A 48,488-nucleotide genomic window follows, 5' to 3' on the forward strand; every position below is an offset into this window, starting at 1 on the left:
GGCAGCCCGACCGGCGCAGGGATCAAGCCTGACCGCCCGGAGCCGGTCGGGCTGCCCGGAACCCCCACCGCGCAACCACCGCCCAAACCCAAAAACACAGACATCACGACCCAGCCCGAACCGAAGCCCCACCAAGCTTCTCCACCACAGCCCGCACCCGAACCCCAGCCCGCAACGGCACCGCCGCCGTAGCCGCCCCCGCCAGGAACACCCACCCTTCCCGCAGCCGTACGCCGTGCCGACCGGCCAGCCGGATGCCCTCGTCGAGGGCCCGACGCGGGTCGCCGAGGATGGCCGCCGTCGAGCCGACCTGGGCCACCCGTCCGTCGATCTCCAGCAGGACGCCGAGGTTCTCCAGCCCGTCGGGCACCGGCGACCAGGGGCCGATCACGAACGCGCCGGCCGAGGTGTTGTCGGCGATGACGTCCGGTAGCGAGAACGTGAAGTTCGCGTACCGGCTGTCGATCAGCTCGATCGCCGGGGCGACCGCGCGGACCGCGTCGGTGAAGTCGCCGACCGGCTCGCCGGGTTCGGGCAGCCGGTCCAGTAGGAACGCCACCTCGGGTTCGACCCGGGGGTGGATGAAGCCGGTCACGTCGACGGTGCCGCCGTCGGGGATCCGCATCGCGTCGGTGAGCCGTCCCCAGATCACCTCGTCCACACCGACCTGGGCCATCTTCGCCTTGCTGGTGAGCCCCATCTTCAGCCCGACCAGCCGCTCGCCACGGTCGAGCCGATGCTGCACCAGTGCGGCCTGCACCGCGTACGCGGCGTCGACGTCGAGACCGGCCTCGGCGGCGACCTGCGGTACAGCGGTGGCCGTGTCGGCCGCCCGGTCCAGTGTCGCCGCGATCTGCGCGATGTCCGGCCCAGTCATGATTTCTCCTGCCCTGCGAGGTCCAGCGCCACGTCGACGATCATGTCCTCCTGCCCGCCGACCATCCGCCGCCGGCCGAGTTCGACCAGGATGGAGCGGACGTCCACGCCGTACCGGGCGGAGGCCCGTTCGGCGTGCCGGAGGAAGCTGGAGTAGACCCCGGCGTAGCCGAGGGAGAGGGTTTCCCGGTCCACCTGGACCGGCCGGTCCTGGAGCGGGCGGACGATGTCGTCGGCGGCGTCCATCAGCGCGAACACGTCGCAGCCGTGCTTCCAGCCGTGCAGTTCGGCGACCGCGACGAAGACCTCCAGCGGCGCGTTGCCGGCCCCGGCGCCCATTCCGGCGAGCGAGGCGTCCACCCGGACGGTACGCCCGTGCGGGGCGTCCGGGCCGATCGCGTCGGCGCCGACGATGCGCCCGTGCTCGACGGCCAGCACGCTGTTGGCCACTCCGAGCGAGAGGTTGTGGTGCGCGTGGATGCCGATCTGCGTGGTCGGTTCCAGCACCTGCCGGTACGCGTCGACGCGCTGCGCCACGTCGGACATCAGCAACCGGCCGCCGGAGTCGGTGACGTAGACGCAGTGCGCCCCGTACGACTCCATCAGTTTGGCCTGCGCGGCCAGCCCGGCCGGGTCGTTCATGTGCGACATCATCAGGAAGCCTGCGACGTCCATGCCGTTCTCGCGGGCCCACGAGATGTGCTGGGCGGAGATGTCGGCCTCGGTGCAGTGGGTGGCGATCCGGACGCTGGTCACGCCGAGCGCGCGGGCCGCCTTGAGGTCGGCGATGGTGCCGATGCCGGGCAGCAGCAGGGTGGTCAGCTTCGCGGTGGTCATCACTTCGGCCGCCGCCGCGATCCAGTCGGCGTCGCTGGCCGCGCCGTGGCCGTAGTTGACGCTGGAACCGGCGAGACCGTCGCCGTGCGCCACCTCGATCGCGGCCACCCCGGCGGCGTCCAGCGCGGCGGCGATGGTGCGGACCTGGTCGACGGTGTACCGGTGTGCGATGGCGTGCATACCGTCGCGCAACGTCACGTCCTGGATGTACAGCTCGGTCACCGGCCCGCCCTCCACGACCGCAGCGGCGTTCGTCGTGGTCACGCCCGCACCCCCTCGGCGCGCAGGGCGACCAGGCGCTGCGCGGTCCGCAGCGCGGCCGAGGTCATGATGTCCAGGTTCCCGGCGTACGCGGGCAGGTAGTGCCCGGCACCGGCGACCTCCAGGAAGACCGTCACCTGTACGCCGGTGAGCTGCCGCCCCAGCGTCGGCACGTACGCGTCCACCCGGTCGAACTGCACGTCCTGCTTGAGCCGGTAGCCGGGGACGTACTCCTGCACCTCGGCGACCATCGCGGCGACCGACTCGGCGATGGCGGCCCGGTCGGCGTCCGGGTCGGGGCAGAGGCAGTAGACGGTGTCCCGCATCAGCAGCGGCGGCTCGGCCGGGTTCAGCACGATGATCGCCTTGCCGCGTTCCGCGCCGCCGACCACTTCGATCGCCCGGGAGGTGGTCTCGGTGAACTCGTCGATGTTGGCCCGGGTGCCGGGACCGGCGGACCGCGAGGCGATCGAGGCGACAATCTCGCCGTACGCCACCGGGGTGATCCGGCGGACCGCCGCCACGATCGGCACGGTCGCCTGCCCACCACAGGTCACCATGTTCAGGTTCGTCTCGTGCAGGTGCTCGTCGAGGTTGACCGGCGGCACCACGTACGGGCCGATGGCGGCCGGGGTCAGGTCGACCACCGTGCGCCCGTGGCTTCGCAGCACCGCGTCGTTGTGTCGGTGCGCGCCGGCCGACGTGGCGTCGAAGACCAGGTCGACGTCGGCGAACTCGGGCATCGCGACCAGCCCGTCCACGCCCTCGGCGGTGGTGGCCACGCCGAGGCGGCGGGCGCGGGCCAGCCCGTCGGAGGCCGGGTCGATGCCGGCCATCGCCACCATCCGCAGGCCCGCCGCGCCGCCGTCGGCGTCACCGCCCGACCGGAGCACCTTGATCATCAGATCGGTGCCGATGTTGCCGGACCCGATCACCGCCACTCCGGCCATCAGGACGCCTCCTTCGCGAAGCAGGCCCGGACCGAACCGAGCCCGGAGATACGTGCCTCGTACGTCGCGCCGGGCGTCACCGGCACCATCGGCCCGAGCGCACCGGAGAGCACCACGTCACCGGCGCGCAGCGGGTCACCGGCGCGGGCCAGCGTGCCGGCCAGCCAGGCCAGCGCGTGCAGCGGGTTGCCGAGGCAGGCCGCCCCGGCACCGACCGACACCGGTTCCCCGGCGTGTTCCAACACCATCCCGGCCAGCCGCAGGTCCACGTCGCTCACCCGACGCGGCGAGGTGCCCAGCACGAACAGCCCGCTGGAGGCGTTGTCCGCCACGGTGTCCACGATGGAGATGTCCCATCCGGCCACCCGGGAGTCGACGACCTCGATGGCCGGCAGCAGATGGTCGACGGCGCGCAGCACGTCCACGGTGGTGACCCGAGCGTCGGGCAGGTCGGCGCCGAGCACGAAGGCGATCTCCGCCTCGACCCGGGGCTGGAGCAACCGGTCCAGGGCGATCTCGGCCCCGTCGGGCACCGCCATGACGTTGGTGAGCACACCGAAGTCCGGCTCGTACACGCCGAACGCGTCCTGCACCGCCCGGGAGGTCAGCCCGACCTTCGCGCCCACCCGGCGCTGGCCGGACGCCAGCCACTCGCGTACCTGGATCTGCTGCACCCGGTACGCCGCCTCGACGTCCCCTTCGGGCAGCAGTCGCCCGCGCAGCGGCGGGCACGGCTTCCCACTCGCCCGAGCCTCGATCAGCTCACGGCCAACAGCATCGAAGTCAACGGTCATGAGAGGTCCACGCAGACGTTGGTGAGTTCGGAGTAGAAGTCGAGCGAGTGCACGCCGCCCTCGCGGCCGATGCCGGACGCCTTCACCCCGCCGAACGGGGTACGCAGGTCGCGCAGGAACCACGTGTTGACCCAGACGATGCCGGCGTCCAGCCGGGCGCCGGCCCGGTGCGCCCGACCCACGTCCCGGGTCCACACGGTCGCCGCCAGGCCGTACTCGGTGCCGTTGGCCAGCTCGTACGCCTCGTCCTCGGTGTCGAAGGGCGCGACGTGCACCACCGGCCCGAAGATCTCCTCGCGGTTGGTGCGGGCGTCCGGGCCGAGCCCGGTCAGGACAGTCGGCTGCACGTACGCGCCACCGTCGCGGGCGTCGCCGAACTGCGGCACCCCGCCGCCGGCCAGCACCTGCGCCCCCTCGGCGCGGGCCAGGTCGTAGTGGCCGAGCACCTTGTCCCGGTGGGCGTGCGAGATCAGCGGCATGTTCACGGTCGCCTCGTCGGCGGGCCAGCCGTACGCCAGCTCGGCGGCGCGCGCGGCCAGCCGCTCGGTGAACTCCTCGAACACCGGTCGCTGCACGAGGATCCGCTCGGTGCAGAGGCACACCTGGCCGCCGTTGGTGAAGCTGGACCGGACCGAGCCGGCGACCGCCGCGTCCAGGTCGGCGTCGGCGAAGACCAGCCCGGCGTTCTTGCCGCCTAGCTCGAAGCTGACCGCCTTCACGCCGTCGGCGGCGGCGCGCATGATGGCGCTGCCGGTGGCGGACTCCCCGGTGAAGGTGATCGCGTCGACGCTCGCGTGCCGGGTGAGGGACTCCCCGGCCGAACCGGGACCGAAGCCGTGCACCAGGTTGAACACACCCTCGGGCACACCGGCCGCCGCCATCACCTCGGCGAGCAGCGTGGCCGAGGCGGGGGTCTCCTCGCTGGGCTTGACCACCACGGCGTTGCCGCAGGCCAGGGCCGGTGCGACCTTCCAGGTCAGCAGCAGCAGCGGCAGGTTCCACGGCACGATCACCGCGACCACGCCGACCGGCTTGCGGACCGCGTAGTTGAGTGCCCGGCCGCCGGTCGGGGTGACCGTGGTGAATGACTCGGTCGGCGCGGTCGCCACGATCTCGGCGAAGGCCCGGAAGTTGGCCGCGCCACGCGGGATGTCCAGGGTGCGGGCCTGCGAGATGGCCTTGCCGGTGTCGGCCACCTCGGCGGTGACCAGGTCGTCGAAGCGGCGCTCCAACTCGTCGGCGACCCGACGGAGCACCTCGGCGCGTTCCCGCTCCCCCATCCGACCCCACGGCCCGCGCAGCGCCGCCCGGGCCGCCGCCACCGCGTCGTCCACCACCGACGCGCCGGCCTCGACCACCTCGAAGACCGGTTCGCCGGTGACCGGGCTCCGTCGGGTGAAGCGGGCGCCCTCGTCGCGGAACTCGCCGCCGACGAAGTTGCGCAGCAGGACAGGGCCGTCCGGCGCGTGCCCGGTCATCAACCGGGGGTCCCAGCGGGTCATCGACGTCTCCCGCGCCCGATCGCCACCGCCGCACCGGCCACCGCCGCCAGCACACCGGCGGCCACCGCGCCGAGCACCTGGTACTGCCGGCGCACCCGGCGGCGCACCTGCGCGTACGGGACGGTGGAGAAGGAGACCATCTCGTACTGGGAGACGTACCGTCCGGGCAGCGCCCGCTCCAGGGCGTGCTCGACCTTCTTGCGGGTCCGGAACACCGGCGAGGCGACCTTGTCGCGCATCTCCACGAAGTTGGCCAGTGCCATCCGGGCGATCGCCTCGGCGTTGCCCTGCCGGCGCTGCTGGAACAGTGGCAGCGCGGCGGACCAGTCGTCGGCGCACTCGGACAGGCAGCGGTCCAGCTCCACCACGTCCTCGAAGGCGCAGTTCGCGCCCTGGCCGTAGAACGGGACGATGGCGTGCGCCGCGTCGCCGAGCAGGCCGACGCGTCCGTTCACCTGCCACGGGTCGCAGCGCACCGTGCCGAGGACGCCGACCGGGTTGTGCTGGTAGTCGTCGACCAGGTCGGGGGCGAGCGGCAGCAGGTCCGGGTAGTGCGCGGCGAAGTGCCGTTCGATCGCCGCCTTGCTGCCCAGCGAGGCGAAGCTCGCGGTGCCGTGGGTGGGCCAGAACAGCGTGCAGGTGAAGGAGCGGTCCGGGTTGGGCAGCGCGATCATCATCGAGGTGCCGCGCGGCCAGATGTGCAGCGCACCCTCGTCCAGGGCGAAGTCACCATCGGCCGGCGGGATGCTCAGTTCCTTGTAGCCGTAGTCGAGGAAGTCGACGCTCTCGGTGAGCAGGCCGTGTTCGAGCAGTTGTCCGCGTACCGCCGAGCCGGCACCGTCGGTGCCGAGGACGACGCGCGCGTCCGCGGTGACCGCGCCCTGCGGGGTCTCGAAGGTCATCCGCGCGGTGTCCGGGTCCAGGCCGACCAGCCGGTGGTCGAAGGCGATCCGCACGCCGGGCAGCTTCGCGGCGGCCTCCAGCAGCGCGTTGTTCAGCGCACCCCGGCTGATCGAGTTGATCGCCCGGTCGCCGGAGACGCTGTACGACTGGAAGCCCGGCTCACCGAGCACCGGGTGCACCATCCGGCCGCGCATCGGCAGCGCGTCGGCCATCACCTGCTCGTCGAGCCCGATCCGGCGCAACGCGTCGAGCCCGCGCTCGGAGAGCGCCAGGTTGATCGACCGGCCCCGTTCGATGGTCCCGGTACGCGGGTCCGGCCGCCGCTCGTACAGCGCCACCGGGTAGCCCCGGCGGGCCAGGAAACAGGCCAGCAGGCAGCCGGCCAGCCCGGCGCCGACCACGGCGATCTCGTCGCGTTCCCGGTTCATCCAGCTCTCCCAACGGTCGCGGCCAGCGCGTCGGCGACCCGCCAGCAGTCGTGGTACGTCGAGTAGAGCGGCACCGGGGCGAACCGGACGACGTCCGGCTCCCGGGCGTCGGCGATCACTCCGTGCTCGTACCGGAGCCGCTTGGTCAGCTCCCTGGCGCTGCCCTCGCCGAGTCTGACCGAGAGTTGGCAGCCACGGCGCCCCGGGTCGCGCGGGGTGATCACGGTCAGCGGCCGGTCGGCGGTCACCTCGTCCAGCAGCCGCTCCAGGTAGCCGGTGAGCCGCAGGCTGCGCTCGCGCAGCGTGGGCATCCCGACCGCGTCGAACAGCTCCAGCGAGGTACGCACCGGCCCCATCGAGAAGATCGGCGGGTTGGAGATCTGCCACGCCTCCACGGTGGACGGTGGACGACTGACCGGGGTCATCTCGAAGCGGGTCGCCGCCGCCGTGCTCCACCAGCCCTCGAAGCGGGGCAGGTCCGCGTCGCCGTGGTGCCGCTCGTGCACGAACACCCCGCCGAGCGCGCCCGGTCCGGAGTTGAGGTACTTGTACGAGCACCAGGCCGCGAAGTCGACGTCCCACTCGTGCAGCGACAGCGGCACGTTGCCGGCGGCGTGCGCCAGGTCCCAGCCGACGACCGCCCCGGCGGCCCGGCCGGCGGCGGTGATCGCCGGGACGTCCATCAGCTCGCCGGTGAGGTAGTTGACTCCGCCGAGCATCACCAGGGCGACGGTGTCCCCCTCGGCGGCCAGGAACGCGGTGACGTCCTCGGTGCGCAGGGTGTCCTCGCCGGGGCGCGGCGTCAGCCGGACGACCGTGGTGTCCGGGTCGAGGCCGTGGAACCGGGCCTGGCTGCGCACCGCGTAGCTGTCCGACGGGAAGGCGCTGTCCTCGATGACGATCCGGGTCCGCGTGCCGGTCGGCCGGTAGAAGCTGACCATCAGCAGGTGCAGGTTGACCGTGAGCGAGTTCATCACCACGGTCTCGGTGGGCAGGGCGCCGACCAGTCGCGCGGCCGGGGCCGTCAACAGCTCGTGGTACGGCAGCCAGGGCCGTGCCGCCTCCAGGTGCCCCTCGACACCGAGCCGCCCCCAGTCGTCCAGGTCGGCCAGCAACTCGTCCCGGGTGGCCCGGGGTTGCAGGCCGAGCGAGTTGCCGGCCAGGTAGGCCGACTCGGGATGGTGACCACCGTCGGCCGGTGGCACGTGGAACAGGTGCCGGTGTCCGGGGTCGGTGGCGTCCAGCCGGAGGGCTTCGGCCTCGCCGGGGCGTGGCGCCTCGGCCTCGTTCGTCGTCATCGTCGCCTCACATCGCGGTACGGGCGGACCACAGCTCGGGGAAGACCACCCGGGCCATGCTGCGTTGCAGCCAGGCCAGCCCGGCGGAGCCGCCGCTGCCGACCTTGGCGCCCATGGTGCGCTGCACCGCCTTGATGTGGTGGTGCCGCCAGTCGCCGAACTGTTCGGCGACCTCGGTCAGCGCCTCACCGAGCATCCGCAGGTGGTTGTCCGGGCCGGAGTCGGCATAGATCCGCACCCAGGCCGCCTCGACGGCGGGGTGCGGCTCGTGCTCGACCGCCACGTCCCGCTCCAGCAGGTCGGCGGGCAGCTCGTGGCCGTGCCGGGCGAGCAGGGCCACCACCTCGTCCCAGACGCTCGGCGTGTCGAGGGCGGCGGTCAGCTCGGCGTGCACCTCGGTCTGCCGGCGGAACGGCCGGATCAGCGCCGGGTCGCGCAGCCCGAGCTGGAACTCCAGGTGGCGGTACATGGCCGACTGGAAGCCCGAGCCCTCGCCGAGCAGGTTGCGGAAGCGGTTGAAGTCGGCCGGGGTCATCCAGCGCAGCCCCCGCCAGGCGGCGTTGAGCCCTTCCAGGTGCAGCGCGGCCCGCCGCAGCGGGGCGAGCGCCTCCCACACCCGGTCGGTGTGCACCAGCCGGGCGGCGTCGCGCAGTTCGTGGCAGGTCAGGCCGAAGTACAGCTCCATGATCTGGCTGACCATCAGGAACGACATCTCGCCCGGGTCGTCGCTCAGCGGCTGCTGCAACCGGTGCAGCGTGCTGGCCTGCACGTACGCGTCGTACGGCACCCGCTCGGCGAACTCCAGCGTCGGCTCGCCGCCGTTGCGTGCGGCACGGGCCGCGCGCTGGCGGCCGGTGACCGGACGCACCGCCGCCCGGGTACCGGGGCGCAGTTCCGTCTGCTCCATGCGTCCGCTCCTTCCTGGCGTCGGTCCAGACATGATCTCGCGGTGGGATCGCCGGACGGAATGCCTCTTCAACGGCGGTTACGCAGGTCGACCTGCCGAACGAAAGGCACTGGCAGCGGTTCGGTTGCCGGACGTAAGGTCGCCGCGTGGACGAGATGGACTGGGCCCTGCTCCGTGAGCTGCAGGCCGACGCGCGACTGTCGTTCAGCGAGCTGTCCCGGCGGGTGCACCTGTCTCCCCCGGCGGTCGCCGAACGGGTCCGGCGGCTGGAGGAGACCGGCGTGGTCACCGGCTACCACGCCCACGTCGACCTGGCCCGGGCCGGTCGCAACGTGGTGGCGCTGATCCGGATGTCCTGTTACGGCGCCCGGTGCATCCTGCACGTCCCCGAGGTCGCCGACTGGCCGGAGATCCTGGAGATCCACCGGATCACCGGCGACGCGTGCAGCGTGCTGAAGGTCGCGGCCTGCTCGATCGGGGAGTTCGAGGCCGTCATCGACCGACTCGCCCCGTACGGGCAGCCGTCGAGCACGATGGTCCTCTCCACTCCGCTGGGCTGGCAGCCGGTCACCCCGCTGTCGGGTTAGCCGCCCCGGCAGCGGGAATGCGCCGCGGGTCGCCCCAGCAGGACCGGTGCACCGGTGCCGGGAGGGAGGATCATGCGGGGTCTGCTTCCGTACCCGTCGACCATCGTCCGACTGTTCGGCGCGTTCGCCCTGATCGGGGCTTTCGTCCTGGTCGGCGCCGCGCCCGCGCGAGCGGGTGAGAACACCTTCGTCGAGGTGACGCCGAACAGCGTGCAGGCCGGCTCGCGGGTGCACCTCAAGGCGAGCTGCGACAACGCCAACAACCGGCAGGCCGAGGTGACCTCGGACGCGTTCCGTCAGGTCTTCCTCCGCCCGGACAACGGCTTCCTCACCGGGGACGTCACCGTGCCGAGCGACAAGCAGGCCGGCGACTACCCGGTCAACCTGCGCTGCGAGAACGGTCAGACGGCCCACACCACGCTGACCGTGCTGAACATGGAGCAGCCCACCAAGGGACCGGCGACCGGTGGCGGCGGCACCGCAGGCGGCGGGACCGGCTCGATGCTGCTGCTCGGCGGCGCCGCCACGGTGGCCGCAGTGGTGGTGTTCGGGCTGGTCAGCAACCGGCGTCGGGCCGGTTCCTGACCCGCTGTCGCGATGAGCGGCCCTCGCGTACCCGTGCCGGAACCCGGTCCGGGCCTACGCCGGACCACCGCCCGTCGGGTGCCTCGCGCCTGGCGACGGGTGGTGGGCACGGCGTGGGGCCGGCTGGGCCGGGTCACCGCGCAGATGGGGACGGCCAGCGTCAGTACGCCGGATCCGGCGACCCCGCCGCTGCCGCCTCGGGGTCGACAGGTCGGCCGGTACCGGCGTTTCGGCCGCTCCACCCCCGGGGTGCCGGTCCTGGTGATCGGTGCGCTGATGCTGCTGATCGTCACGATGCTCGGCGTCGAGCGGCTGACCGGGGTGAACCTGCTGCCGGACCGGTTCATCGCCGGGCTGGCCCGTCCGCCGAAGGACTACCCGATGCTGTCGGCGAGCGAGCCGGTCAGCATCGAGATCAGCAAGATCGACCTGACCGCCCCGGTGCACAACGTCGGGATCGCGCCGGACGGCAGCGTCGCCGCCCCGCCGGCCGAGCGGGCCCAGGAGGCCGGGTGGTACGACCAGGGCCCGACCCCCGGCCAGTACGGCCCGGCCGTCATCGTCGGGCACGTGGACACCAGCACCGGCCCGGCCGTCTTCCAGGACCTGCGGGAGTTGCGGTCCGGTGACCGGGTCGAGGTGGCCCGCTCCGACGGCTCGGTGGCGGTGTTCGAGGTCGAGCGGGTCGGCCGGTACGACAAGGAGCAGTTGCCGGCGGACGACGTCTTCGGCGACTTCAGCCGACCCCAGTTGCGGCTGATCACCTGCGGTGGGCGCTGGGTCGGCGGCGAGACCGGCTACGCGGACAACGTGATCGTCTTCGCCTCACTGGTGCAGGCCCGCTGACCCGGCCTGCGGTCGGCCGACATCGGACTTCGCAGGCGGCGCGACTCGGGGACGCCGCTCCGGCGGCTCCAGCCTCGGCTCAGGCGGCTCCCGGCCGGACGGCCCAGGAGGCTCCGGCCGGGCGCGACTCGGGCTTCCGCCGGCGGCTCAGGCGGCTTCGGGCTCGCGCAGGTCGAGCCAGTCCGCCCAGCGGGGGTCGGGGGCGCGGTGCCCGAGCACCCGCCAGGCGATCCCGCGCGGCGGGGCCGGCGGGGAGTGCAGCCGCCAGCCCATCTCGGCCGGGGTCTTGTCGCCCTTGCTGTGGTTGCAGCGGGCGCACGCGGCGACCACGTTCTCCCAGGCGTGCCGACCGCCCCGGCTGCGCGGGAAGACGTGGTCGATGGTCTCGGCCGGGCCTCGGCAGTAGGCGCACCGCCAGCCGTCCCGGGCGAAGATCGCCCGCCGGGACAGGCCGACGTGGGTGCGGTACGGCACCCGGACGAACCGGGTGAGCCGGACGACGGAGGGCACCGGGAGCGCATTGCGTGCGCTGTGCAGGATGCCCTCGCCGTCGGCGACACAGACCGCCTTGGCGGAGAGCACGAGGATCGCGGCACGGCGTACCGACACGACACACAGCGGCTCGTAGGTGGCGTTGAGAACCAGCGCGCCGGAGCCCACCGTGGGTCGTATGTCAGGCATCGCGTCACCCTCCCGGTCAAGCGGCAGTCACACTCGCCACCGCCGACCGGTGTCGGACACAGCCCCACACCATGTCGACGCCGGCCGGATCACCGACGTCCGTTGCGCCAATCGTCCCTGATCGGAACCGCGAATGCACGCACTAATCCTGGGTAGCTGGGGAGGCTTTCCCGACCGGCCGCATCCGACGTCACCGTCCGGTGGGGCGGCGGTGTACTCGCCGGGCGGTTGCGGTACGAACACAGGGTGATTGTCAGCATCCTTCGTACCGTCGCACCCACACCGACCCCGGCAGCGCCGGAACCGGACGAGACGCCCAGCCCCGAGTGTCTCGACGAGGTGGTCTGCAACTGGGTCTGGAAGTTCTCCGACTCGGTGTGGTTCGCCGAGGGCAGCTACTGGATCCTGATCAAGCCGCTGCGGATCATCCTGATCCTGCTGCTCGCGATGGCCGCCCGCTGGCTGGTGCACCGCACCATCCGCCGGTTGGTCCGCACCACCAGCGACGCCGGGGTGCCCACCATGCTCCGCCCGCTGCGCGAGCGCATCCCGACCGCCACCGCCCAACCTGGCGAGTTCGTGCCAGAACGCCGCCGGCAACGCGCCGAGGCGATCGGCTCGGTGCTGCGCAGCATCAGCACGGCGTTCATCTACGGCATCGCGGTGCTGATGGTGCTCAAGGAGTTCAGCTTCGAGCTGGCACCGCTGCTGGCCAGCGCGGGCATCGCCGGCGTGGCACTCGGCTTCGGCGCGCAGAGCCTGGTGAAGGACCTGCTCGCCGGACTCTTCATGCTCCTGGAGGACCAGTACGGGGTCGGCGACAACGTCGACCTGGGTGAGGCGAGCGGTGTGGTCGAGGCGGTCGGGTTGCGCGTCACCACCGTGCGCGACGGCCGGGGTGTGCTCTGGTACATCCGCAACGGCGAGATCGTCCGGGTCGGCAACAAGAGCCAGGGCTGGGCGTTGGTGGTGGTGGACCTGCCGATCGGTTTCGCCGGCACCGAGGAGGCCATGGCGGTGCTGCGGACCGCCGCCGCCTCGGTCGCGGTCGACCCGGACCTGGCCCAGTCGATCGTGGAGCCGCCGGACGTACTCGGCGTCGAGCAGGTGACGGTGGAGGGCACGGTCATCCGCACGGTGGCCAAGACCACCGCCGAGGGGCAGTTCGCCGTCGGCCGGGAACTGCGTCGCCGGCTCGCCGAGGCGCTGGAGAACTCCGGCATCACGGCACGGATCGCGGCGGGCCGGTTCCTTCCCGGGCTACCTACTCGTTCCGATAGTGAGACCGGTCAGGGGGGTGCCACCTGAGCGGGGCGACGGGGGTCGCGGCCGAGTGGCCCCTCGGGTATCGTCCGTTCGTTCAGTCGGAGATGCGACCGTCCACCCGTTCGCCCTAGCCAGTTGTCAGACGATCGGGCAGAATCCGGTTCACGCGCTACCAAGCGCGGTCACGTCCTCGCTGATCCGACAGATCTGACGATGGTTCCGGGACAGCCATCACGAGTGGCCGGCCACCGGGACGATGGAGGCGATGGTGTCCGACGAGCGACCTTCTCCGGAAGGGCCGGCCACCTTCCGTGAAGTTTTCGCCCAGAGTGAGTACCGCGCCGTCTTCGCGGCCAACACGCTGACCTGGATCGGCGACTACGTCGCCAAGGCGGCGGTCACCCTCCTGGTCTATCGGACGACCCAGTCCGTCGCGCTCTCCGCCGCCGCCTTCGCGGTGAGCTACCTGCCGTGGCTGATCGGCGGGCCGCTGCTGGCCACCGTCGCCGAGCGACACCGGTACCGGCAGGTGATGGTCATCTGCGACGTCATCCGCATGTCGCTGATGCTGCTCATCGCCATCCCGGGCATCCCGGTGCCGGTGATCCTGGCGTTGCTGTTCGCCACCACTCTGGCCAACCCGCCGAGTCAGGCCGCCCGGTCCGCGTTGATGCCGCTGATCCTGCCCGGCGACCGGCTCGTCGTGGGGCTCTCCATCAACGCCAGCGTGGGGCAGGCCGCCCAGGTGGTCGGCTATCTGCTCGGCGCCGTCGTGGCGACGGTGAGCCCGACCGCCGCGCTGCTGATGAACGCGGCCGCCTTCGCGCTCTCCGCGCTGCTCGTCCGCTTCGGTGTCCGCGACCGGGCGCCGGTGATGAGCACCGCCCACCGCAGTCACCTGCTGCGCGAGACCGCCGACGGGTTCCGGATCGTCTTCCGGACGCCGGTGTTGCGGGCGATCGCCGTCCTGGTCTTCAGCGCCATGCTCTTCTCGATCGTGCCCGAGGGGCTCGCCGCCGCCTGGGCGAACGAGAGCGCGGGCGGGATGAACACCGGCCTGGCCCAAGCCGTGATCATGGCCTCGCACCCGCTCGGCTTCATCCTCGGCGGTCTGCTGATCGCGCGGCTCGTCGGGCCGGCCCGACGGCTGGCCCTGATGCGACCGCTGGCCGTCTTCGCGCCGCTGGCCCTGGTGCCCTCGCTGCTCGACCCCTCACCGGTGATGGTGGCCCTGCTCGCCGCCGTCTCCGGGTTCGCGGTCGCCGGCATGCTGCCGGTGGCCAACGGACTCTTCGTGCAGGCCCTGCCGGACGGCTTCCGGGCCCGGGCCTTCGGCGTGATGGCCACCGGCGTACAGGTGATCCAGGGCGCGGCGGTGCTGGTGACCGGGTTGCTCGCCGAGCGCTTCCCGATCCCCGTCGTGGTCGGGGTGTGGAGTATCGCGGGGGTGCTGCTGATGTCGATCGTGGCGCTCCGCTGGCCCGACCACCGGACGGTGGCCGCCTCCGTCGAGGCGGCCCGGCGCGCCGGTGCCGACCCCGCTCAGGGCGATGCCGGCGGGTCCGAGGTGCCGGGCTCCGAGCAGGTGGGTCCGGGCCGACCACAGCACGCGGTGAGCTGAACCACCCTCGGCGGGCCGTCCCGGTCGGGCCGTCGGTCGATGGCGCCTGGCAGGATGGAACGGTGAATCCCGCAGGTGAGTCCGAGCGCAACGGCGAGACGGTCACGCTCTTCGAGGCCGTCGGCGGCGAGCCCACGTTCCGCAAACTGGTCGACGAGTTCTACGCCGGCATCGCCACAGATCCGCTGCTACGGCCGATGTACCCGGAGGACCTGGGCCCGGCCTCCGACCGGATGAGGCTATTCCTCATGCAGTACTGGGGTGGCCCGAACACCTACTCCTCCCAGCGGGGGCACCCCCGGCTGCGGATGCGGCACGCGCCGTTCCGGATCGGCGCGGCCGAGCGCGACGCCTGGTTGCGGCACATGCGCCGGGCGGTCGAGCGCCTCGACCTGCCGCCGACGATCGAGACCGAGCTCTGGACCTACCTGGAACGGGCGGCCCTCTTCATGGTCAACACGATGGAGGACCCGGCCGCGCCCGCGTGAGGCACCGCCGGACCATCCGGGGCGCCCGCCACCTGCGCGGCGGCGGGCCGCACCCGTCGAGGTCAGAGCAGCGCGCCCTCGTCGTGCAGCCAGTCGACGAAGCTGGTGGCCACCGCCGCACCGCAGTCGAGCAGCTCGACCAGTAGGGCGTCGTGGGCCCCTGCGGCGAGCGGCACCTGCAACTCGGCATAGATCGGCAACTGGCCGCGTTCGGTGGCGTCACCCACGTACGCCTTGCAGAAGCGCCGGGTGTGGTTCCACTCGTTGACCACCCGGTAGGCCCGGTCCGCCCAGTCCGGCGGCACGGTCGCGTGCGGCCTGGCCCGGAGCACGAGGATCTCGTCCTCGGGCCCTTCCAGCGTGACCAGCACCGCGTGCCGCTCCCACATGGCCAACAGGTTGCCGTCACCGTCGGCGAGATAGCGCACGTCGAGCAGATCGAGCGCGTCGCAGACCCGGCCCAGGGTGACCGGTTCGACGGTTGCCGGCATGTCGGCGATCAACGGATGCTCCCCGCCCGACCGGTCGTCCCCCGGTCGGCGGGGCGGAGGCGGCCCGACCCGGACCGTGCCTTCCACCGTGATCCTGCTTCGAGTTTCCGGGTCGCCGCCACTGGCGGGACCGGGGCGCCATGACCACCACGGCATCGCTCGCGCACCTCACTCCCCAGCGGATCCAGTCGCCTACGGTGGGTTGGATCCGAGGATGGACGGTACCCGGACAGCCGGAACGAAGCACCCCCCCAACGGCAGCCCCAGCCCAGAAGGATGAACCAGGGTCATCCGTTCGCATGAGCCACGGAGGGCCGTACGACAAGATCCGTGGCCTTCTGCGACCAGACAGCTCCATACGGTCCCACCAGCCCGACCCATCGGCCAGCCGCACGGACCTGGACCGCGCCCGATTCCGGCGAATCCCCGGCAGGACCTAGGAAACCCATCCGAACCAGACCCTGCACCAATCGCTGGGTCACCTCCACCGGACGGCCAGGCTCGTCGTCCGGCGTCACCACCACCGCCACGTGGTCCAGCAGGGCGTCCCGCAGTGCCCGCTGCCCGACCGCCCGACCGGCCACCCCGTGCGCGGCGGCCTCGCGCAGGGTGCCCGCCGCCGCCAAGGCGAGCCGGCGAAGCTCCCCGCCCGGCAGCGTCTCCACCCACCGGCTCCCGGTCGGCGGCAACGCCCAGCGCCACTGCGCGTCCTGGCGTGCCGGCAGCGCGGTCTCCCCGGCCGCCAGCGCGGCCAGCAGGCTCCCGGCGGCCACCGTGACGTCCCCGGCGCCCGGACCGGCCACCGTGCGCGCCGCCAGGACGCCCCACGGCAGCCGGGCCCAGAGCGAGGTACGGCCCGCTGCGCCGGCGGGCCGCAACCGGACCAGGGCGGCGCTCTCCAACCGCACCAGCCGGGACAGGAACGCCCCGGCGTCGGCGACGTCGGCGATCCCGTGCCCGGTGCCGCCGCCCGGTGGTCCGGTCACGGTGTCCCGCCGTCGAGGGCGTACCCGAGCAGGAAGGCCCGTTCCTGCTCGGTCAGCCGGCGAGCCGCCTGCTGGGCGAGGTCGAACGGCACCAGCACCGAACGCGCCCGGCTGACCAGCAGGTCACCGTCGTACATCTCGTAGCCGATGGTGAAGGAGGCGGCCCGGATCTGCTCCACCCAGAGGTCGATCCGCACCGTGGGCGCGCCCTCGGCGGTGGCGCGGTGCAGGGCGAAGTCGACCGGGCGCAGGTAGTCGATCTCGTGCCGACGGATCACCACACCGTTGGTGAACGAGTCGATCCCCTGGGCCTGGGCGCCGGCGAACATCAACGCCACCCGGGCCTCCTCATAGAGCGTGAGGAAGCGGGCGTTGTTGACGTGACCGTACGCGTCCTGGTCGGACCAGCGCAGGGTGCAGTGATAGACGAACCTGTCAGCCACGACGATCCGCCCCGCTCAGTCGCGGGTCAGCTTGCGGTAGGTCACCCGGTGTGGCCGGGCCGCCTCGGCGCCGAGCCGGTCGACCTTGTTCTTCTCGTACGCCTCGAAGTTGCCCTCGAACCAGAACCACTTGGCCGGGTTCTCGTCGTCGCCCTCCCAGGCCAGGATGTGCGTGGCGACCCGGTCCAGGAACATCCGGTCGTGGGAGATCACCACGGCGCAGCCGGGGAACTCCAGCAGCGCGTTCTCCAGGCTGGACAGCGTCTCCACGTCCAGGTCGTTGGTCGGCTCGTCGAGCAGGATCACGTTCCCGCCGATCTTGAGCGTGAGCGCCAGGTTGAGCCGGTTGCGCTCGCCGCCGGAGAGCACCTTGGTCGGCTTCTGCTGGTCCGGCCCCTTGAAGCCGAACGCGGCGATGTACGCCCGGGACGGCATCTCGACCCTGCCCACCATGAGGTGGTCCAGCCCGTCGGAGACGACCTCCCAGACCGACTTGTCACCGGCCAGGCCCTGCCGGTTCTGGTCGACGTACGACAGCGAGACGGTGTCGCCGACCTTGACCGAGCCGTCGGTCGGCTGCTCCAGCCCGACGATGGTCTTGAACAGCGTGGTCTTGCCGACGCCGTTCGGGCCGATGATGCCGACGATGCCGTTGCGCGGCAGCGAGAACGACAGGTTGTCGATGAGCACCCGGTCGCCGAAGCCCTTGGTCAGGTTGTGCGCCTCGATGACGGTGTTGCCCAGACGCGGACCTGGCGGGATCTGGATCTCCTCGAAGTCCAGCTTGCGGGTCTTCTCGGCCTCGGCGGCCATCTCGTCGTACCGGTCGAGCCGGGCCTTGGACTTGGTCTGCCGCGCCTTGGCGTTGGAGCGGACCCACTCCAGCTCCTCGGTAAGGCGCTTCTTCATCTTGGCGTCGCGGCGTCCCTCGACGGCGAGCCGCGCGGCCTTCTTCTCCAGGTACGTGGAGTAGTTGCCCTCGTAGCCGACGGCCCGGCCCCGGTCCAGCTCCAGGATCCAGCCGGCCACGTTGTCCAGGAAGTACCGGTCGTGGGTGATCGCCAACACGGTGCCGGCGTACTTGGCCAGGTGCTGCTCCAGCCACTGCACGCTCTCCGCGTCCAGGTGGTTGGTGGGCTCGTCGAGCAGCAGCAGGTCGGGCGCCTCCAGCAGCAGCTTGCAGAGCGCGACCCGGCGGCGCTCACCACCGGAGAGCTGGGTGACGTCGGCGTCCGGCGGCGGGCAGCGCAGCGCGTCCATGGCCAGTTCGAGCTTGGAGTCGATGTCCCAGGCGTCGGCGTGGTCCAGCTCCTCCTGGAGCCGGCCCATCTCCTCCATCAGCTCGTCGGAGTAGTCGGTCGCCATCTGCTCGGCGATCTTGTTGAACCGCTCCAGCTTGGCCTTGGTGTCCGCGACCGCCTCCTCGATGTTGCCGAGGACGGTCTTCGCGTCGTTGAGCGGCGGCTCCTGGGCCAGCAGCCCGACGGTGTAGCCGGGCATCAGCCGGGCCTCGCCGTTGCTCGGCCGGTCCAGCCCTGCCATGATCTTGAGGAGGCTGGACTTACCGGCGCCGTTCGGGCCGACCACACCGATCTTGGCCCCCGGCAGGAAGCTCAGCGTCACGTTGTCGAGCACGACCTTGTCGCCGTGCGCCTTGCGCGCCTTTTCCAGGACGTAGATGTACTGGGCCACGGTACGGGCTACCCTCCGTCGGTGGTGATCGCCGAATGTCGTGTGGTGCGGGTGCGGGCCGGTTGACCGCCCGCCGCCGGCCGGGAGCCGGCCGCGCGCACACCATCGTCAATCCTGACAGGTACGCCGCCCCGCGCCCACATCGCCCCGCCCGCGCTGCCGTGCAGGCCACCGGGCCGACGCGCAGCAGCCCAGGGTGTCGGGGCAGGCGGCGGGCCATGTCACCATGATCACGTTCACGGTTGACGGAGTCTGGGAAGGGTAGGTGACTCCGGCACGGGGGAACAGACGCCGCAGCTACGCTCAGTACGCTCATCGCGGTGGACCCGTCAGCACCCGGAGGTGGCCGATCGTGACCGTCCGTAGCTCCTTTGTCGTAGTGGCGAATCGACTGCCGGTCGACGAGGTGAGCACACCTGAGGGCCGGCAGTGGCGACGCAGCCCGGGCGGGCTGGTCACCGCACTGCATCCCGTCCTCGCCGAGCATCAGGGCACCTGGGTCGGTTGGGCCGGTGGCACCGGCGCGGCCCCCGAACCGTTCGACCTGGAGGGCATCCGTCTGCACCCGGTGCCGTTGAGCGCCGAGGAGCTGGAGCGCTACTACGAGGGCCAGTCCAACGCCACCATCTGGCCGCTCTATCACGACGCCGTCGAGACGCCCGCCTACAAGCGACGCTGGCGCGAGGCGTACCGGCTGGTCAACGCCCGCTTCGCGGAGGCCGCGGCGGAGGTCGCGGCCGAGGGCGCGACGGTGTGGGTGCAGGACTACCAGCTCCAGCTGGTGCCGGCCATGCTCCGGGAGCTCCGCCCCGACCTGCGGATCGGGTTCTTCCTGCACATCCCGTTCCCGCCGATCGAGCTGTTCATGCAGATGCCGTTCCGCGCCGAGATCCTGCGCGGACTGCTCGGCGCCGACCTGATCGGGTTCCAGCAGCGTCTTGCCGCGCAGAACTTCGTCCGGCTGGCCCGCCACCTGCTCGGCCTGCGCTACGAGGGCCAGATGATCCAGGTGGACGGTCGGCAGGTCAAGGCCGGTGCGTTCCCCATCTCCATCGACACCAAGGAGATGGAGCGGTTGGCCGCCGACCCGGCGATCCAGGCCCGGGCCAAGGAGATCCGCGAGGAGCTGGGCAATCCCAAGACGATCATCCTCGGCGTGGACCGGCTCGACTACACCAAGGGCATCGAACTACGCCTCAAGGCCTTCCGCGAGCTACTCGCTGACGGAAAGTTGACAGTCCCGGACGCCGTTATGGTGCAGGTCGCTACGCCGAGCCGCGAACGGGTCGAGCACTACCAGGCACTTCGCGTCAAGGTCGAGCGCGAGGTTGGTCGGATTAATGGCGAATTTGGGCGGGTCGGTGTGCCGGCGGTGCATTATCTGCATCAGTCGTACAGTCGGACCGAACTGGCTGCGATGTACGCCGCCGCTGACGTGATGATGGTGACTCCACTGCGAGACGGTATGAACCTCGTGGCCAAGGAGTATGTCGCGTCGAGGGCGGACCACGGGGGCGCGCTCGTACTCAGTGAGTTCGCCGGCGCAGCCACCGAGCTGCGTCAGGCGTTCCTGTGCAACCCGCACGACCCCGACGCAGTCAAGGACGCTCTGCTACGGGCCGTGCATGTGGAGAAGCCGGAGGCTCGTCGCCGTATGCGGACTATGCAACGCCATCTGCGCACCCACGACGTGGGGCACTGGGCAAAGTCCTTCCTCACCGAACTAGGTGTGCCTGACATGGAGGCGGCGTGAACGCCGGCTCAAACGAGATCATCACCCCGGCGGCGGGCACCATGGATCCGGAGCTCCGGTCCGCCATCGGCCGGATCGCCCGGGTCCCCCAGCTCCTGGTCGCCTGCGACTACGACGGCACCCTCGCCCCCATCGTGGAGGACCCGAGCAAGGCCGTACCCCTGCCGGAGTCGGTGGCGGCGGTGCGTGCCCTGGCCGCGCTGCCGCAGACCACCGTGGCCGTCGTCTCCGGTCGCGCGCTGCGCGACCTGGCCGCGCTCTCCCGGCTGCCCAGCGAGGTCCACCTGGTCGGCAGCCACGGCTCCGAGTTCGACATCGGGTTCGTCGAGCGGCTCTCCCCCGAGCTGATCGCGGTCCGCACCCGGCTGCGGGACGCGCTGCGCGAGATCGCCGCGGACCACCCGGGCGTACGCCTGGAACGCAAACCCGCGAGCGTCGCGGTGCACACCCGTGGGGTGGCCCCCGAGATCGCCGGCGCGGCCATCGAGGCGGTCCGCAACGGCCCCGCCACCTGGCCGGACGTGACGGTCACGCAGGGCAAGGAGGTGATCGAGCTGTCCGTGGTGGCCACCCACAAGGGCACCGCGGTCGACCAGCTCCGCACCCAGCTCTCCGCCAGCGCGGTGCTCTTCATCGGCGACGACATCACCGACGAGAACGCCTTCGGCAACCTGCACGGCCCCGACGTCGGCATCAAGATCGGGCCCGGCGAGACCAAGGCCGGCTACCGGGTGGACGAGCCGATCGAGGCCGCCCGCGCGCTCGGCCTGCTCCTGGAGACCCGACGGCACTGGCTGTTCGGCGAGCGGGCGGTGCCGATCGAGCGGCACTCGATGCTGGCCAACGGGCGTACGGTCGCTCTGCTCACGCCGGACGCCAAGGTCTCCTGGCTGTGCAACCCCAAGCCCGACTCGGCGGCGATCTTCGCCGACCTGGTCGGCGGCAGCCCGGCCGGTCACTTCAGCGTCGCCCCGGAACGCGGCGGCATCCCGCTGGGCCAGCGCTACCGGTCCGGCACCATGACCGTGGAGACCCGCTGGTCCGGGCTGACCGTCACCGACTGGCTCGACAGGCCCGACCCCAAGGCCACGCCGGACGGTCCCGCGATCATCTCCGGTGACTCGACCCTGATCCGGGTGCTGGCCGGCACCGGCCGGGTCCGCGTGGAGTTCGCCCCCCGGCCCGAGTTCGCGCAGGTCGCCGTCCAGCTCCAGCCGGTCGGCGACGGCCTGCTGGTGCTCGGTTCCAACGAACCCATCGCGCTCTACTCCCCCGGCGTGCAGTGGGAGGTCGGCAACGACGGCGGGTACGAGACCGCCAAGGCGGTGGTCGACCTCTCGGCGCTCGGCGGTCAGGTCGTGTTGGAACTGCGGTTCGGTACGCACAGCCTGGAACACCACCGGCTGCCGATCCACGAACGGCAGGCCGCCGCGGAACGCCCCTGGAAGGACTGGGTCGCCTCGCTGCGGCTGCCGACCACCGCACGGGACCTGGTCGCCCGTAGCGCGCTCACGCTACGCGGGCTCTGCCACGAGGCGACCGGCTCGATCCTCGCCGCCGCGACCACCTCGCTCCCCGAGGAGCTGGGCGGCGTCCGCAACTGGGACTACCGCTACTGCTGGCTGCGCGACGCCGCGATGACCGCCCGCGCCCTGGTCGACCTCGGCTCCATCACCGAGGCCGAGGCGTTCCTGCGCTGGGTGGACGGTTGCGTCGAGCGCACCGGCGGACACCCCGAGCGGCTGCACCCGCTCTACACCGTCGACGGGTACGAACTGGGCGCGGAAGCCGTCATCGACACGCTCCCCGGCTACGCCGGCTCCCGGCCGGTACGCGTCGGCAACCTCGCCAACCACCAGCTCCAGCTCGACGTGTTCGGCCCGATCGCCGACCTGATCGCCGCCACCGCCGACGCCCGGGGGTCGGTCCGCCCCGAGGAGTGGCGGGTGCTGGAGAACATGGTCGAGGCGGTCCGTCGCCGCTGGCACGAGCCGGACCACGGCATCTGGGAGGCGCGGCTGCCTCCCCGGCACCACATCTTCTCGAAGGTGATGTGCTGGATGACCGTCGACCGGGCGCTGCACGTCACCCGCCAGCACGGCGGCGAGGACCGCGCCGAGTGGGTGGAGCTGCGCGACCGGATCGGCGCCAACGTCCTCGAACACGGCTGGCACGAGCACGCCGAGGCGTACAGCGTCGCGTACGGCGACGAGGACATGGACGCCTCCTCGCTGTGGATCGGGCTGTCCGGGCTGCTGCCCGGCGACGACCCGCGCTTCCTCTCCACCGTGCTCAAGATCGAGGCGGACCTGCGTAGCGGCCCGGTCGTCTACCGCTACCACTGGGACGACGGCCTGCCCGGGCGGGAGGGCGGCTTCCACATCTGCACGTCCTGGCTGATCGAGGCGTACCTGCGCACCGGTCGGCGTACCGACGCCGAGGAACTCTTCCTCCAGATGATCGACACGGCGGGCCCGACCGGACTGCTCCCCGAGCAGTACGACCCGCTCGCCGAACGCGGCCTGGGCAACCACCCCCAGGCGTACAGCCACCTCGGCGTGATCCGCTGCGCCCTGCTGCTGGACAACATGCTCAAGCAGTAGCCCCTCGTACACCCGGAGCGGCCGGAGACCCCCAGGTCCCCGGCCGCTCCGCCGTCTCTCTTCCCCGGGCTCCCGCCCTCATCCCCGCCCCCTCCCCGCCTGCTCCCCGCCCTTCCCTTCCCTTCACGACAATCCTCCACATATCGCCCACCAGGCCCTCCCGGGGACATGGTTGATCAAGAAATTTTGGTCCGAATCCGCCGCCCATCCAGACCAAAACTCCTTGATCAACGGGGCGATCTTGGGTGGCGACCTTGGGGGCGCCGTCGTGTGGAGGCCGAGGCAGCCTCGCGTGTTCGGGCGCGGCCTTTCGGGCGCGTGGTCGGTGTTCGGCAAGAGAACTGCGAGCTGCGAGACACCTAGGCGGTCGGACAGGACAGACATCGGCCGCTTGGCGACCTGACGGCCAGCAGGAGATGGGAGTTTTGGGTGTCTGTGAGTTGAATGTTCGGTTCTGGGCGGATGCGAGGCGGCGCTGGGCGGAATCGGGGTCGGGTCGGTGGCGTTGTAATCGGGTGGCTGACCGAGGAGTACCCCGCGCCCTGGCAGGTGGCCGGCTGATGTCGGAATGACCTGGGCCGGTCGGTCGTTATACCTGGTCCCGGCGCCGCGAGGGCTCGCGGATATCCCCGGGAATGATGCGGCCGGGTCGGTGGTTGTGATCCCGGCGCCGCAAGGATCGGGCCCGTTGACCCCCCCCTGCGGGCCTCGGCGTTTCTTCTCTTGTCTTCTAGCGCCTGACGGCGTTCGCGTCGCCTGTCCGTCCCCCTTGGGCTGGTGGCGTCTACCCCCGAATGGAGCTGTCTCATGAACTCGAAGCTGCTGCGTAAGAGTGTTCTCGGTGTCGCTGGTCTGGCCTTTGCCGGTGGTGTGTTCGCCGGCCCGACGATGCAGGCCGACGCCACCCCCGTCACCACCTCGCCCGTTGCATTGCAGGCGGACAAGCCCGACACGGGCAAGCTGATCCCGCACGGTGTGCAGGGCACCCAGTCCCGCATCGACCTGGACGACGAGCAGGTCGCCAACGCCAAGGCCATCATCGCCGCGACGAAGAAGGCCGGCATGGACGAGCGTGCCGCGGTCATCGCCATCGGCACGGCGTTCCAGGAGTCCAAGCTGGAGAACCTCGGCCACCTGGGTGACCGCAACGACCACGACTCGCAGGGTCTGTTCCAGCAGCGCCCGTCCTCGGGTTGGGGCACGGTCGAGCAGATCACCGATCCTGAGTACTCCACCCTGGCGTTCCTGAAGGGCCTCAAGCAGGTCGATGGCTGGCAGGACATGCCGCTGACCGTGGCCGCGCAGACGGTGCAGGTGTCGGCGTTCCCCGACCACTACGCCCAGTGGGAGCAGCAGGCCGCCGACCTGGTCGCCGAGCACTGGAACAGCTGACCCGCAACGAACGATCAGACTTTCCTCGACAGAGGGGGAGCAAGAATGCCGCCGGCCGGTACCCGCAACCTGGGGTGCCGGCCGGCGGCGTCTGCGGTGGTGGGGAGATGTTAGGAGGGGTCCCTTCCTATACACCAGGCGTTAGCAGGGGACCCCTCCTTACACCCCACCCCTATGTCGCGGCGGGGTGGGTGACCCAGCCGGTGACGAGGACGAGGTTCGTCGGTCGGTGTACGGCGACGAAGCCGAACGGTCGGTCGACGGTCAGACTGACCAGCCGTTTGCGTACGGTGACGGGTGGTCGCATCGCACCGGCCCGCATCGCGAACGCCGTCACCACGGCGGCGGAGAAGCCGGTGGCGTTGAACGTGGCGGTGGCGTTCTGGACGGCCTGCGCCACGTACAGCCGCTCGGTGATGCCGGGGAAGTGGTCTCCACTGGCGTCGGTCGCCGCCGTCAACCCGAACAGGCCGGGCTGTCGCAGCAGGTCGTGGGCGGCGTCGACGGTGAACGCGACGGTGGAGACACTCAACTCCGGGGTGGCGTCCGAGGCGTCGACGATCTGCTCGGTCACGCCCGGCCCGGCGGTGAGCGGCAGGGCGGGGACCTCGCCGTCGAGTGCGCCGATCGCGGCGGGCAGCACCTCGGCGGGACCGTGTCCGGCGGGACCGAGGGCGAGGACGACGTCGACGTCCTCGGCGCCCTCGACCGTCAGCAGGCTCACCGGCCCGCAGGCGGCGTCGACCACCCGCAGGGCGTGCAGGTCGCGGCCGCGTCGGCGCAGCCCGGCGAGATCCTGCCCGGCCCAGGGCCCGTCGGTGGGTCGGCATGGCGTGCGGTGGAAGGGCTGCTTCCAGGTGGTGAGCACCGACAACGCGCTGGCCAGGACCATCGCCGTCCCGCTGCTGGCGCGTACGGGCATGGCGGTGATCCGACCGTCGGTCTGCGCGGCCGCCCACGCGTCCAGCGCCGCCTGGTCGACGGTCTCGTCCCCGGTCAGCTCGCCGCGCAGGGCGGCCGGCACCTCGGTGCGCCACCGTTCGGACAGCGCCAGGCCGCGTCGCGACCAGAAACCGAGCGCCATCCGGGTGCTCGGGGAGTCGGTGAGGTCCACGTCCGTCGGGTCGCCGACCACGGCCGACAGTTCGGTCCGGGCCGGCCCGTCCGCGTACCGGGCGAGCAGCGCCAGCAGCGGATGCACGCCCGCGCCGGAGAGCACGGTGGCCTCGTCGTCCAGGGTGGCGGTCCAGCGGGCGGTGAGCGCGTTCGCGGCGCGGGTACTCATGACGTCCTCCGGTGACGGCACGTGGCACGGTGACGCGCCGGTCCGGTGACCCTATCGACCGTCGCGCCGCCCCGGTTCGGGGCCTGACACCACCACGGCACGGTCGGTGTGACAGCGTGACCGGATGAGTTCCGCGCCGGTCGACGTCGACCTCGCCCTGGTCGGCGGGGGCGGTGCCGCCTCGCTGGTGCTGGCCGCATTGGCCCGGCACGGCGTACGCGACCTGCGGATCGCCGTCATCGACCCGGTGCACCGGCGCGGCCAGGACCGCACCTGGGCGTTCTGGGACGAGCCCGGCAACGACCTGGACGACCTGCTGACGGCGAGCTGGACGCAGGTCGAGGTGGTCACGCCCGGCACGCACCGCACCCTGGACCTGGCCCCCCTGCGGTACGCGATGCTGCGCTCCGGCCCGATCTACGACCGGGCCGCCGAGGCGGAACGGCGTCTCGGGGTACGCCGGGTCGTCGCCGGTGCCGAGGAGGTGCACGACGAGGGTGACCGGGTGGTGGTGCGTACCGGCGACGGTCCGCTGCGCGCCGCCTGGGTGCTGGACTCCCGGCCCCGGCCACCGCGACGACCTGGTCGGACGAACTGGTTGCAGCACTTCCGTGGCTGGTGGCTGGCGGCGGACCGGCCGGTGTTCGACCCGGAACGGGCCGTGCTGATGGACTTCCGCACCCCGCAGCCGGCGCGGGGCGTCTCGTTCGGCTACGTGTTGCCGGTCGACAGCCGGTACGCGCTCGTCGAGTACACCGAGTTCGGACCGGACCTGCTCACCTCGGCGGCGTACGACACGGCGCTTCACGGTTATCGGGACCTGCTCGGGCTCGACCCGGCCCGGCTCACGGTGACCGAGGTGGAGAACGGCGTCATCCCGATGACCGACGGGCCGTTCGTGGCTCGCCCCTCGCCCCGGGTGGTCCGGCTCGGCACGGCCGGCGGCGCCACCCGACCGTCGACCGGCTTCACCTTCTCCGCCATGCACCGCCAGGCCGAGCAGGTGGCCCGCGCGCTGGCCGCCGGGCGGGACCCGGTGCCGGCGTCCGCGTACCCGCCTCGGCACCGCTGGATGGACGCGGTGGCGTTGCGGGCCCTGGACCGGGACCTGGTCGGTGGTCCGGAGTTCTTCGGTCGGCTGTTCGACCGTAACCCGGCGTCCCGGGTGCTGCGGTTCCTCGACGGCGGCACCACCCGCGCCGAGGATCTGGCGGTGATGCGCTCCACCCGGACGCTGCCGATGGTGACCGCCGGCGTGGCCGACGCGGCCGGTCGGCTCCGCGACCGGATCGCGCCGGGGCGCCGTCCGGCCTGGACCGTCCCGCCCGCCGTGGTCGGCCCGTCGGACGCGGAGGCCCCACCGCACTGACCCGCCCGGTCGCGTCGACGTCCCGCCGCACTGACCCGCCCGGTAGCGCCCACGTCCCGCCGCGCTCGCCCGCCGCGCGGGTGCCTGTCGCGCGGGGTGCCGGGCCCGGCCGCCGGGGGAGCCTTCGGTAGGTTTGCCCCATGGTGGACGAGGCGGCCGTTCGGGTGGTGCGGATCTGGACCGACGGCGCGTGCAGCGGCAATCCCGGCCCGGGTGGCTGGGGTGTCCTGCTGCGCTACGGCTCCCACGAGCGGGAGCTCTGTGGTGGTGAGGCGACGCCGACCACCAACAACCGGATGGAGCTGATGGCCGCCATCGAGGCTCTGGAGAGCCTGACCCGGCCGGTCACCGTCGAGCTGCACACCGACAGCACGTACGTCCGCAACGGCATCACCAGTTGGCTGGCCTCGTGGAAGCGCAACGGCTGGCGGACCGCGGCGAAGCAGCCGGTGAAGAACGCCGACCTGTGGCAGCGGCTGGAGGCGGCCTGCGCCCGGCACCAGGTCACCTGGCTGTGGGTCAAGGGCCACAACGGGCACCCGGAGAACGAGCGGGCCGACGCGCTGGCCAACCAGGGGATGACCGAGGCGCGGGCGGCCGTCGCCGCGACCCGCCGCTAGCGTCGCCTCGGCCGGCGACCCGCCGGACGAGGGGTCAGCGACAGCGCCGACCAGTGCACGGGTCGGGTCACCCGGTCCGGCAGCCGGGTCCGTCTGTCGCCGCGCGCGGCGTCGACCTGTGACTGGTGCAGGAACAGCGCACCGGTCAGGTCGGCTCCGTCCAGCGCCGCCCCGCGCAGGTCCGCGCCGGTCAGGTCGGCCCGGGCCAGGTCCACCCCGCGCAGGTCCGCGCCGATCAGCACCGCGCCGCGCAGGTTCGCCCCCCGCAGGTCGGTCCGGCGCAGATCGCGGCCGACCAGCACGCCGCCGCGCCGGTCCTCGCCCGGCGGGCCGCCCCGGGCCCGGGCCAGGTCGCCGGTACGCGACAGCAGCCGGTTGACCTGGCCCCGGTGCGTCTCGACGTCGACGGCCAGCAGATCCTGCGGACTGCCCCCGGCGAGCCGATCGGTCTCGGCGAGCGCGGCGGCCAGCTCCTCGCGCAGCGCGGCGGGTGGCCGCAGGGCCAACGCCTCGGTGAGGTACCAGAGCAGCTCGTGCAGCGGACGCATCACCGCGAAGACGTCGAACATCAGTGGTCCGGTCTCCGGGGCGGTCCGCCAGTCCCGGCCGCCGAAGGTCTCCTGCGCGACGCGCTGGCCGGCCCCGTGACAGTCGAAGACCGTGCAGCCCGGGAAGCCACGAGCACGCAGGTCGACGTGGATGTCGCAGGCGAAGTCGGTCCGCAGGTGCCCGCAGGGCTGCCCGGCGGGCTTGTCGACCGCGAAGTCGGCCGACGCGGCGAACGCCGGGGCCACGCAGCAGAGCCCGAAGCATCGCGCACAGTCGGCCCGCAACCGGCTGTCGTCCGCGCCGTTGCGATGCGACTCCGCACCGGCCGTGGTCGACCCCGTGGACTGTGACACCCGACCTCCCCGCCTCGCCCGACAGCACGATTGTCCCCGCCCCCGTCGGTCGCTCCGTCACCGCATGGCGACCCGCCGACGGTCAGTGCGCGCCCAGGCGGGCGATCGGTTCGACCAGCTCCCGCTCCTCGTACGCCAGGTGCGACAGCAGCGTGTCGCTGAGCAGGTCCACGGCGGCACGCAGTTCGGCGGTTCCGTCCGCGGTGGCGACGAACGCGACCAGTGCCCGGTCGACACCTTCCAGCACGTCGTGGATGGCGTGGTGCTCCGCCTCCAACCGGTCGATCACCGGCGTGAGTCGCGCGTCGGTGCGGCGCAGGTGCGGGAAGAGCGCACGGTCCTCGAGGGTGTGGTGCGTGGTCACCACCCGGCAGTAGGACTCGCAGTAGGTGCCGAGCGTCCACTTGTTCTGCCGCATGGTCATGGTGTTGATGTGGGACCGGGCGGTGCCCACGTCGACCAGCCCGGCGGCGACCTGCTCGATCAGGTCCTGGATCTGGGCCAGCTCGCTGCGCAGGCCGTCGTGCACGTCGATCAGGTGCTGGGCGCCGGCCTGCTCGTCTGCCGTGTAGGTGCGCGTCGGGTCCGGTGCCGGGCCGGTGGGGCGGGCCGACTCGTCCCAGACCCGGACGTCGCTGCGGCGTACGCCGTCGTCGGGCGTCGGCACCACGGCGAAGGCGCTCGATCCGAGCACGGCCCGGGGGCGCGCCGGCCGGGCGGTCCGGCCGGTGGCGGCCGGGGTCGGATCAGGTGCCGGATCGATCCGGTCGGTCGGCGCGGGCGTGCCGTCGCCGCGACCGGAGGTGCGCTCGGCGGCGACCAGCTCCCGGGTGGCCGGAGCCACCTCGGCCGCGAACCGCCGCAGGTCGTCCGGGTCGTCGGTGCCGAGGATGAAGGTGCTGACGCCGTCGGTCAGGGCGAGGTCGGCCAACTCCTCGGCCCACTGCTCGGCCGGGCCGTCCAGCGGCCCGCGACCGGTCGCCGCGAACCGCCCGTTGACGTTGAGCAGCCGTCGTACGTCGCCCGGTGACCGGCCGGCCTCGGTGGCCGCGTCGTCGATGATCGTGTTCCCCTTGGCCAGGTCCCCGGGTTGCAGGTAGGCCAGCGAGGGCAGCCAGCCGTCGGCCCGCCGCCCGGTCAGCGCGAGCATCCGGGGCTTGTACGCGCCGAGCCAGATGCCGACGTCGTGGGCGGGCGCCGGACCGCGTTTGGCGCCGGACGCCCGGTGGAACTCGCCGTCGACCCGGACACCGCCACGGGCGTCGGCGTCCCAGATCTGACGGATGATCTCGATCGCCTCCTCCAGGGCCCGGACGCCCTGGCCCGGGGTGAGACGTCGACCACCCATCGCCTCGATGGCGTCCCAGAACGCCCCGGCACCCAGCCCGAGTTCGATCCGACCGGCGCTGAGCAGGTCGAGGGAGGCGACGCTGCGGGCGAGCACGGCGGGCGGTCGCAGCGGCAGGTTCGTCACGTTGGCGGCCAGCCGCACCCGTTCGGTACGCGCGGCGACGAAGCTGAGCAGCGTCCAGGTGTCCAGGAAGGCCGGCTGGTAGGGGTGGTCCTGGAAGGTGACCAGGTCCAGCCCGACCTGCTCGGAGAGCATGGCCAGGCCGACCGGCCCGGCGGGGTCGGCGTTGCCGGGCGTCAGGAACGACCCGAAGGTCAGGGGGTGCCCGTAGTCGCTCATGTCTGCCTTCCTTCCCGTTCACGGGGTGATCACCCCGTGCCACAGATGTTATTGCGGGCAGAACATCTTTGCCCAATAAAATCTGTGATCTGGGTTAATCTGTGGGCATGACCGGTCCGCAGGCCAGTGATCCCCGCACCGACCCGATCACCGACGACCTCGGTTGGATGCTCGGCGTCGTCTTCCGGGCCTACATCCGCGCCGCCGACCACGTCGCCGGTGATCTGCCCGGCGGCCCGCGCGGCTATCAGGTGCTTGTCGCCGCCGACCGGGAGCCCGCCCGCAACCAGGGAGCCGTCGCCGAGGAGGTGGGCATCGACCGCACCGTCCTCACCTACCTGATCGACGACCTGGAGCGCGACGGGCTGGTGGTCCGTCGTCCCGACCCCGCCGACCGTCGCAGCCGCCTGGTCACCCTCACCGACGCCGGACGCGACGCGGCCCGACGTCGGCGCGAGGCACTGGCGGGTGTCGAGACGCGACTGCTCCGGGCGCTCACCCCCGCGCAGCGTGGCGAAATGCGGGACCTGCTCAGGCAGGTGGCCTGCGCGGCACAGGCCGACGACCCGCTGGTGGACCTGTGCCAGGCGGTCGAGGCGGCAGCCGACGAACCGTCCGGCCGCCGACGCCGTCGTGGGACCACGCCCGGCGGCCGATCCGCATAGCGTCACGTCGTGCGGATCACCAAGTACACCCACTCCTGTGTACGGCTCGAACACGACGGCGGCGTCCTGGTCCTCGACCCCGGCACCTGGAGCGAGCCGCGTGCCCTGGTCGGCGCGGACGCGGTGCTGGTCAGCCACGAGCACACCGACCACGTCGACGTGCTGCGGCTGGCCGGGCTGGGGGTGCCGGTCTTCGCACCGGAGGGTGCCGTGCTGCCGGACCTTGCGCCGCTGCCGGTGACCCGGGTCCGGGCCGGCGACCGGTTCACCGTCGCGGGCCTCGAGGTGACCGCGGTCGGTGGACGACACGCCACCATCCACGGTGGCCGGCCCGACTGCGCCAACCTCGGTTACCTGGTCGGCGACGACGTCTACCACCCGGGCGACTCACTGCACCCGCCCGGCCGACCGGTGCGGACCCTGCTGGTCCCGGCGCAGGCGTCCTGGCTGAAGCTGACCGAGGCAATCGACTTCGCCGTCGCCGCCGAGGCGGAGCGGGTCGTCGCGATCCACGACGCGCAGCTCAACGAACGCGGTCTGGCCAGCGTGAACGGCTGGTTCAGCGAGACCGTCCCCGGCTACCGGTACCTCGCCCCCGGCGAGACCGCCTGACCGTCGGCGCGCTGCCCGCACGCCCGCCGGCTCAACCCGACGTCGGCCCGGGGGCGCCGGCCAGGCGATCGTCGGCCGCCCGCTGGCCGTCCTCGTCGCCGACCGACTCGCAGACCGCCGACGCGTCGATCCAGTGTCGGCGGGCGACGTCGTGGCGCTCCCGTGCGGCCTCCGCGTCGCCCAGGTGCAACAGCGTCCGCCCCAACCCGGCGTCGACCCGGCCCCCCTCGCGCAACCGCAGGCTCTCGGTCAGCCACGCCGACGCCTGGTCGGCCTGGCCCGGTGTGGTGCCGAGCAGCGCCGCCCCCGCGTTGAGCAGCGCCGCCGCCCGGTTGGTCGGATCGCCGACCGTCTCGTACTCGCGCAGCGCGGCCCGCCACGCCTGGGCCGCGTCCAGGTACTCGCCCATCGCGGCGTGCACCAGGACGAGGTTGGTCAGCGCCGCCGCGTAGCCGCGCGAGTCGCCCAGCGAGCGGAACGTGTTCGCCGCCCGCACCAGCAGGTCGTGGGCGGTCTCCCGGTCGCCGCGCGCCAGCCGTGCCGCACCCAGCCCCAGGTCGCTGAGGGCCTGCCCGGCGCGGTCACCGCCGGCCCGGTGCCGACGGGACAACTCCAGATGGGCGACGGCCTCGTCTAGCCGCCCCAGGTCCAGCAGGGCCAGGCCGAGGTTCATCCGGGCCTGGGCGGTGTCCCGGCGTCCCTGCGCGGTCACCGCCAGGCTCAGCTCGGCCATCGCGCCGTGCGGGTCGTGCCGGTGCCGCAGCACCACGCCCAGTTGGTTGTGGGCCCAACCGGCGATCTCCGGCCGCTGCCGGGCGGTCGGGTTGGCCAGCACCGTCCGGCACAGGTCCTCCCACTCGTCGCGCCGCTCGGCATGGGCGAGCCACCCGCACGACGCCACCGCCAACCGGAACCACCAGCCCCGGACCCGCCGGGGCAGCGCCTGCACCGCGCCGGCCGGCACCTTGACCACGGCCAGCAGCAGGTCCTGGTGCAGGGTGAACCAGTCGTACGGGTCGACGGTGGGCAACCGCCGGTCCGCCTCCGCCGGGCCGGTCGCCGCCAGCGCGGTCACCTGCCGTTCGGCCCGGCGGGCCAGGTGCCGGGTCAGCCGCGCCTGGGCGTTCACCCGGCGGCGCACCGGCACCGTCGCCCGCAGGTGCATCCGGGCGTACGGGGCGAGCAGGTCCCGTACCTCGTACCGGTCGCCGGGCGCGGCGGCCACGAAGGCGCCGTCGGCCAGCTCGTCGATCAGCGCGGCGACCCGGTCCGGGCGGCGTCGGGCCAGCGCGGCGATGCTCGGCCGGTCCAACGGCACCGGGCTGAGCGCCATCAGCCGCCACAGCCGCCGTGCCTCGTCGCCGAGCGCGTGGTACGCGGTGTCCGCAACGACGACCAGCTCGGCCATCGGCGAGAAGTCGACCCGCTGGTGCGGCGGCGTGTCGGCGGCACGGCGCAGCGCGCGCAGCACGTCGGCGTGTCGCCAGCCGTGGTTGGTGGTCTGTCGACCCAGAGCGGTCACGGCACGGGGCTGGCGGCCGCACAGCGCCACGATCGCGTGGACGTCGGGGTCCAGGCGCGGGTCGTCGCGGGGCGGTCGGTGCGCCCCGGCGGCGGCGACGGCGAACACCTCCACCGCGTCGTGCGCGGTGGGCTCCTCCAGCCCGTAGGGCGCCACCCCGTTGAGCGCGGCGAGCCGTCCGGTGCCGGCCAGCAGGAGCTGGCAGACCCGGGTGGTCGGCGGCAGCAGCGCGCGGACCTGAGCCGGGCTGTCCACGTTGTCCAGCACCAGCAGGACCTTGCGGCCGTCGACCTGGCCGCGCAGCGCGTCCGCGGCGTCGGCGAGGTCGTCGGCGCGTCCCGAGCCCGGTGGAGCGGTGCCGAGGATGCGGGCCAACGCGGTGAGGACCTCCCGGGGCGACCGTGCCCGGCCACCTCGGCGCAGGTCGAGGTAGTACTGCCCGTCGGGGAACCGGTCCTTGCACAGGTCGGCGGCCCTGATCGCGCACCAGGAGGTGCCGATGCCCCGCCGACCCACCACCGCCACCGCGTGCTTCGGGTCGAGCAGCGCGACCACCGCCTCCGCCTGTCCGGGGCGTCCGGTGAACCCGCCCGACCGGGGCAGGGTGGGGGCGTTGACGGTCGACGGGGTACCGGCGTGGTCGTCGGCCGGCGGCGTCCGTTGCCGACGTCGCCACTCCACCAGGAAGGAGGCGGCCACGCCGAGCGCCGCCAGACCCAGGCTGGCCGAGCCGAGGGCGGTGACGGACAGCTCGGAGAGCAGGTTGCCGGTGATGTTGCCGAGCAGCGCGCTGACCCCGGCGCCGAGCACTCCGCCGAGGGCCAGCAGCACGCTGAGCAGGCGAGGTCGCCGGGTGGGCCGGCTCGGGCCGGTCACCGGACGCCTCCGGCCACCAGTCCGGCGACGATGTGTCGACGGCCCAGCACGAACACCAGCACCGGCAGGATCGAGGCGAGCACCGATCCGGCCGACAGCGTGCCGCTGGCGGTCACGAAACCCCGGGTCTGCTCGGCCAGGAACCAGCCGAGCGGGGTGGCGCCCGGACCGCTGAACAGCAGACCCACCACCAGGTCGTTCCACACCTGGACGAACTCCAGCACGGCCACCGCCACCACGGCGGTGCGGTGGTGGCGGGCCAGCCGGCGCAGCGTGTCCCACAGGTGACGCCCGCCGAGGTGGGCGGCCCGGACCTGGTCGGCGGGCAGATCGGCGAAGGCGTTGCGCAGCACCAGCACGGCGAACGGAACCCCCAGCGCGATGTGCACCAGCGCCAGTCCGCGTGCGGTGCCGGAGGATTGCGCCACCCCGAGCACCTCGTTGATCGGCCCCGCGACGACCTGCACCGGGACCACCGCGGCGGCCAGCAGCACCAGTCCGACGGCCTGGGCGGGCGGCCCGGCCAGCCAGGCCAGCGGGTACGCGGCCAGCAGTGCCACGCAGAGCACGACGGCGGTGACGACCAGGGCCAGCACCAGCGTGAAGCCCAGGCTGCGCCACAGGCCCGCCCCGCCGAGCACCGCCCGGTACGAGTCGAGACCCGGTGGCCCGGACCACCAGGCGTCGGTGGCCGCCCGCACCGGGCTCTGCAACGAGGTGGCCGCGAGCACCCCGAGCGGCAGCAGCCACGCCACGGCGGCCCCCGCAGCGAGCAGGCGGACCAGTCGTCGCTGCGGTGGCGCGGGGGCGGGCGCGGCCGGCTGCGGTGGCGGGGGCCACGCCTGCCGGATGAACATCGCCACCACGAGCATGCCGGCGGTCACCGCGACCAGCCAGATCACCCCCAGGGCGGCGCCCTGCCCGGTGGTCGTCGCCCCGGACGTCTGCCAGATCCGCAGCGCCAGCACCGACGCCTCGTCCCGGACCGAGCCGGGCGTCATCACCAGGATCAGGTCGAAGGTGCGGCTGGTGCCGACGGCGACCAGGGCGAAGACCACCGCCACCGTACGCAGCATCAGCGGTCGCCACTGGGCGTCCCAGAACACGTCGCGCCGGGAGCCGCCGAAGGCGCGTACCGCGTCGACCAGGTCGGCGGGCACGGTGTCGAGTGCGGCCCGGAACACCAGCACGGCGAGCCCGACCCAGGCCCACACGAACGCCGACATCACCGCCACCGTCACCAGCCGTGGCCCGAGCAGGTGCGGCACCTGCTCGGGTGCGCCGGTCAACCGGGCCAGCAGCAGGGTGACCGGACCCCGCTGCGGGTCCGGGTCGTAGAGCAGCCGGAACGTGACCCCGGTGACCACCAGCGGCAACGCGGTCGGCACCACCAGGATGAACCGGACCAGCCAGCCCTCCTGGGAACGGCGTGAGGCGGCGGCGAGCAGGTACCCCAGGACGGTGACCACGGTCGGCACCAGCAGTGCCCAGAGCACGGTCCGGCCCACCGCGGCACCGGCACCGGGCGCGGTGAGGGCGGCCCGGTAGTGCTCGGCGCCCACCCACCGCCCGTCGGTGGTGACGCTGGCCTGCACCGTCCGCAGCACCGGCCAGGCCAGCAGCCCACCGAGCAGGAGCCCGGCCGGGGCGAGCAGCGCCCAGGTGGCGCCGGTCGCCGGGTACGCGCGCCCGCGCCGGGGCGGTCCCACGTCGTCGAGCAGGGCGAGTTGACCGAGCAGGGGTTCGCGGCTCATCGTCCGCTCCTCGCCGCCCGGGCCGCCTCGACGAGCTGCCCGGTGGCCCGCCGGACCGCCTCCCGGGCGGCCACCCCGTCGGTCACGTCCATGAAGAAGTCCTGCATGATGCGCCAGATCCCGACGCCGTCGGTGCCGGTGAAGGTGCCCGGCAGCCGGTCCGAGAGGTCGTAGCGCAGCGCCTCGACGGCCCGGAACTCCGCAGCCAGCCGCCGACGCAGCGGGTCGCGGTAACCGGCCACCGGCACCACCAGGTTGGGGGAGAGGTAGCCGCCGGCCTCCAACCAGGGCCGGAACGCCGACGCGTCGCTGAGCCAGCGCACCAGCTCCACCCCGGAGGTCGAGCCGGCGAAGGCGACCGCCGCGTCGCCGCCGACGATCAGCGGCTGGTCGGCCACCCGCGAACCGGGGAACCGGAAGGTGACCAGCGGCTCGGTGCCGCGCCGGAATCGGGCGGCCACCCCGTCGACGAAGTCGGCCTCGAACACCATGACGGCGGCCCGGTGGTGCGCCACCTGGATCACCGACTCCTCGAACTGGGTGAGCAGGGCGCGTCGACCGCCGCCGGGGAACGCGCCGTCGACGCTCCACAGCTCGGCGAGCCGGTCGAGAGCGTCGCGTACCGGCTGGTCCTGCCAGTCGGCCTCGCCTCGGGCCAGCGCCTCGTAGCGGCCGGGAGTGGCGATGTCGGCGAGTGAGTTCTCGAACCAGTCGGTGAGCACCCACCCGTCGGCGGCACCGATCGCCAGCGGCGCCGGGCCCTCGTCGGCCCGGTGCCGTGCCCCGAGCCGACGGGTCGTCTCGACCAGCGCGTCCCAGGTGCGGGGCGGCTCCGCCAGCGTCGACGGGAAGTGCCAGAACAGCGACTTGTGCGCCGCCTTGATCCACAGGCCGTACCGGTGCCCGTCGACGGTGAGCAGGTCGGCCATCCCGGTCGGCGCCAGGTAGCTGCTGGCCGGGGCGACCCGGTCGAGCCACCCCCGGCGGGCGTACTCGACGATCAGCCCCGGCCGGGGCAGGATCGCCACGTCGGGGCTGGTGCCGGCGAGCATCCGGGCGGTCAGGAAGGCGTCGATGTCGTTGCCCACCCCGATCACCCGGACCGGGTCGGGGAAGCCGTCGACCACCTCGCGGAACCGGGCCAGCTCGGTGCCGCTCCACACCACCGCCACCTGCACCGGGCGGGGGCCTCGCGCGCAGCCGGCGGCGCCGGCCACGGTCGCCGTCACGGCGGCCCGCAGCAGGGTACGACGGCGCAGCCGCCCGGCCGGGTTCACGCCGGTGCCTCGTCGGCGGCCCCCACCCGGACCTGTGCGGACACCTCGGTCAGCACCTCGGGGTGCCCCGTGCAGAGCAGCACCGTGACGCCGGGGGAGTCCGGTGGGGACAGCCGGTCGAGCAGTGGGGTGAGCCGAACCCCGTCGACCGGGGTGGGCAGGTCGACCACCAGCACCTCGGGCAGACACGCCATGGCCCGCGCGAGGGCGACCCGGAACCGCTGCGCCTGGGAGACCTGGTGCGGGCGCAGCCCCAGGGTCGGCGCGAGTTCGAGCCGTCTGACCAGGGTGGACGCCCAGTCGTCGGCGACGTCGTGGACCCGCTGGCGGCGGCGCTGACCGTAGGCGATGTTGCCGGCGACGGTCAGGTGCGGCAGCAGGGCGCCGCCGGCCGGCACGTACCCGATGCGCCGACGCGGCGGCGGCAGATCGGTGACGTCCCGCTCGCCGACCAGGATCCGGCCGCTGATCGGCGCGACCAGGCCGACCACCACCCGGGCCAGGGCGGTGCCCACGCCGGGCTCGGCGACCAGCGCCGTCGTCGTCCCGATCGGCACCTCGACGTCGAGCGGTGGGACGTCCGGCACGGCGACGAGGTCCTGCGTGCGTAACGTGACCATCACCTCCGGACTACCGTCGCCGTTCAGAGTGACACAGGTCGACCACGCACGGTGTCCCCGGCGGTCCACCGTGGAGCGGCCTGCCGACGGGCTACCGTCGCTGTCGTGACGGACCCGATCCCACTGGCCTCCGGCCGGGAAGCCGACGTGTTCGCGCTGGACTCCGCGCGGGTGCTGCGCCGCTACCGGGACGGCGGCGACGTGACCGTCGAGGCCCGGTTCATGGCCCACCTGTACGCGGCCGGCTTCCCGGTGCCCCGGGTGCATCACGCCGACGGCACCGACCTGGTCATGCGGCGCCTGTCCGGTCCGACCATGCTGCACGCCCTGCTCACCGGTGGGATCGACGTCGAGGCGGCCGCTGCGGTCCTGGCCGACCTGCACCGTCGCCTGCACGCCGTCGCGGCACTGCCCGACGCGGCAGCCGGCGCACGGATCCTGCACCTGGACCTGCATCCGGACAACGTCGTCCTCGACCCGTCCGGGCCGGTGCTCATCGACTGGCGTAACGTGCGGCACGGCGCGCCGGGGCTGGACGTGGCGATGACCGCCCTGATCCTCGCCCAGGTCGCCGTGGACCGGGACCAGCCGGTGGCCGCCGAGGCCGGCGACCTGCTGCACGCCTACCTGCGCGCGATCCACGGTCACGCCGTACCGCTGGTCGACGCGGCCGTGGCGCGACGCCGCGCCGACCCCACCCAGAGCGCCACCGAACGGGCCCTGCTCGTCCCGGCCGCGGCGCTGCTCGCCGCTGCCGGACGGTAGCCGACCAGCGGCACCCCCGGGGCCGGGCACGCCGCCCGGTAGGGTCCGGGGCACCAGCAGGCCAGCGGGAGGCGAGCCGATGTCCGACCATGTCGACGTGCTCATCGTGGGCGCCGGGCTCTCCGGTATCGGCGCCGCCTGCCACCTGCGCCGTCGCTGCCCGGACAAGACGTACGCCGTGCTGGAGGCCCGCGACGACCTCGGCGGGACCTGGGACCTGTTCCGTTACCCCGGGGTGCGCTCGGACTCCGACATGTTCACCCTCGGCTACTCCTTCGCGCCGTGGACCGCCCCGACCGCGATCGCCGAGGGCCGCACCATCCTCGACTACCTGCGGCGCACCGCCGACGCGTACGACGTGACCCGGCACATCCGCTTGCGGCACCGGGTCGTCCGCGCCGAGTGGGACAGCGAGCAGGCCCGCTGGACGGTGCACGTCCAGCGCGCCGACACCGCCGACACCACGGTGCTCACTTGCGACTTCCTGTACGCCTGCACCGGCTACTACCGCTACGACGCCGGACACGCCCCGCACTTCCCGGGGCAGGAGCGGTTCGCCGGGCGGATCGTGCACCCGCAGCACTGGCCGGCCGACCTCGACCACTCGGGTCGTACCGTGGTGGTGATCGGCAGCGGCGCCACCGCCGTCACGCTGGTCCCGGCGCTGGCGCGGCGGGCCGCCCACGTGACCATGCTGCAACGGTCCCCGACGTACGTGCTGGCGCTGCCCGCCCGCGACGCGTTCGCCGACACGCTGCGACGACGTCTGCCCGCCCGCCTGGCGTACCCGCTGATCCGGTCGAAGAACGTGCTGGCCACCGCCGCCACCTACCAGCTCAGCCGGCGTGCGCCCGGGCTGGTCCGCGCGCTGCTGCGGCGGGCCGTGACCCGACGGCTGCCGGCCGGGTACGACGTCGACCGCCACTTCACGCCGCGCTACGACCCGTGGGACCAGCGGCTCTGCGTGGTGCCCGACGGGGACCTGTTCGACGCCCTGTCCGCCGGGCGGGCCAGCGTGGTGACCGACACCGTCGAGACGTTCACCGCGCACGGCGTCCGGCTCACCGGCGGCGCGGAACTGGCGGCCGACGTGGTGGTCACCGCCACCGGGCTCGACCTGCTCGCGCTCGGCGGCATGACGCTGCGGGTCGACGGCGCCGACGTGGACCTGCCGGCCACCGTCGCCTACAAGGGCATGATGCTCTCCGGCGTGCCGAACTTCGCCATGACGCTCGGCTACACCAACGCCTCCTGGACGCTCAAGTCCGACCTGGTCGCCGAGTACGTGTGCCGGCTGCTGCGCCACCTGGACCGCACCGGGACCCGGGTGGTCACCCCGCTCGCCCCGCCCGACGGGCGGCGGGCGCCGCTGATCGACCTGACCTCCGGGTACGTCCGCCGTGGCCTTGCGCACCTGCCGTCGCAGGGGCACCGCCCACCCTGGCGGCTGCACCAGAACTATCCGCGTGACCTGCTGATGCTGCGCTACGGGCGGGTCACCGACGCCGGGGTCCGCTTCGACGCGGCCGGCGCGCCACGGGGGAGTGCCGTCGATGCGTAGGTTCGACTTCACCGACGGCACCGCCGTGGTGACCGGCGCGGCCGGTGGCATCGGGGCGGCGCTGGCCCACGGCCTGGCCCGGCGCGGCGCGGCACTGGTCCTGCTGGACCGCGACGCCGCCGGGCTCGACGCGGTGGCCGACGCCGTCCGCGCCGCACACCCCGGACGGGCGGTCGACACGTACGTGGTCGACCTGGCCGACGCGGCGGCCACCGGGGCGGTCGCCGGACAGGTCCGGGACCGGCATCCGGCGATCCGACTGCTGGTCAACAACGCCGGGGTGGCGCTCGGCGGGCGCTTCGACGAGGTGACCTTCGACGAGTTCGGCTGGGTGATGGAGGTCAACTTCCGGGCCGTGGCGCAGCTGACCCACGCCCTGCTGCCCGCGCTGAAGGCCGCGCCCGGGGCGCACCTGGTCACCGTCTCCAGTCTCTTCGGCCTGATCGCCCCGCCCGGGCAGGTCGCCTACGCGGCCAGCAAGTTCGCCGTGCGCGGCTTCACCGAGGCGCTGCGCCACGAACTCGCCGCCGACGGCATCGGCGTGACCTGCGTGCACCCCGGCGGCATCCGCACCCGCATCGCCCGCGACGCCCGGGTGGGCAGCGGCGTCGACCGGTCCGAGTACGAGGTGGGCCGGCAGCGGTTCGAGCGGCTGCTCACCATCGCCCCGCAGACCGCCGCCGAGGCGGTGCTGCGCGGGGTGGCCCGCCGCCGGGGCCGGGTCCTGATCGGCTGGTCGGCCCGGCTGCCGGACCTGATGGCCCGGGTCGCGCCGGTCGGTCACGGCCGCCTGCTGACCGCCCTCGGCACCCGGGGCCGGACCGCCCGCACTAGCGCGGTGTCCGCGCCGACGGCCACCGGGTCACCGCCACCAGGCTGACCAGCAGCAGCGCCACCAGGTACACCGAGGCCGGGACCAGCGGGGTCAGCAACACCGCCGTCGCGGTCACCGGGATCGCCACCCGGACCGTCCGCCGCCGGTACGCCAGGATCCGCAACCCCCAGAGCACCAGCAGGACCACCGCCACCGGTACGGCCACCGCGTACCCGGTCAGCAGCCCGTCGACCTGGTCGGGGTGGCGGCGGTGGTCGACCGTCACCGCCAGGCCCGCGCCGACGGCGGCGAGCCCGGCGAACACGACGTAGTGCCCGTAGCCCCAGGACAGCGCGCGGCGCAGCCGGGTGGGCACGTCCACCGGCCGGTCGAAGTAGAGCCACCAGAGCGCGAAGACGATCGCGGCGCCCGCCCCCGCCACCGGCCACAGACCGTCGTCACCGGCGTCCACCCCGGTCTGCACCGCCACGGTGACGGCCAGCACCACCTCGCCGAGCACGATCAGGGTGAACAGCCCGTACCGTTCGGCGATGTGCCGGGGGTGCCACGGGGTCGTCCCGGTGCGCTCGGCCAGCGCCGGCACCAGCAACTCGGCGAGGATCAACAGCAGGAACGACGGCAGACCCAGCTCGGGCGGCACGAGCAGCCGCAGCAGCCAGCCGACCTGCACCACGGTGACCCCGGTCGCGTACCGCAGGGCGCTGCGCCGGTGGGCCGGGTCGCCCCCGGCGGCCCGCAGCCAGTTCGCGACGGCGGCCAGCCGCAGCACCACGTACCCGATGGTCACGGTCGCGAAGTCGGCCGACGCGAACGCCTCGGGCACTCCGGCGGCGAGGATCAGCGCACCGGCGATCTGCACCAGGATGGTGAGCCGGTAGACGTCGTCGTCGGTGTCGTAGGCGGAGGCGAACCAGGTGACGTTCATCCAGGCCCACCAGATGGCGAAGAACACCAGCAGGTAGGCGAGCACCGCGTGGGCGGGGCGGCCCTCGGCCAGCGCGTCGTGCAGCGCGCCCGCGGCCTGCGTCACCGCGACCACGAAGCAGAGGTCGAAGAAGAGTTCCAGGTTGGTGGCCGCGCGGTGTGGCTCGTCGCGGCGGCGGGGCCGCATCGGGCGGTACCACGGTCGGACGGACGGGCTGGCGGTGACCACGGGCGCTCTCCCTCGCGGCGTCCTCAGCCACACCATAGGTGCGTCGCGTGCCGACCCGGGTCCGGTTGGCGAAGCCCGCGCCGACACCCCGGTCGCATCGAGGACGGTCGAGGGACGCATGATAGATACATGACGCATCCCTCGGTGGCCGGTCGAGTCGCCGCGCCGTCCGCCGCCGAACGGGCCTACCACCACCTGAAACGCGCCATCCTGGAGCAGTTGCACCCCGGCGGTGCCCTGGTCAGCGAGGGGGAGATCGCCGAGGCGACTGGCGTGTCCCGGACCCCGGTCCGGGAGGCGCTGCTGCGCCTGGAGACCGAAGGGCTGGTCCGCCTCTATCCCAAGCGCGGCGCGTTGATCCTGCCGGTGTCCGCCCGCGAGATCGCCGACGTGGTGGAGGCCCGTCGACTGGTCGAGGTGCACGCCGCCGAGCGGATCTGGCCCCGACGCGCCGAGATCCGTGACCGGTTGGCCGACCGGCTCGCCGAGATGCGCGTCGCGCACGCCGCCGGTGACCTGACCGCCCTGATGGCCGCCGACCGGGCGTTCCACGCCACCGTGGTCGACGCCGCCGGCAACGAGATCCTCGCCGAGCTGTACCAACGGCTGCGGGACCGGCAGGTCCGCATGGGCGAGGCGAGCTTCCGGCTCTCGCCCCGCTGGGCCGAGGCGGCCCTGACCGAGCACGCCGCACAACTCGACGCCCTCGACGGCGACGACCCGCAGGCATGGGTGGCCGCCGTGGCCGCGCACATCGACACCTCTGCCCGCGTGTTCCTGGGTCCCCGGTGATGGCGCCGCATACCGGTTCCTCCTCGTGAGCGCGTCCAGCATCGGGGCGGCCCCGCTTCCGGCGCCGCCCGCCCGGGCCGTGCTGGTCTGGGCGGTGGCGCTCAGCGCGTACATCGCGTCGATCTTCCACCGCACCTCCCTCGGCGTGACCGGGGTGGAGGCGGCGCAGCGCTTCGACATCAGCGCCGCCACCCTGGCCACTCTCACCGTCGCCCAACTCGCCGTGTACGCGGTGATGCAGGTGCCGGTCGGGATGCTCCTCGACCGGTACGGCTCGCGCCGGCTCCTGATCACCGGCGGCGTCCTGATGGTCGCCGGTCAGCTCGCCTTCGCCCTGGTCACCGACGTACGCCTGGCCGTGGCGGCCCGCGTCCTGATCGGTCTCGGCGACGCGATGAGCTTCATCAGCGTGCTGCGCCTGATCGCGTTCTGGTTCCCGGGCCGCCGCAACCCGCTGCTGGTCCAGTTGACCGGCACGCTCGGCCAGCTCGGCGCGGTCCTCGCCGCCGTACCGCTGGTGACGCTGCTGCACCACACCGGCTGGACCACCGCCTTCCTCACCGCCGCCGGCGGCGGCGCGGCCGTGCTGCTGGTGACGGTCGCCGCCGTCCGGGACACCCCGCACCGGCCCGCCGTACCCACCCCCGCCCCCGGCGGTGGGCGACTCGCCGCCGCCTGGGCGCACCCGGGCACCCGGCTCGGACTCTGGACCCACTTCGTCACCCAGTTCTCCGGCACCGTCTTCGCCCTGCTCTGGGGCTTCCCGTTCCTGGTGCAGGGACAGGGGCTCAGCCCGACCGCGGCGGCCTCCCTGCTCACCGTCCTGACGTTGGGGATGCTGCTGACCGCGCCGCTGGTCGCGCACCTGTGCGCCCGCCACCCGCAGCACCGCTCGGTGCTGGTCTTCACCGTCGTCGGCGTCACCGCCACCGTCTGGACGGTGCTGCTCGCCTGGCCGGGCCGGGCACCCGGCTGGCTGCTCGTCACGCTGGTGCTGGTGCTGGCCCTCAGCGGCCCCGGCTCGATGATCGGCCTCGACTACGCCCGGACCTTCAACCCGGTCAGCCGCCTCGGCAGCGCCGCCGGGATCGTCAACGTCGGCGGCTTCGTCGCCTCGATCACGCTGGTGCTCACCGTCGGGGTGGTGCTGGACCTGGTCACCCCGGCGGGTCAGGCCGCCCCCGACCTGACCGCGTACCGCTGGGCCTTCTCGGCGCAGTACGTGCTCTGGGCGGTCGGCGTAGTGCAGGTGGTGCGCTGGCGCAACGCCGCCCGCCGTGACCAGGGCGGGCACCGACCGACGGCAACCCGCGCCGAAGCTGTGCCGACCCGCCCGCCCACCGGTAGGTTCGCCAGCGGGAGTGATCGCGGGCGTCGCCGTCCGACCGGCGACGTCGCGGCGCAACGGCGGCGGCGCTTCGCGTCGGTGCGGACGAGGAGGAGAGCGTGAGCCAGCAGGTCAAGGGAGTCATCTCGCGCAGCAAGGGCGCGCCCGTCGAGGTCACCGACATCGTCGTACCCGACCCGGGGCCCGGCGAGGCGGTGGTACGCGTGCAGTCCTGCGGGGTCTGCCACACCGACCTGCACTACCGCGAGGGCGGCATCAACGACGACTACCCGTTCCTGCTCGGCCACGAGGCGGCGGGCATCGTCGAACAGGTCGGTGCCGGAGTCGACGCGGTCGCGCCGGGCGATTTCGTGGTCCTCAACTGGCGGGCCGTCTGCGGCGTCTGTCGGGCCTGCCGGCGCGGCCGCCCCTGGTACTGCTTCGCCACCCACAACGCCGCGCAGAAGATGACCCTGGTCGACGGCACCGAACTCGCCCCGGCCCTGGGCATCGGCGCGTTCGCCGAGAAGACACTGGTGCACGCCGGCCAGTGCACCAAGGTGGACCCGGCGGCCCGGCCGGCCGCCGTCGGGCTGCTCGGCTGCGGCGTGATGGCCGGTCTCGGCGCGGCCATGAACACCGGCAACGTGACCCGGGGCGACTCGGTGGCCGTGATCGGCTGCGGGGGCGTCGGGGACGCCGCGGTCGCCGGTGCCGCCCTGGCCGGCGCGACGACGATCATCGCGGTGGACACCGACTCCCGCAAGCTCGACTGGGCCCGCCGCTTCGGCGCCACCCACACCGTCAACGCCTCCGAGTCCGACCCGGTGGCCGAGATCCAGGCCGCCACCGGCGGCTTCGGCGCCGACGTGGTGATCGACGCCGTCGGCCGTCCGGAGACCTGGAAGCAGGCCTTCTACGCCCGCGACCTGGCCGGCACCGTCGTGCTGGTCGGCGTACCCACCCCCGACATGCGGATCGAGTTGCCCCTGCTGGACGTCTTCGGTCGGGGCGGGGCGCTCAAGTCGAGCTGGTACGGCGACTGCCTGCCCAGCCGCGACTTCCCGATGCTGACCGAGCTCTATCTCCAGGGGCGCCTCGACCTGGACGCCTTCGTCACCGAGGAGATCCCGCTCGACGGCGTCGAGGAGGCGTTCGCCCGGATGCACCGTGGCGACGTCCTCCGCTCGGTGGTGGTCTTCTGATGGCCGCCCGGATCGACCACACCGTCACCTCCGGCACCTTCTCGCTGGACGGGCAGACCTTCGACGTCGACAACAACGTCTGGGTCGTCGGCGACGACACCGAGTGCGTCGTCGTCGACGCCCCGCACGACGTGGACGCGATCCTCGCCGTGGTGGCCGGACGCCGGGTCACCGCGATCATCGCCAGCCACGCCCACGACGACCACGTCCGTGTCGCCCCGGAGCTGTCCCGCGTCACCGGCGCGCCCGTGCTGCTGCACCCCGCCGACCGGGTGCTCTGGGACATGGTGCACCCCGACGAGGCACCCGGCGGAGCGCTCGCCGACGGCGAGGCGATCACGGCGGGCGGCACCACGTTGACCGTGCTGCACACCCCCGGGCACAGCCCCGGCGCCTGCTGCCTGTACGCCGCCGACCTCGACGTGGTGTTCACCGGCGACACCCTGTTCGCCGGCGGACCGGGTGCCACCGGCCGCTCGTACAGCGACTTCGGCACCATCGTCGACTCGATCCGGGACCGGCTGCTCACGCTGCCGCCGCAGACCGTGGTGCACACCGGCCACGGCGACAGCACCACCATCGGCGCGGAGGCCCCCCAGCTTCCCGAGTGGCTGGCCCGGGGCCACTGACCCGACGGCCGCAGGGGCGTCCTCGCCGCCCCTGCGGCCGGGTACGAGTTGGCGTCGGCCCGTCGGCCTGGCCACACTCGGCGGATGTCCGTCCCGCGAGCCGCGCTGACCGCCGCCCAGAGTGCGGCGCTGCGCCACGTCCGGCAGGTGGCGTCGGGTGACCGTCCCGCCGCGTTGGCCCGGATCGGTCGGGCGCTGGCCGGCAGCGGCGTCCGGCAGGATCCGGAACGCCTGGTGTCCGCGTTCGGCCGGGCCGGGCGCGTGACGCTCAACTTCCACCCCGACCGACTGCTCGCCGACGGGCGGACGGTGGCCGAGGCGCTCGCCACCGAGGGCGTCTACCGCAGCCAGTTCGAGACGGGCATCTCCAACGGCGGGCTCAGCGCGTACCCGGGCGGCGACCGGGACCGCTGGGAACGGCGACTGTTCGGCGGCGCGTACCAGCGACCGGGTGTACGCCCGGCGGACCGCCCGAAGTACGGCGGCCTGAACCTGCTCGACCACCCGGACGGCGCGTGCCCGCGCTTCGGCTCGTGCCACCTGCGGCTGCGCCCCGAGGTGCTGACCCGCACCACGTTCTGTCTCGGCGACAGCCACCTCGGCCCACGGGACGTCGGCACCGTCGACGTGGTCGAACCGGTGCTGGCGGCGCTGCTCACGGCGACCGTCGACACCGGCATCACCCTGGGGCGGCCGGGCACGGACGTGCTGACTCTGGTCGAGGAGTTGCTGCGCCGCCGTGGGGACGCCGACACCGTGTCCCGCAGCGCCGGCCGGGCCCTGGACGACTACGTCGAGGCGCAGGTGCACGGGCCGGTCACGCTGGCCCGGGACGTACGCGAACTGGTGGTCGACCCATCGTTCCGGGGCACCGCGACCGGCGTCACCCTCGCGTCCGCCGCCGAGCGCTACGGCTTCCCGCTGCGCTGGCACGCGGGGTTCGCCCTGCCGGTGGACCGGGTCGACGCCGAGTTCCGGGGGCCGGCCATCCCGCCGCTGGCCGCCCGGGTGCACGCCGAGTTCGCCGGGTCGGGGGAGCCGGTGCACGCCGCGCTGATCGGTCGGGCCGCCGCCTCGGTGGTCACCGACCCCGGCCGCTGGGCCGATCGCGGGTCCACGGCCGAGACGCTGCAACACCTCAAGCAGCTCTGGCACGTCCTGGTCCGCTTCGGCACCCCGTACGACGTCTGAGTCTTCTGTGCGGGTCTGGCACCGGCGGTCCGGATTCCGCGCGTGACCCGGGTCACGCCTCCGGGCATCTCGCGCATGCCCGGAATGACCGACACGTCGGGCGGGTTGTGTTCCCCATAGCGCCGGCATCCACACCCCGACCGGCGGCAGTTCCCCCGAGAGCGGCTCACCCCGAGCGGCTCGTACGATCGAAAGGGCAACCATCGTGAAGCTGGACTTCACTCGATGGCTCCCGGCCATCGCGACGAACCCGAACCGGAAGACCACTCTGAGCGTGGTGGGCGTGACCGCCCTCGCCGGGCTGGCCCTCGGCCCCACCGCCGTGGCCGCGCCGATCACCGCCGGCCCGCACCAGGGCGCCGTGGCCGCCATCGACAAGGCCACCGGCCGCAACTCCAGCGGCGTCACCGTCGAGTCCGGCCTGACCACCGGCGGCAGCACCGACAAGCCCCGGGCCGGCAAGCCCAGCCGCGACGACCTCATCCCGCACGGGGTGCAGGGCGCCCAGTCGCGGGTTCCCCTCGACAACGCGCAGCGCGAAAACGCCAAGACCATCATCGAGGTCGCCAAGGAGACCGGCGTCGGCGAGCGGGGCGCGGTCATCGGCATCGCCACCGCACTCCAGGAGTCGAAGCTCTACAACCTCGGCCACCTGGGCGCGTACAACGACCACGACTCCCAGGGCCTGTTCCAGCAGCGCCCGTCCACCGGCTGGGGCAGCGTGGACCAGATCACCGACCCCGAGTACTCCTCGACGGTGTTCTTCGAGGCCCTCAAGAACGTCGGCGGCTGGCAGGACCTGCCGCTGACCACGGCCGCACAGACGGTGCAGGTGTCGGCGTACCCGTTCCACTACGCGCAGTGGGAGGAGCAGTCGGCGGACATCGTCACCCAACTCTGGTGACACCCTCCGACACCCCGGCCGGCCCCACCAAGGGGCCGGCCGCCCCCATCCCCACCGCGCCCACCCCGCGCCCGTCCCGCGCCCGCGCTCGCCTCCCGCGCCCGCGTCCGCCGCTCTCCTTGTTGATCAAGAAGTTTGAGTCGGCATGTCTGTCGTGTCCGCACCAAAACTCCTTGGTCAACAAGGAAAGCGGCGGGGCGAGGCAGATCAAGCCGCTACCCGGGAAGCTGAGGGTAGGTCCGTGCCGGACGTGGCCGGATGTCCGGTTTTCGGGTTCGGGTGGGCGGGTGCGGGGCGGAATCGGGGTGGGGTCGGTGGCGTTGTAACCCGGTGGCTGACCGAGCAGGACCTCACCCCGCTGGTGGGTGGCGGGCGGATGCCGGAATGATCTGGCTCGGTCGGTCGTTGTATCTGGTCCCGGCGCCGCGAGGGCTCGCGGATATCCCCGGGGAATGATGCGGCCGGGTCGGTGGTTGTGATCCCGACGCCGCAAGAGCCTCCCCGATATCCCCCCCTCGGGGAATGGTCCGCCCCGGCAGGTGGTTGTGCATTGACCCGACGCCGAAGACCCGGTGAATCCGCCTCGGATCTGGTGCGTCGTTCCCCCTCTTCTTGTTAGCGCCTGACGGCGTTCGCGTTGCCTGTCCGTTCCCCCCTTGGGCTGGTGGCGTCTACCCCCGAATGGAGCTGTCTCATGAACTCGAAGCTGCTGCGTAAGAGTGTTCTCGGTGTTGCTGGTCTGGC

General features: G+C 72.9%; 43 protein-coding genes. 22 read left to right on the forward strand and 21 right to left on the reverse strand.

What is annotated here, in order from left to right; genetic code table 11:
* Window positions 1–103 precede the first annotated feature (103 nt).
* The 8 genes from ACWDVW_RS27870 to ACWDVW_RS27905 are packed head-to-tail and all read right to left on the reverse strand — an operon-like array spanning window position 104 to window position 8,756.
* Window positions 104–877, reverse strand: a complete 774-nt coding sequence (locus ACWDVW_RS27870; RefSeq protein ID WP_449954578.1) for a 2-keto-4-pentenoate hydratase — start codon at window positions 875–877, stop codon at window positions 104–106.
* A complete protein-coding gene (gene dmpG / locus ACWDVW_RS27875; protein ID WP_449954667.1) occupies window positions 874–1,935 on the reverse strand; it encodes a 4-hydroxy-2-oxovalerate aldolase in 1,062 nt (353 codons plus the stop codon). Before dmpG ends, ACWDVW_RS27870 begins: the two co-directional genes overlap by 4 nt.
* Before the next feature lie 38 nt (window positions 1,936–1,973).
* Complete coding sequence (locus tag ACWDVW_RS27880; RefSeq protein WP_449954670.1) at window positions 1,974–2,927, reverse strand: acetaldehyde dehydrogenase (acetylating); 954 nt, start codon at window positions 2,925–2,927, stop codon at window positions 1,974–1,976.
* Window positions 2,924–3,718, reverse strand: coding sequence for a 2-keto-4-pentenoate hydratase (locus ACWDVW_RS27885; RefSeq protein WP_449954581.1), 795 nt, complete (start codon window positions 3,716–3,718; stop codon window positions 2,924–2,926). Before ACWDVW_RS27885 ends, ACWDVW_RS27880 begins: the two co-directional genes overlap by 4 nt.
* Window positions 3,715–5,196 (reverse strand): 2-hydroxymuconic semialdehyde dehydrogenase, encoded by a 1,482-nt coding sequence (locus ACWDVW_RS27890; protein ID WP_449954673.1) that lies wholly within the window; start codon window positions 5,194–5,196, stop codon window positions 3,715–3,717. Before ACWDVW_RS27890 ends, ACWDVW_RS27885 begins: the two co-directional genes overlap by 4 nt.
* A gap of 20 nt (window positions 5,197–5,216) precedes the next feature.
* On the reverse strand, window positions 5,217–6,551 hold the full coding sequence (locus tag ACWDVW_RS27895) for an FAD-dependent oxidoreductase (RefSeq protein WP_449954583.1): 1,335 nt from the start codon (window positions 6,549–6,551) through the stop codon (window positions 5,217–5,219).
* On the reverse strand, window positions 6,548–7,849 hold the full coding sequence (gene kynU / locus ACWDVW_RS27900) for a kynureninase (protein WP_449954585.1): 1,302 nt from the start codon (window positions 7,847–7,849) through the stop codon (window positions 6,548–6,550). The genes ACWDVW_RS27895 and kynU overlap by 4 nt, the downstream gene beginning before the upstream one ends.
* A gap of 7 nt (window positions 7,850–7,856) precedes the next feature.
* Window positions 7,857–8,756 (reverse strand): tryptophan 2,3-dioxygenase, encoded by a 900-nt coding sequence (locus tag ACWDVW_RS27905; RefSeq protein ID WP_396752743.1) that lies wholly within the window; start codon window positions 8,754–8,756, stop codon window positions 7,857–7,859.
* Window positions 8,757–8,902: 146 nt separating this feature from the next.
* Here ACWDVW_RS27905 and ACWDVW_RS27910 point away from each other — a divergent pair, with 146 nt between their 5' ends.
* The 3 genes from ACWDVW_RS27910 (at window position 8,903) to ACWDVW_RS27920 (ending at window position 10,774) form a co-directional block, all read left to right on the forward strand.
* Window positions 8,903–9,343, forward strand: a complete 441-nt coding sequence (locus ACWDVW_RS27910) for an Lrp/AsnC family transcriptional regulator (protein ID WP_449954588.1) — start codon at window positions 8,903–8,905, stop codon at window positions 9,341–9,343.
* A gap of 72 nt (window positions 9,344–9,415) precedes the next feature.
* Window positions 9,416–9,928: a hypothetical protein gene (locus tag ACWDVW_RS27915; protein WP_449954591.1), complete on the forward strand. Its 513-nt coding sequence runs from the start codon at window positions 9,416–9,418 to the stop codon at window positions 9,926–9,928.
* Window positions 9,929–9,940: 12 nt separating this feature from the next.
* Window positions 9,941–10,774: a class F sortase gene (locus ACWDVW_RS27920; RefSeq protein ID WP_449954594.1), complete on the forward strand. Its 834-nt coding sequence runs from the start codon at window positions 9,941–9,943 to the stop codon at window positions 10,772–10,774.
* 147 nt (window positions 10,775–10,921) lie between these two features.
* Here the strand turns inward: ACWDVW_RS27920 and ACWDVW_RS27925 are convergent, their stop codons facing one another.
* Complete coding sequence (locus tag ACWDVW_RS27925) at window positions 10,922–11,455, reverse strand: HNH endonuclease (RefSeq protein ID WP_131056270.1); 534 nt, start codon at window positions 11,453–11,455, stop codon at window positions 10,922–10,924.
* A 246-nt stretch (window positions 11,456–11,701) separates the two neighbouring features.
* Between ACWDVW_RS27925 and ACWDVW_RS27930 the strand changes: the two genes are divergently transcribed.
* The 3 genes from ACWDVW_RS27930 to ACWDVW_RS27940 all read left to right on the forward strand — a co-directional run bounded on the left by ACWDVW_RS27930 (window position 11,702) and on the right by ACWDVW_RS27940 (window position 14,830).
* Window positions 11,702–12,763, forward strand: a complete 1,062-nt coding sequence (locus tag ACWDVW_RS27930; RefSeq protein WP_449954596.1) for a mechanosensitive ion channel family protein — start codon at window positions 11,702–11,704, stop codon at window positions 12,761–12,763.
* Window positions 12,764–12,986: 223 nt separating this feature from the next.
* On the forward strand, window positions 12,987–14,342 hold the full coding sequence (locus ACWDVW_RS27935) for an MFS transporter (RefSeq protein WP_449954599.1): 1,356 nt from the start codon (window positions 12,987–12,989) through the stop codon (window positions 14,340–14,342).
* A 62-nt stretch (window positions 14,343–14,404) separates the two neighbouring features.
* On the forward strand, window positions 14,405–14,830 hold the full coding sequence (locus ACWDVW_RS27940; RefSeq protein WP_449954601.1) for a globin: 426 nt from the start codon (window positions 14,405–14,407) through the stop codon (window positions 14,828–14,830).
* A 62-nt stretch (window positions 14,831–14,892) separates the two neighbouring features.
* Here the strand turns inward: ACWDVW_RS27940 and ACWDVW_RS27945 are convergent, their stop codons facing one another.
* From ACWDVW_RS27945 to ettA, 4 genes are all read right to left on the reverse strand, one after another.
* Entirely contained in the window at window positions 14,893–15,477 is a 585-nt protein-coding gene (locus ACWDVW_RS27945; protein ID WP_396698983.1) for a type III secretion system chaperone family protein, read from the reverse strand.
* A 131-nt stretch (window positions 15,478–15,608) separates the two neighbouring features.
* Window positions 15,609–16,307, reverse strand: coding sequence for a hypothetical protein (locus ACWDVW_RS27950; protein WP_449954605.1), 699 nt, complete (start codon window positions 16,305–16,307; stop codon window positions 15,609–15,611).
* Complete coding sequence (locus tag ACWDVW_RS27955) at window positions 16,304–16,750, reverse strand: acyl-CoA thioesterase (protein WP_350700255.1); 447 nt, start codon at window positions 16,748–16,750, stop codon at window positions 16,304–16,306. Before ACWDVW_RS27955 ends, ACWDVW_RS27950 begins: the two co-directional genes overlap by 4 nt.
* Before the next feature lie 15 nt (window positions 16,751–16,765).
* Complete coding sequence (gene ettA, locus ACWDVW_RS27960; protein ID WP_449954607.1) at window positions 16,766–18,442, reverse strand: energy-dependent translational throttle protein EttA; 1,677 nt, start codon at window positions 18,440–18,442, stop codon at window positions 16,766–16,768.
* 352 nt (window positions 18,443–18,794) lie between these two features.
* On the opposite strand from ettA, the gene ACWDVW_RS27965 reads away from it, so the two are divergent.
* The 3 genes from ACWDVW_RS27965 (at window position 18,795) to ACWDVW_RS27975 (ending at window position 24,190) form a co-directional block, all read left to right on the forward strand.
* A complete protein-coding gene (locus ACWDVW_RS27965) occupies window positions 18,795–20,195 on the forward strand; it encodes an alpha,alpha-trehalose-phosphate synthase (UDP-forming) (protein WP_449954610.1) in 1,401 nt (466 codons plus the stop codon).
* A 41-nt stretch (window positions 20,196–20,236) separates the two neighbouring features.
* A complete protein-coding gene (gene otsB / locus ACWDVW_RS27970) occupies window positions 20,237–22,798 on the forward strand; it encodes a trehalose-phosphatase (RefSeq protein ID WP_396752758.1) in 2,562 nt (853 codons plus the stop codon).
* 807 nt (window positions 22,799–23,605) lie between these two features.
* Window positions 23,606–24,190 carry a hypothetical protein gene (locus ACWDVW_RS27975; RefSeq protein WP_449954613.1) on the forward strand — a complete coding sequence of 195 codons (585 nt, stop codon included), beginning with the start codon at window positions 23,606–23,608 and terminating at the stop codon, window positions 24,188–24,190.
* A 172-nt stretch (window positions 24,191–24,362) separates the two neighbouring features.
* Here the strand turns inward: ACWDVW_RS27975 and ACWDVW_RS27980 are convergent, their stop codons facing one another.
* Window positions 24,363–25,475, reverse strand: a complete 1,113-nt coding sequence (locus tag ACWDVW_RS27980) for a serpin family protein (RefSeq protein ID WP_449954615.1) — start codon at window positions 25,473–25,475, stop codon at window positions 24,363–24,365.
* Window positions 25,476–25,599: 124 nt separating this feature from the next.
* On the opposite strand from ACWDVW_RS27980, the gene ACWDVW_RS27985 reads away from it, so the two are divergent.
* Together ACWDVW_RS27985 and rnhA are read left to right on the forward strand one after the other, a co-directional pair.
* A complete protein-coding gene (locus ACWDVW_RS27985; RefSeq protein ID WP_449954618.1) occupies window positions 25,600–26,844 on the forward strand; it encodes a lycopene cyclase family protein in 1,245 nt (414 codons plus the stop codon).
* A 140-nt stretch (window positions 26,845–26,984) separates the two neighbouring features.
* Window positions 26,985–27,464 carry a ribonuclease HI gene (gene rnhA / locus ACWDVW_RS27990; protein WP_449954620.1) on the forward strand — a complete coding sequence of 160 codons (480 nt, stop codon included), beginning with the start codon at window positions 26,985–26,987 and terminating at the stop codon, window positions 27,462–27,464.
* On the opposite strand, the gene ACWDVW_RS27995 is transcribed toward rnhA, so the two are convergent.
* Both ACWDVW_RS27995 and ACWDVW_RS28000 read right to left on the reverse strand, forming a co-directional pair.
* Complete coding sequence (locus ACWDVW_RS27995; RefSeq protein WP_449954676.1) at window positions 27,461–28,297, reverse strand: pentapeptide repeat-containing protein; 837 nt, start codon at window positions 28,295–28,297, stop codon at window positions 27,461–27,463. The genes rnhA and ACWDVW_RS27995 overlap by 4 nt on opposite strands.
* Window positions 28,298–28,448: 151 nt before the next feature.
* Complete coding sequence (locus tag ACWDVW_RS28000; RefSeq protein WP_449954622.1) at window positions 28,449–30,056, reverse strand: LLM class flavin-dependent oxidoreductase; 1,608 nt, start codon at window positions 30,054–30,056, stop codon at window positions 28,449–28,451.
* Window positions 30,057–30,163: 107 nt separating this feature from the next.
* Between ACWDVW_RS28000 and ACWDVW_RS28005 the strand changes: the two genes are divergently transcribed.
* Both ACWDVW_RS28005 and ACWDVW_RS28010 read left to right on the forward strand, forming a co-directional pair.
* Window positions 30,164–30,721 (forward strand): MarR family winged helix-turn-helix transcriptional regulator, encoded by a 558-nt coding sequence (locus tag ACWDVW_RS28005; protein ID WP_449954625.1) that lies wholly within the window; start codon window positions 30,164–30,166, stop codon window positions 30,719–30,721.
* 9 nt (window positions 30,722–30,730) lie between these two features.
* Window positions 30,731–31,333 (forward strand): MBL fold metallo-hydrolase, encoded by a 603-nt coding sequence (locus ACWDVW_RS28010; RefSeq protein ID WP_449954628.1) that lies wholly within the window; start codon window positions 30,731–30,733, stop codon window positions 31,331–31,333.
* 31 nt (window positions 31,334–31,364) lie between these two features.
* Here the strand turns inward: ACWDVW_RS28010 and ACWDVW_RS28015 are convergent, their stop codons facing one another.
* Genes ACWDVW_RS28015 through ACWDVW_RS28030 form a run of 4 tightly spaced genes read right to left on the reverse strand, consistent with a single transcriptional unit; the run spans window position 31,365 to window position 37,382 of the window.
* The gene (locus ACWDVW_RS28015; RefSeq protein WP_449954630.1) at window positions 31,365–33,731 is read right to left on the reverse strand and encodes a hypothetical protein; all 2,367 of its coding nucleotides are present in this window, start codon (window positions 33,729–33,731) and stop codon (window positions 31,365–31,367) included.
* Window positions 33,728–35,485 carry an ABC transporter permease subunit gene (locus ACWDVW_RS28020; protein WP_449954633.1) on the reverse strand — a complete coding sequence of 586 codons (1,758 nt, stop codon included), beginning with the start codon at window positions 35,483–35,485 and terminating at the stop codon, window positions 33,728–33,730. Before ACWDVW_RS28020 ends, ACWDVW_RS28015 begins: the two co-directional genes overlap by 4 nt.
* A complete protein-coding gene (locus tag ACWDVW_RS28025) occupies window positions 35,482–36,762 on the reverse strand; it encodes an extracellular solute-binding protein (RefSeq protein ID WP_449954635.1) in 1,281 nt (426 codons plus the stop codon). The genes ACWDVW_RS28020 and ACWDVW_RS28025 overlap by 4 nt, the downstream gene beginning before the upstream one ends.
* Window positions 36,759–37,382, reverse strand: a complete 624-nt coding sequence (locus tag ACWDVW_RS28030) for an ATP-binding cassette domain-containing protein (RefSeq protein WP_449954638.1) — start codon at window positions 37,380–37,382, stop codon at window positions 36,759–36,761. Before ACWDVW_RS28030 ends, ACWDVW_RS28025 begins: the two co-directional genes overlap by 4 nt.
* 105 nt (window positions 37,383–37,487) lie before the next feature.
* Here ACWDVW_RS28030 and ACWDVW_RS28035 point away from each other — a divergent pair, with 105 nt between their 5' ends.
* The 3 genes from ACWDVW_RS28035 (at window position 37,488) to ACWDVW_RS28045 (ending at window position 40,588) form a co-directional block, all read left to right on the forward strand.
* Complete coding sequence (locus ACWDVW_RS28035; protein WP_449954641.1) at window positions 37,488–38,147, forward strand: phosphotransferase; 660 nt, start codon at window positions 37,488–37,490, stop codon at window positions 38,145–38,147.
* Between the two features lie 79 nt (window positions 38,148–38,226).
* Window positions 38,227–39,708, forward strand: a complete 1,482-nt coding sequence (locus ACWDVW_RS28040) for a flavin-containing monooxygenase (RefSeq protein WP_449954644.1) — start codon at window positions 38,227–38,229, stop codon at window positions 39,706–39,708.
* Window positions 39,701–40,588 (forward strand): SDR family NAD(P)-dependent oxidoreductase, encoded by an 888-nt coding sequence (locus ACWDVW_RS28045; RefSeq protein ID WP_449954647.1) that lies wholly within the window; start codon window positions 39,701–39,703, stop codon window positions 40,586–40,588. The genes ACWDVW_RS28040 and ACWDVW_RS28045 overlap by 8 nt, the downstream gene beginning before the upstream one ends.
* On the opposite strand, the gene ACWDVW_RS28050 is transcribed toward ACWDVW_RS28045, so the two are convergent.
* Window positions 40,539–41,696 (reverse strand): low temperature requirement protein A, encoded by a 1,158-nt coding sequence (locus ACWDVW_RS28050; RefSeq protein ID WP_449954650.1) that lies wholly within the window; start codon window positions 41,694–41,696, stop codon window positions 40,539–40,541. The two genes, ACWDVW_RS28045 and ACWDVW_RS28050, sit on opposite strands and share 50 nt — an antisense overlap.
* 129 nt (window positions 41,697–41,825) lie before the next feature.
* On the opposite strand from ACWDVW_RS28050, the gene ACWDVW_RS28055 reads away from it, so the two are divergent.
* The 6 genes from ACWDVW_RS28055 (at window position 41,826) to ACWDVW_RS28080 (ending at window position 47,744) form a co-directional block, all read left to right on the forward strand.
* Entirely contained in the window at window positions 41,826–42,488 is a 663-nt protein-coding gene (locus tag ACWDVW_RS28055; RefSeq protein WP_449954653.1) for a GntR family transcriptional regulator, read from the forward strand.
* A gap of 25 nt (window positions 42,489–42,513) precedes the next feature.
* A complete protein-coding gene (locus ACWDVW_RS28060) occupies window positions 42,514–43,938 on the forward strand; it encodes an MFS transporter (protein ID WP_449954656.1) in 1,425 nt (474 codons plus the stop codon).
* Complete coding sequence (locus ACWDVW_RS28065) at window positions 43,935–45,020, forward strand: S-(hydroxymethyl)mycothiol dehydrogenase (protein WP_396752652.1); 1,086 nt, start codon at window positions 43,935–43,937, stop codon at window positions 45,018–45,020. Before ACWDVW_RS28060 ends, ACWDVW_RS28065 begins: the two co-directional genes overlap by 4 nt.
* Window positions 45,020–45,649 carry an MBL fold metallo-hydrolase gene (locus ACWDVW_RS28070; protein WP_449954659.1) on the forward strand — a complete coding sequence of 210 codons (630 nt, stop codon included), beginning with the start codon at window positions 45,020–45,022 and terminating at the stop codon, window positions 45,647–45,649. The genes ACWDVW_RS28065 and ACWDVW_RS28070 overlap by 1 nt, the downstream gene beginning before the upstream one ends.
* A gap of 84 nt (window positions 45,650–45,733) precedes the next feature.
* Window positions 45,734–46,840, forward strand: coding sequence for a DUF3626 domain-containing protein (locus tag ACWDVW_RS28075; protein WP_449954662.1), 1,107 nt, complete (start codon window positions 45,734–45,736; stop codon window positions 46,838–46,840).
* Window positions 46,841–47,045: 205 nt separating this feature from the next.
* Complete coding sequence (locus tag ACWDVW_RS28080; RefSeq protein WP_449954664.1) at window positions 47,046–47,744, forward strand: hypothetical protein; 699 nt, start codon at window positions 47,046–47,048, stop codon at window positions 47,742–47,744.
* Window positions 47,745–48,488: the final 744 nt, after the last annotated feature.

This window comes from Micromonospora sp. NPDC003241, assembly GCF_053589795.1.

Excerpts from the sequence above, each read along its gene's own strand:
- ACWDVW_RS27870 (WP_449954578.1), bottom strand. The coding sequence starts at position 877 with ATGACTGGGCCGGACATCGCGCAGATCGCGGCGACACTGGACCGGGCG.
- ACWDVW_RS27975 (WP_449954613.1), top strand. The coding sequence starts at position 23,606 with ATGAACTCGAAGCTGCTGCGTAAGAGTGTTCTCGGTGTCGCTGGTCTG.
- ACWDVW_RS27885 (WP_449954581.1), bottom strand. The coding sequence starts at position 3,718 with ATGACCGTTGACTTCGATGCTGTTGGCCGTGAGCTGATCGAGGCTCGG.
- ACWDVW_RS27895 (WP_449954583.1), bottom strand. The coding sequence starts at position 6,551 with ATGAACCGGGAACGCGACGAGATCGCCGTGGTCGGCGCCGGGCTGGCC.
- ACWDVW_RS27890 (WP_449954673.1), bottom strand. The coding sequence starts at position 5,196 with ATGACCGGGCACGCGCCGGACGGCCCTGTCCTGCTGCGCAACTTCGTC.
- ACWDVW_RS27985 (WP_449954618.1), top strand. The coding sequence starts at position 25,600 with ATGAGTTCCGCGCCGGTCGACGTCGACCTCGCCCTGGTCGGCGGGGGC.
- ACWDVW_RS28000 (WP_449954622.1), bottom strand. The coding sequence starts at position 30,056 with ATGAGCGACTACGGGCACCCCCTGACCTTCGGGTCGTTCCTGACGCCC.
- otsB (WP_396752758.1), top strand. The coding sequence starts at position 20,237 with ATGGATCCGGAGCTCCGGTCCGCCATCGGCCGGATCGCCCGGGTCCCC.
- ACWDVW_RS27925 (WP_131056270.1), bottom strand. The coding sequence starts at position 11,455 with ATGCCTGACATACGACCCACGGTGGGCTCCGGCGCGCTGGTTCTCAAC.
- kynU (WP_449954585.1), bottom strand. The coding sequence starts at position 7,849 with ATGACGACGAACGAGGCCGAGGCGCCACGCCCCGGCGAGGCCGAAGCC.
- ACWDVW_RS28055 (WP_449954653.1), top strand. The coding sequence starts at position 41,826 with ATGACGCATCCCTCGGTGGCCGGTCGAGTCGCCGCGCCGTCCGCCGCC.
- ACWDVW_RS28020 (WP_449954633.1), bottom strand. The coding sequence starts at position 35,485 with ATGAGCCGCGAACCCCTGCTCGGTCAACTCGCCCTGCTCGACGACGTG.
- ACWDVW_RS27935 (WP_449954599.1), top strand. The coding sequence starts at position 12,987 with ATGGTGTCCGACGAGCGACCTTCTCCGGAAGGGCCGGCCACCTTCCGT.
- ACWDVW_RS27980 (WP_449954615.1), bottom strand. The coding sequence starts at position 25,475 with ATGAGTACCCGCGCCGCGAACGCGCTCACCGCCCGCTGGACCGCCACC.
- ACWDVW_RS27945 (WP_396698983.1), bottom strand. The coding sequence starts at position 15,477 with ATGCCGTGGTGGTCATGGCGCCCCGGTCCCGCCAGTGGCGGCGACCCG.
- rnhA (WP_449954620.1), top strand. The coding sequence starts at position 26,985 with ATGGTGGACGAGGCGGCCGTTCGGGTGGTGCGGATCTGGACCGACGGC.
- ACWDVW_RS27905 (WP_396752743.1), bottom strand. The coding sequence starts at position 8,756 with ATGGAGCAGACGGAACTGCGCCCCGGTACCCGGGCGGCGGTGCGTCCG.
- ACWDVW_RS28075 (WP_449954662.1), top strand. The coding sequence starts at position 45,734 with ATGTCCGTCCCGCGAGCCGCGCTGACCGCCGCCCAGAGTGCGGCGCTG.
- ACWDVW_RS28070 (WP_449954659.1), top strand. The coding sequence starts at position 45,020 with ATGGCCGCCCGGATCGACCACACCGTCACCTCCGGCACCTTCTCGCTG.
- ACWDVW_RS27920 (WP_449954594.1), top strand. The coding sequence starts at position 9,941 with ATGAGCGGCCCTCGCGTACCCGTGCCGGAACCCGGTCCGGGCCTACGC.
- ACWDVW_RS28045 (WP_449954647.1), top strand. The coding sequence starts at position 39,701 with ATGCGTAGGTTCGACTTCACCGACGGCACCGCCGTGGTGACCGGCGCG.
- ACWDVW_RS27915 (WP_449954591.1), top strand. The coding sequence starts at position 9,416 with ATGCGGGGTCTGCTTCCGTACCCGTCGACCATCGTCCGACTGTTCGGC.
- ACWDVW_RS28040 (WP_449954644.1), top strand. The coding sequence starts at position 38,227 with ATGTCCGACCATGTCGACGTGCTCATCGTGGGCGCCGGGCTCTCCGGT.
- ACWDVW_RS28005 (WP_449954625.1), top strand. The coding sequence starts at position 30,164 with ATGACCGGTCCGCAGGCCAGTGATCCCCGCACCGACCCGATCACCGAC.
- ACWDVW_RS28030 (WP_449954638.1), bottom strand. The coding sequence starts at position 37,382 with ATGGTCACGTTACGCACGCAGGACCTCGTCGCCGTGCCGGACGTCCCA.